General features: G+C 63.2%; 49 protein-coding genes (1 of these 49 running past the window's edge). 30 read left to right on the top strand and 19 right to left on the bottom strand.

Going from position 1 to position 57,671, the window contains the following annotated elements; all coding sequences use genetic code 11:
* Nucleotides 1–530, bottom strand: the 5' portion of a protein-coding gene (locus FOZ70_RS29225; protein WP_081063873.1) for an SDR family NAD(P)-dependent oxidoreductase. The gene continues 262 nt to the left of window position 1, outside the view; the window shows 530 of its 792 coding nt (coding positions 1–530); it begins with the start codon at nucleotides 528–530; its stop codon lies off the left edge, out of view.
* Nucleotides 523–1,728: a capsular biosynthesis protein gene (locus FOZ70_RS29220; RefSeq protein WP_219707384.1), complete on the bottom strand. Its 1,206-nt coding sequence runs from the start codon at nucleotides 1,726–1,728 to the stop codon at nucleotides 523–525. The genes FOZ70_RS29225 and FOZ70_RS29220 overlap by 8 nt, the downstream gene beginning before the upstream one ends.
* Nucleotides 1,729–2,198: 470 nt before the next feature.
* Here FOZ70_RS29220 and FOZ70_RS29215 point away from each other — a divergent pair, with 470 nt between their 5' ends.
* The 8 genes from FOZ70_RS29215 (at nucleotide 2,199) to FOZ70_RS29180 (ending at nucleotide 9,661) form a co-directional block, all read left to right on the top strand.
* Nucleotides 2,199–3,356, top strand: a complete 1,158-nt coding sequence (locus tag FOZ70_RS29215) for a hypothetical protein (RefSeq protein WP_060051845.1) — start codon at nucleotides 2,199–2,201, stop codon at nucleotides 3,354–3,356.
* A gap of 1 nt (nucleotide 3,357) precedes the next feature.
* Nucleotides 3,358–4,149, top strand: a complete 792-nt coding sequence (locus FOZ70_RS29210) for an ABC transporter permease (RefSeq protein ID WP_059649563.1) — start codon at nucleotides 3,358–3,360, stop codon at nucleotides 4,147–4,149.
* Nucleotides 4,146–4,796, top strand: coding sequence for an ATP-binding cassette domain-containing protein (locus tag FOZ70_RS29205; protein ID WP_059649562.1), 651 nt, complete (start codon nucleotides 4,146–4,148; stop codon nucleotides 4,794–4,796). The genes FOZ70_RS29210 and FOZ70_RS29205 overlap by 4 nt, the downstream gene beginning before the upstream one ends.
* A 114-nt stretch (nucleotides 4,797–4,910) precedes the next feature.
* Nucleotides 4,911–5,279: an HAD-IIIC family phosphatase gene (locus FOZ70_RS29200; protein WP_059649561.1), complete on the top strand. Its 369-nt coding sequence runs from the start codon at nucleotides 4,911–4,913 to the stop codon at nucleotides 5,277–5,279.
* Nucleotides 5,279–6,892, top strand: a complete 1,614-nt coding sequence (locus FOZ70_RS29195) for a hypothetical protein (protein WP_063806548.1) — start codon at nucleotides 5,279–5,281, stop codon at nucleotides 6,890–6,892. The genes FOZ70_RS29200 and FOZ70_RS29195 overlap by 1 nt, the downstream gene beginning before the upstream one ends.
* Complete coding sequence (locus FOZ70_RS29190) at nucleotides 6,849–7,571, top strand: glycosyltransferase family 2 protein (RefSeq protein WP_059649560.1); 723 nt, start codon at nucleotides 6,849–6,851, stop codon at nucleotides 7,569–7,571. The genes FOZ70_RS29195 and FOZ70_RS29190 overlap by 44 nt, the downstream gene beginning before the upstream one ends.
* Before the next feature lie 75 nt (nucleotides 7,572–7,646).
* Complete coding sequence (locus tag FOZ70_RS29185) at nucleotides 7,647–8,669, top strand: WavE lipopolysaccharide synthesis family protein (RefSeq protein ID WP_081062691.1); 1,023 nt, start codon at nucleotides 7,647–7,649, stop codon at nucleotides 8,667–8,669.
* A gap of 218 nt (nucleotides 8,670–8,887) precedes the next feature.
* The gene (locus FOZ70_RS29180) at nucleotides 8,888–9,661 is read left to right on the top strand and encodes a sulfotransferase family 2 domain-containing protein (protein ID WP_196481718.1); all 774 of its coding nucleotides are present in this window, start codon (nucleotides 8,888–8,890) and stop codon (nucleotides 9,659–9,661) included.
* 141 nt (nucleotides 9,662–9,802) lie between these two features.
* On the opposite strand, the gene FOZ70_RS38550 is transcribed toward FOZ70_RS29180, so the two are convergent.
* A complete protein-coding gene (locus FOZ70_RS38550) occupies nucleotides 9,803–10,558 on the bottom strand; it encodes a CatB-related O-acetyltransferase (protein WP_081071488.1) in 756 nt (251 codons plus the stop codon).
* Nucleotides 10,559–11,323: 765 nt separating this feature from the next.
* Nucleotides 11,324–12,496: a polysaccharide biosynthesis/export family protein gene (locus FOZ70_RS29170; RefSeq protein WP_060054734.1), complete on the bottom strand. Its 1,173-nt coding sequence runs from the start codon at nucleotides 12,494–12,496 to the stop codon at nucleotides 11,324–11,326.
* A gap of 169 nt (nucleotides 12,497–12,665) precedes the next feature.
* Between FOZ70_RS29170 and FOZ70_RS29165 the strand changes: the two genes are divergently transcribed.
* The 4 genes from FOZ70_RS29165 (at nucleotide 12,666) to FOZ70_RS29150 (ending at nucleotide 18,367) form a co-directional block, all read left to right on the top strand.
* Nucleotides 12,666–13,817 carry a glycosyltransferase family 1 protein gene (locus FOZ70_RS29165; RefSeq protein ID WP_219707383.1) on the top strand — a complete coding sequence of 384 codons (1,152 nt, stop codon included), beginning with the start codon at nucleotides 12,666–12,668 and terminating at the stop codon, nucleotides 13,815–13,817.
* An 11-nt stretch (nucleotides 13,818–13,828) separates the two neighbouring features.
* Nucleotides 13,829–15,817, top strand: a complete 1,989-nt coding sequence (locus FOZ70_RS29160; RefSeq protein ID WP_258025760.1) for a capsular biosynthesis protein — start codon at nucleotides 13,829–13,831, stop codon at nucleotides 15,815–15,817.
* A gap of 106 nt (nucleotides 15,818–15,923) precedes the next feature.
* Nucleotides 15,924–17,351, top strand: coding sequence for a mannose-1-phosphate guanylyltransferase/mannose-6-phosphate isomerase (locus FOZ70_RS29155; RefSeq protein ID WP_219707382.1), 1,428 nt, complete (start codon nucleotides 15,924–15,926; stop codon nucleotides 17,349–17,351).
* Between the two features lie 203 nt (nucleotides 17,352–17,554).
* Nucleotides 17,555–18,367 carry a mechanosensitive ion channel family protein gene (locus tag FOZ70_RS29150; protein ID WP_021162199.1) on the top strand — a complete coding sequence of 271 codons (813 nt, stop codon included), beginning with the start codon at nucleotides 17,555–17,557 and terminating at the stop codon, nucleotides 18,365–18,367.
* A 70-nt stretch (nucleotides 18,368–18,437) separates the two neighbouring features.
* Here FOZ70_RS29150 and FOZ70_RS29145 read toward each other — a convergent pair whose 3' ends face one another.
* Nucleotides 18,438–19,121 carry a DedA family protein gene (locus FOZ70_RS29145; RefSeq protein ID WP_059487168.1) on the bottom strand — a complete coding sequence of 228 codons (684 nt, stop codon included), beginning with the start codon at nucleotides 19,119–19,121 and terminating at the stop codon, nucleotides 18,438–18,440.
* A gap of 183 nt (nucleotides 19,122–19,304) precedes the next feature.
* Here FOZ70_RS29145 and mutL point away from each other — a divergent pair, with 183 nt between their 5' ends.
* Nucleotides 19,305–21,305: a DNA mismatch repair endonuclease MutL gene (gene mutL, locus FOZ70_RS29140; RefSeq protein ID WP_219707381.1), complete on the top strand. Its 2,001-nt coding sequence runs from the start codon at nucleotides 19,305–19,307 to the stop codon at nucleotides 21,303–21,305.
* Nucleotides 21,302–22,276 (top strand): tRNA (adenosine(37)-N6)-dimethylallyltransferase MiaA, encoded by a 975-nt coding sequence (gene miaA / locus FOZ70_RS29135; RefSeq protein ID WP_219707380.1) that lies wholly within the window; start codon nucleotides 21,302–21,304, stop codon nucleotides 22,274–22,276. Before mutL ends, miaA begins: the two co-directional genes overlap by 4 nt.
* 3 nt (nucleotides 22,277–22,279) lie before the next feature.
* On the opposite strand, the gene tetR is transcribed toward miaA, so the two are convergent.
* Nucleotides 22,280–22,912, bottom strand: a complete 633-nt coding sequence (tetR, locus tag FOZ70_RS29130) for a tetracycline resistance transcriptional repressor TetR (RefSeq protein WP_048022343.1) — start codon at nucleotides 22,910–22,912, stop codon at nucleotides 22,280–22,282.
* Between the two features lie 63 nt (nucleotides 22,913–22,975).
* Here tetR and tet point away from each other — a divergent pair, with 63 nt between their 5' ends.
* Nucleotides 22,976–24,169 (top strand): Tet(A)/Tet(B)/Tet(C) family tetracycline efflux MFS transporter, encoded by a 1,194-nt coding sequence (tet, locus tag FOZ70_RS29125; protein ID WP_063802652.1) that lies wholly within the window; start codon nucleotides 22,976–22,978, stop codon nucleotides 24,167–24,169.
* Between the two features lie 34 nt (nucleotides 24,170–24,203).
* Here tet and FOZ70_RS29120 read toward each other — a convergent pair whose 3' ends face one another.
* Both FOZ70_RS29120 and purM read right to left on the bottom strand, forming a co-directional pair.
* Nucleotides 24,204–24,599: an SgcJ/EcaC family oxidoreductase gene (locus FOZ70_RS29120; protein WP_027788306.1), complete on the bottom strand. Its 396-nt coding sequence runs from the start codon at nucleotides 24,597–24,599 to the stop codon at nucleotides 24,204–24,206.
* A gap of 111 nt (nucleotides 24,600–24,710) precedes the next feature.
* Nucleotides 24,711–25,766 carry a phosphoribosylformylglycinamidine cyclo-ligase gene (gene purM, locus FOZ70_RS29115; protein ID WP_006484927.1) on the bottom strand — a complete coding sequence of 352 codons (1,056 nt, stop codon included), beginning with the start codon at nucleotides 25,764–25,766 and terminating at the stop codon, nucleotides 24,711–24,713.
* Between the two features lie 250 nt (nucleotides 25,767–26,016).
* Here purM and hda point away from each other — a divergent pair, with 250 nt between their 5' ends.
* Genes hda through panB form a run of 6 tightly spaced genes read left to right on the top strand, consistent with a single transcriptional unit; the run spans nucleotide 26,017 to nucleotide 31,102 of the window.
* Nucleotides 26,017–26,751, top strand: coding sequence for a DnaA regulatory inactivator Hda (hda, locus tag FOZ70_RS29110; protein ID WP_006484992.1), 735 nt, complete (start codon nucleotides 26,017–26,019; stop codon nucleotides 26,749–26,751).
* 11 nt (nucleotides 26,752–26,762) lie between these two features.
* The gene (locus FOZ70_RS29105) at nucleotides 26,763–27,440 is read left to right on the top strand and encodes an HAD family hydrolase (protein ID WP_021162206.1); all 678 of its coding nucleotides are present in this window, start codon (nucleotides 26,763–26,765) and stop codon (nucleotides 27,438–27,440) included.
* A 5-nt stretch (nucleotides 27,441–27,445) separates the two neighbouring features.
* Nucleotides 27,446–28,981, top strand: a complete 1,536-nt coding sequence (gene pcnB / locus FOZ70_RS29100) for a polynucleotide adenylyltransferase PcnB (protein ID WP_021162207.1) — start codon at nucleotides 27,446–27,448, stop codon at nucleotides 28,979–28,981.
* A 35-nt stretch (nucleotides 28,982–29,016) separates the two neighbouring features.
* Nucleotides 29,017–29,559 (top strand): 2-amino-4-hydroxy-6-hydroxymethyldihydropteridine diphosphokinase, encoded by a 543-nt coding sequence (gene folK / locus FOZ70_RS29095; protein WP_043189526.1) that lies wholly within the window; start codon nucleotides 29,017–29,019, stop codon nucleotides 29,557–29,559.
* Nucleotides 29,556–30,242: a deoxynucleoside kinase gene (locus FOZ70_RS29090; protein ID WP_027788310.1), complete on the top strand. Its 687-nt coding sequence runs from the start codon at nucleotides 29,556–29,558 to the stop codon at nucleotides 30,240–30,242. The genes folK and FOZ70_RS29090 overlap by 4 nt, the downstream gene beginning before the upstream one ends.
* 44 nt (nucleotides 30,243–30,286) lie before the next feature.
* On the top strand, nucleotides 30,287–31,102 hold the full coding sequence (panB, locus tag FOZ70_RS29085; protein ID WP_059649551.1) for a 3-methyl-2-oxobutanoate hydroxymethyltransferase: 816 nt from the start codon (nucleotides 30,287–30,289) through the stop codon (nucleotides 31,100–31,102).
* Nucleotides 31,103–31,216: 114 nt separating this feature from the next.
* On the opposite strand, the gene FOZ70_RS29080 is transcribed toward panB, so the two are convergent.
* The 5 genes from FOZ70_RS29080 to grpE all read right to left on the bottom strand — a co-directional run bounded on the left by FOZ70_RS29080 (nucleotide 31,217) and on the right by grpE (nucleotide 37,647).
* Nucleotides 31,217–33,163, bottom strand: coding sequence for a bifunctional anthranilate synthase component I family protein/class IV aminotransferase (locus FOZ70_RS29080; RefSeq protein ID WP_219707379.1), 1,947 nt, complete (start codon nucleotides 33,161–33,163; stop codon nucleotides 31,217–31,219).
* Between the two features lie 13 nt (nucleotides 33,164–33,176).
* Nucleotides 33,177–34,313, bottom strand: a complete 1,137-nt coding sequence (gene dnaJ / locus FOZ70_RS29075) for a molecular chaperone DnaJ (RefSeq protein WP_021162212.1) — start codon at nucleotides 34,311–34,313, stop codon at nucleotides 33,177–33,179.
* A gap of 267 nt (nucleotides 34,314–34,580) precedes the next feature.
* The gene (dnaK, locus tag FOZ70_RS29070; RefSeq protein WP_219707378.1) at nucleotides 34,581–36,533 is read right to left on the bottom strand and encodes a molecular chaperone DnaK; all 1,953 of its coding nucleotides are present in this window, start codon (nucleotides 36,531–36,533) and stop codon (nucleotides 34,581–34,583) included.
* A 147-nt stretch (nucleotides 36,534–36,680) separates the two neighbouring features.
* Entirely contained in the window at nucleotides 36,681–37,091 is a 411-nt protein-coding gene (locus FOZ70_RS29065) for a thioredoxin family protein (protein WP_059528987.1), read from the bottom strand.
* Nucleotides 37,092–37,101: 10 nt separating this feature from the next.
* Nucleotides 37,102–37,647, bottom strand: a complete 546-nt coding sequence (gene grpE, locus FOZ70_RS29060) for a nucleotide exchange factor GrpE (RefSeq protein ID WP_021162215.1) — start codon at nucleotides 37,645–37,647, stop codon at nucleotides 37,102–37,104.
* Between the two features lie 356 nt (nucleotides 37,648–38,003).
* Between grpE and FOZ70_RS29055 the strand changes: the two genes are divergently transcribed.
* Nucleotides 38,004–38,165 carry a hypothetical protein gene (locus FOZ70_RS29055; RefSeq protein WP_006476841.1) on the top strand — a complete coding sequence of 54 codons (162 nt, stop codon included), beginning with the start codon at nucleotides 38,004–38,006 and terminating at the stop codon, nucleotides 38,163–38,165.
* Here the strand turns inward: FOZ70_RS29055 and FOZ70_RS29050 are convergent.
* From FOZ70_RS29050 to hrcA, 3 genes are all read right to left on the bottom strand, one after another.
* Nucleotides 38,137–38,544 (bottom strand): RNA-binding S4 domain-containing protein, encoded by a 408-nt coding sequence (locus tag FOZ70_RS29050; protein WP_060222570.1) that lies wholly within the window; start codon nucleotides 38,542–38,544, stop codon nucleotides 38,137–38,139. The genes FOZ70_RS29055 and FOZ70_RS29050 overlap by 29 nt on opposite strands.
* Complete coding sequence (gene hemH / locus FOZ70_RS29045) at nucleotides 38,541–39,614, bottom strand: ferrochelatase (RefSeq protein WP_021162217.1); 1,074 nt, start codon at nucleotides 39,612–39,614, stop codon at nucleotides 38,541–38,543. Before hemH ends, FOZ70_RS29050 begins: the two co-directional genes overlap by 4 nt.
* Nucleotides 39,615–39,761: 147 nt before the next feature.
* Nucleotides 39,762–40,784 (bottom strand): heat-inducible transcriptional repressor HrcA, encoded by a 1,023-nt coding sequence (gene hrcA, locus FOZ70_RS29040; RefSeq protein ID WP_021162218.1) that lies wholly within the window; start codon nucleotides 40,782–40,784, stop codon nucleotides 39,762–39,764.
* A gap of 131 nt (nucleotides 40,785–40,915) precedes the next feature.
* Here hrcA and FOZ70_RS29035 point away from each other — a divergent pair, with 131 nt between their 5' ends.
* Both FOZ70_RS29035 and recN read left to right on the top strand, forming a co-directional pair.
* On the top strand, nucleotides 40,916–41,818 hold the full coding sequence (locus FOZ70_RS29035) for an NAD kinase (RefSeq protein ID WP_027788318.1): 903 nt from the start codon (nucleotides 40,916–40,918) through the stop codon (nucleotides 41,816–41,818).
* Nucleotides 41,819–41,837: 19 nt separating this feature from the next.
* Entirely contained in the window at nucleotides 41,838–43,487 is a 1,650-nt protein-coding gene (gene recN, locus FOZ70_RS29030) for a DNA repair protein RecN (RefSeq protein ID WP_219707377.1), read from the top strand.
* Nucleotides 43,488–43,615: 128 nt separating this feature from the next.
* On the opposite strand, the gene glnE is transcribed toward recN, so the two are convergent.
* Nucleotides 43,616–46,420 carry a bifunctional [glutamate--ammonia ligase]-adenylyl-L-tyrosine phosphorylase/[glutamate--ammonia-ligase] adenylyltransferase gene (gene glnE, locus FOZ70_RS29025; RefSeq protein ID WP_219707376.1) on the bottom strand — a complete coding sequence of 935 codons (2,805 nt, stop codon included), beginning with the start codon at nucleotides 46,418–46,420 and terminating at the stop codon, nucleotides 43,616–43,618.
* Between the two features lie 229 nt (nucleotides 46,421–46,649).
* Between glnE and FOZ70_RS29020 the strand changes: the two genes are divergently transcribed.
* The 6 genes from FOZ70_RS29020 (at nucleotide 46,650) to FOZ70_RS28995 (ending at nucleotide 55,540) form a co-directional block, all read left to right on the top strand.
* Nucleotides 46,650–50,849 carry a YhdP family protein gene (locus tag FOZ70_RS29020; RefSeq protein WP_219707375.1) on the top strand — a complete coding sequence of 1,400 codons (4,200 nt, stop codon included), beginning with the start codon at nucleotides 46,650–46,652 and terminating at the stop codon, nucleotides 50,847–50,849.
* A gap of 63 nt (nucleotides 50,850–50,912) precedes the next feature.
* Entirely contained in the window at nucleotides 50,913–51,740 is an 828-nt protein-coding gene (locus tag FOZ70_RS29015; protein WP_219707374.1) for a carbon-nitrogen hydrolase family protein, read from the top strand.
* Nucleotides 51,741–51,825: 85 nt separating this feature from the next.
* A complete protein-coding gene (gene tldD / locus FOZ70_RS29010) occupies nucleotides 51,826–53,292 on the top strand; it encodes a metalloprotease TldD (protein ID WP_021163847.1) in 1,467 nt (488 codons plus the stop codon).
* Nucleotides 53,293–53,687: 395 nt separating this feature from the next.
* Nucleotides 53,688–54,761 carry a 3-deoxy-7-phosphoheptulonate synthase AroG gene (gene aroG / locus FOZ70_RS29005; protein WP_027788323.1) on the top strand — a complete coding sequence of 358 codons (1,074 nt, stop codon included), beginning with the start codon at nucleotides 53,688–53,690 and terminating at the stop codon, nucleotides 54,759–54,761.
* Between the two features lie 123 nt (nucleotides 54,762–54,884).
* Entirely contained in the window at nucleotides 54,885–55,154 is a 270-nt protein-coding gene (locus FOZ70_RS29000) for a type II toxin-antitoxin system prevent-host-death family antitoxin (protein ID WP_021163851.1), read from the top strand.
* Nucleotides 55,151–55,540 (top strand): type II toxin-antitoxin system VapC family toxin, encoded by a 390-nt coding sequence (locus FOZ70_RS28995; protein WP_219707373.1) that lies wholly within the window; start codon nucleotides 55,151–55,153, stop codon nucleotides 55,538–55,540. The genes FOZ70_RS29000 and FOZ70_RS28995 overlap by 4 nt, the downstream gene beginning before the upstream one ends.
* Nucleotides 55,541–55,615: 75 nt before the next feature.
* On the opposite strand, the gene hmpA is transcribed toward FOZ70_RS28995, so the two are convergent.
* Entirely contained in the window at nucleotides 55,616–56,824 is a 1,209-nt protein-coding gene (gene hmpA / locus FOZ70_RS28990) for an NO-inducible flavohemoprotein (protein ID WP_219707372.1), read from the bottom strand.
* 106 nt (nucleotides 56,825–56,930) lie between these two features.
* Nucleotides 56,931–57,482 carry a cob(I)yrinic acid a,c-diamide adenosyltransferase gene (locus tag FOZ70_RS28985; RefSeq protein WP_124842010.1) on the bottom strand — a complete coding sequence of 184 codons (552 nt, stop codon included), beginning with the start codon at nucleotides 57,480–57,482 and terminating at the stop codon, nucleotides 56,931–56,933.
* Nucleotides 57,483–57,671: the final 189 nt, after the last annotated feature.

The raw sequence follows: 57,671 nt of genomic DNA, 5'->3' as shown, positions 1-57,671 counted from the left end.
TCACGGGCGAGCAGCGGTCGAACAGAATCGCCATAAGCTTTGATTGCCGCCTTGCTTGCACAATAGGCCGGCGAAATGGCCATGCCGCGCAATGCCGCAATCGAGCTGACCATCGCAATACGACCCCGCCCGCGTTCTCGCATCCGTTCGACGACCGGCAGCGTGGCGTGGATTACACCGTAGAAATTCGTGTCGACAATTGACTCGATTCTCTCTCGCCCTTCCCAATCTGAAGCGGAGGCTAGCGTACTTGCGACGCCCGCATTGGCCACTAGCAAATCAATCGGATGAATACGATCGAATTGGTTCAGCCATTCCGCCAATACTGATGCTTCGCGCACATCACATGAACAGATCGCAACCTCTGCGCCTCGCGCGCGACACGCAACAGCACTCTCTTCCAATCTCCGCGAGTCTCGGCCGACAAGCCCTAACGTGATTCCTGGGCCTGCATAGGTGTGCGCGAGCGAACGCCCGAGCCCGGCGCTCGCCCCCGTGATCACTACACACGAAGGTATAGCTCTAGTCATGCTCTCCCTCGAGGCGGGTCACTGAGCTCTGCACTGCCATGCCGATGCCGGTATCTGTATAAAAATCCCCATTAATCTGAGTATGGTGAATTACATAATCGAGGAACGCCCAATATAAATACATATCCGGCAATGCTTCTTGCCCCCAGAAACTGTCAATCCCACCTTGCCATGTCAGGCCCGGAAGGTCATAAATCGCCGAACCAAGCGCAATCAGAGGGCGCTGATGGTACAACGCCGAAATTCCGACTGTACTATTGACAACCACAACCCCCCTGGAGTGCTCGAGAAGCGTCGGCAAATGCCCAGCATCAATGAAACGCACGCGATGACTGATATTCAACGCCGCAGCCAACTCAAACACAAAATTTTTATAATCAATTAACCCCGTATCGAGCGGATGATTCTTAATCACCAGAAACGAGCTCGATGGCGAGCATCTCGCAAATGAATGGACAACATACTCTATTGCCGCCCGCACACTATAAAAAGGCGAATGAACAACAATCTGCGCATCCGAATTCAGTTGCAATGGGAATAGGTAATACGGATGCGACGAAGTAAGTAGCTCGCGAGTTACTTTATCCGACTCGTGATTAAACCACCGTTGACGCAAAGCTCGCACGGCTAATCCCGAATATTCGGCGAATCCGTTCCTTGGCCGGTGGCTACGGTAATGAGGGAATTTACTGGCAAAAAGAGCGTTTGCGCCGCGGTAGCGGATATCATGAAACGTACGCTCATACAAGTTGTACCCAGTCGGACGACCAGGCCGACTGGGTGGCGTAGTCGAGCGCCGGTCGAGGTACCAGCTGGGGTCACGAGGCAACAGCGACCTGCCATTGACACCGTGGCGCTCGAGAGTTACCCAATGCGGGCGGACATATCCCTCTTCGAACACATGCACACGCATCCCCCCCGATGCCGAAATGGGATGCATATGGCGGTGAATTTCACGGCAGTCACCGAACATGACAACATCCGAAAAATCCGTGGCACGCGTGACGTCCGCATACCAATCGGCCAAATCGTCCGCCTTACCCGCGTAGTTCCAAGCCGCCCCTCCCCCTCCGTACACAAGATCGCCTCCGCAAAAATTGACGCGACGCACCCGATGCCCCCGCTCACGCAGAGCTGCAGCAAGGCGGCAAAAAAATGGAGAAGCAGTGCCTTGCAAAACCAAAAAGGAGCGACGCATTGGAGTTCAGGGAAGGTAGAGCAGCGACGGACACCAATACTCATCGCCGCGGCCAAGTCGCCCCGGCATGCTTCGGTTCGGCACATGCGGCATTGTTGAGGCGCCGAGGATACAACACGCCCCGAAAAAGTCATATGACGGTCGCATGAAAGTTCGCAGAGTGTCGCAATATTGCCCCCCGAGATGGCGCCTTCATTTCCAACTGGTTATAATCAGCCGCCTTGCTCTAAGCCGGTGCCGCATGTGCTCCGAACGGTATCACTACCTCGGACAGCACCGCCCGTTGCACGGGAAGTATTGAACATGCCGTTGCGCTCGCCCGTTACCGGACATGGAGCACGACCTTGGACAGATCCATCCCTCGGTACAACCGGGACTGTATCGCGGTAACTTGACAATTCTTTACTCTTTTAACGTTGCCGCCTAGCGAAACCCAAAAGAGTTAGAGAGCCAACCTGTTTGGGAAAAAGTTGGAAAACGTATCTAGCAGCCAAGGCGCGCTGCCGCCACCTGGAAACAAAAGAAGCATCATCGACCGAATTAAGGGGATGAACCGGATATTTGCGGCGACCGTGGTCTTACCTACCACAATCGCTGTAATTTATTTCGGCTTGATCTCTTCAGACATCTACGTGTCGGAATCCCGATTTGTGGTGCGAAGCGCTCAACGTCAAACTCCGAGCAGCACCTTTGGCGCATTACTCCAGGGAACCGGCATTGCTCGCGTAACCGACGACGCATATCCTGTTATTGATTACATTCAATCGCGGGATGCTCTCGCCGAGCTAAACAATAAAAACTATATTCGAAATATTTATGGTACTCACGGGGATATTTTCAGCCGATTCCCCGGAATAATTCACGACAACTCGTTTGAAGAGTTGTTGCGCTTCTATCAAAAAAATATTGTCGACGTTCAACTTGACACCGCATCAGCAATCACGACCCTTAAAGTGCGCGCTTTTACTGCCCAAGATGCGCGTTCCATTAACGAGTCGCTGCTGACTCAAAGCGAACACCTCGTTAACTCAATGAATGCGCGAGCGGCCGATGATTCGATCCGATTTGCACAACGAGAAGTTGATTTAGCCGCAACCAAAGCAAAAGACGCGACCATTGCTCTTGCAAACTTCCGGAACAGCCATACCGTTTTTGATCCCGAAAAACAATCGCAGCTTCAACTCCAACAAGTTGCGTCTTTGCAAGCCCAGTTATTTTCAAACCAAACGCAGCTTGCGCAAGTATCATCCATTTCTCCGGCCAACCCACAGATTGCCGCTCTAAAAACCAATATAGAAGCAATCCAACGGCAAATTGCATCCGCGACGGGCGGGGTAACAGGGGACAAAGGGTCGCTTTCTGGAAAGACCGTAGAATACGAGCGTCTTCAGCTTGACGCCCAATTCGCACAGAAACAATTAACGTCAGCTCTGAGTTCACTGGAGATCGCTCGAGCAGACGCTCAACGCAAGCAACTGTATCTTGAGCGCATCGTACAACCTAACACTCCTGATATGGCACTTGAACCGCGTCGCATTCGCAGCATTCTGGCGACCTTCATTCTCGGCATGGTGTCATGGGGGGTCGTATCGCTACTGATCGCCGGCATCAAGGAACATCGCGATTGAAATGAACACCGGCACATCACTCCGAAGGTCGTTCGATATTCAGCGCCGCGTGATCGGAGCGCTACTTATGCGTGAAATATTGACGCGATATGGGCGACACAATATCGGATTCATGTGGCTATTTTTTGAGCCCATGTTGTTCACGCTCGGCATCACCCTCCTTTGGAGCATGGTGAAGGTCGAGCACGTCGCAAACGTACCGATAACCCCCTTCGCCCTCACCGGTTATTCGTCTGTTCTCGTCTGGCGCAACGCGGTAAATCGTTGCAATCTCGCTATCGAGCCCAACCTTAGCCTGCTATTTCATCGAAACGTTCGCGTACTCGATATTTTTGTCGCTCGTATTCTGCTGGAAATCGCAGGCGCGACAATTTCTTTTATCGTCCTCGCCTTGGTTTTCATTTCAACTGGCCTTGCCAAGCCGCCTAGCGATGTTCTAAAAATCGCTGAAGGTTGGGCACTATTGATCGGTTATGCAGTTGGCCTCGGGCTTGTTATTGGCTCCCTGTCAGAGCGTTCCGAAACTATCGACCGAGTGTGGCACACGATTACATACTTAACGTTCCCACTCTCTGGTGCCGCTTTTATGGTCGATTGGTTGCCGCAGTCGCTGCAGCGGCTCGCTCTTTATATGCCTATGGTGAACGGAGTCGAAATGCTTCGAGAAGGTTATTTCGGCGCCCCCCTAAAGTTTCATTATGATTGGGCTTATTTTGCAATAGTTGACCTCATCCTCATATTCGCTGGACTGTTCATGGCCAGAGAAACAGGCAAAAGGGTTGAACCTCAATGATTTCGCTTACTAATGTGCACAAGACGTATCAGACGAGGAGCGGTCCGCGCGAGGTGCTGAAGGGACTCAACCTACAGGTCGAGAAAGGTCAAAAAATCGGAATATTGGGTCGCAATGGCGCGGGCAAATCGACACTGATCCGACTGATCAGTGGCGCGGAGCTTCCGACCCGTGGCCGCGTGCAGCGCAACATGTCCATTTCTTGGCCGCTCGCGTTCGGCGGTGCCTTTCAAGGCAGCTTGACTGGCCTTGATAATCTGCGCTTTGTATGCAGAATCTATAATGCTCCAATTAAGCGCGCCATTCCGTTCGTCGAAAATTTTTCGGAGCTGGGAGCATACTTAAGAGAGCCAGTAAAGAAATATTCGTCTGGTATGCGAGCGCGACTTGCATTCGCGATTTCCATGGCAATTGAATTCGATTGTTTTTTAATCGACGAAATCGTTGCGGTTGGGGATCAGCGGTTTCACGAAAAATGCCACTATGAGCTATTCGAAAAGCGGCGAGATAGAGCAATGATCATAGTTTCACACGATCCTGGCTACATTCGCGCGCACTGCGATAGCGCTGCATTACTGACAAACGGAGAGCTTGTCAGCTACAACAGTGTTGACGAAGCATTTCACGCATACAACGCCACAATGTAAAGTATCGGGATTTTTACGCCCGGAACAAGCAAGTTGGGCGTGATTCTGATACGCCCGATACATAACACATCACCGAATCAAACATCGCCGATCCCAACCGAGAGCACCGATCATATGAGACGAATTATCATGGACCTTGACGACACGATCTGCTCGACGCGCGATGGAAATTATCTTGAGTCAACGCCGCGGCAAGAAGTCATTTCGCGTCTTCATGAGTATCGCGCAAAAGGATTTCAGATCGTCATCTCGACCAGCCGGAATATGCGCACCTACGAAGGCAATATCGGAAAAATTACGGCGAATACATTGCCTGTTATTATTAATTGGCTTGATCGCCACAATGTACCGTATGATGAGATCTACGTCGGAAAGCCGTGGTGCGGAACTGAAGGCTTTTATGTTGACGACAAAGCCATTCGGCCCGATGAATTCATCGGAAAATCGTATGATGAAATAAAAACCATCGTAGGAATAAAATAATGCTAATTATCAATTCCGGGGGCTATGTAACGCCAGAGTTTCAAATTGAGTTCGGGAAGATCCCGCCCTGCATGTTACCAATCGGAAACAAGAAACTGATTGAGCATCAGGTTCAGCAGTTGCGCGCGGCCTTCCCCGAGCGCCGGATCACGCTTACGCTACCCGAATCGTTTCACCCCGCCATTAATGAACGGTCGCTACTAAATTCACTTGGTATCGAACGGGTAGCTGTGCCAGATGATTTTACCCTGGTAGATTCGATCCTGTATGTTTTGAACAGTAGCGACGTTGCAAGCAACTCGGTTGGGTTACTCCATGGAGATACGCTAATCAGCGAATTTCCTACGGAATCAGACGCAATTGGAGTAGCAGAAACCGATGACGACTACCCTTGGGAAACCGAGAGTATCGCAGAGCTTAACGAAGTGGTCTGGTGCGGATACTTCTCCTTTTCCAATGCACGCGCTCTGGTAAAGGCTCTCACCCTTTCAAAGCGTGATTTTGTTTCTGCCGTACGCAACTACGCAAAAATGCACGCGCTGCCACTAAAGACGATTCGTCAGTGGCATGATTTGGGTCACGTAAATACATACTTTAAATCACGCGCCAGCATCACCACTCAGCGCTCATTCAATTCACTTGACATACGCTCTGGCGTGCTAACCAAGCGCGGCGATCCGTCAATAAAAATAATGGCGGAGGCCAACTGGTTTGCCAGCTTACCAGTCAGCATGAGGCGCTTTGCGCCCCAACTCATCGATAGGGGTGTTGACACCGCCGGCTCTACCTATTATGCGCTCGAATATCTTCCGATGACTCCGTTGAACGAGATTTTCGTTCACGGCCATAATCCGGTATTTTTTTGGGCTCGCATTGTCAAATTGCTCGAGCGATATTTTCAGATCGCGCGCGAGAGCTGCCCTACCGACATCGAGCATGAGAAGATTTCCGAAGATGCGCGTATGCTCTATCGTGAAAAAACGCTCTCACGACTCGAAGAATTTTCAAAATCCAGCGGATTGTCGCTTAGTGCGCCCGCCAGGTACGGATCTCGACTACTGCCATCAGTCTACGAAATCGCAAATCAGTGCATCGAGTATGCTTGTGCCGCCGATTGCGTACTTTCGATCGGTCACGGCGACCTTTGTTTCAGCAATATTCTATTCGATTCGCGAGGCAATAGCATTAAGGTTGTGGATCCCCGCGGACTCAACCAGAGGTTAGAGCTCACCATTCACGGGGATCAAATGTATGATCTGGCAAAACTTTGTCACTCATTCATAGGTCTATACGATTTTATTATTGCCGGTCGCTATCGGATCGTCGACGAAGCCGGCGGAGCCAAGCTCGAATTTGATCTGGATGATCGCTTAATAACCATTCAGAAACTGTTCGTTAACGGCGAATTCATTCCCGGAATTTCGTTCGCGAACGCGATACCCCATACAATTTTGCTCTTTCTATCTATGCTGCCGCTTCACGCGGATCAACCGCAGCGACAGCGAGCACTCTTTATTAACGCATTGCGCTTATATAGCCAATATTTTGGAATATCTTCGGAGGTGAGTCTTGATCGTCATTCCAATGGTCGGACTGAGCAGTCGGTTCTTTAAGGCCGGATTCACGAAACCCAAGTTTCAACTGGATCTCGCCGGCGAATCCGTGTTCGCGCGAGCAGTGCGCAGCTTCGATCACTATTTTAATACGGATCGCTTTCTGTTTATAACAAGACAGGATTACGATACGCCGGCATTCGTTGAACGAGAGCTTTCGCGACTCAGCGTCGAAAACTATACGGTAAAATCGCTTCACTACGACACGCGCGGTCAAGCTGAGACGGTGTCTCTTGGGCTCGGCGATACACCGGACGATGAGCCGCTATACATCTTCAATATCGATACGTTCCGATATCATTATCGAAAACCAGAGTTTGTTGGCGATTGCGATGGATATCTCGAGGTATTCGAAGGCAGCGGCGATCATTGGTCATTTGTCGCCCCTGGAGCAGATCAGCGAGTCGTTCGCACCACGGAGAAGGAACGCATATCCAATTTGTGTAGCGACGGCTTATATTATTTCAAGCGACGTTCTGATTTCGAATCAGCTTTAGAGTACGCCAGAAAGACGGAATCCACAGTCAAAGGCGAATATTATATTGCGCCCCTCTACAATCATCTTATCGATGATGGCGCAGTAATTAAGTATGACTTGATTGACACGGCCGACATTGATTTCTGCGGTACCCCTGACGAATTTGAACTATTGAAACGACGTCTACCGAATCGAACTTGACAACCAGTCACCTTCAGATGACATGGGAGAATCTGACGATTCTTGGATAAACAATATTAGATACTCGTATACAACATGATTTCCACGGCCGACATAACGATTGTCTTTCAAGGAAACGTAACTCCATTCACATCATCAAATGGCGATTCATTCCTGAACTTCGCCAATGTGACTCGCGCAACGCTTCCAAATGCGAGCATTATTCTTTCAACGTGGGAAGGAGTCGAAGTCCCTCACAATGCTCCCGTTGATAAAATTATTCGATCAAAAGATCCCGGGTCGTTGCCTGGAGTCAAGTTTGATGACAAACCGAGCAATCTTAATCGACAACTGGTGAGTACACTCGCCGGACTCGAGCAGGTCAAGACTCGATACGCGATCAAACTCCGAACAGACTGCTCTCTCGAACACGCGGGCTTTCTTGAACAATACGATACATTCCGGAAAATCGATCCCCACGGGGAAGATCGCATAGCTACAAGCGCATTTTTTACACTGGATCCGACAATCTTCGAGCACATGCCGTTTCATGTGAGTGATTGGTTTCATTTTTCAACAGCGGAGCAATTGCTAAAATATTGGTCTGCACCGTTGATGACGAAGGATGACGCATCACATTATGAGCGACACAAATTTGCGAAGCACTCGTCTTATCTTGATCGAAAGTTTCGATCAAGACTCGCAGTGGAACAATATCTAGGCGTCACTTTTGCAAAGAAATTGGGATACTCAGTACCTCAATTTCACAACGATACGCCACAGCATATTCTGGCTGCGCATGAAGACTTCATTACGCGCCATCTGTTAGTGCTTGACCCATGGCAAGCCGGATTGTGTTTTCCCAAATACTTCTGGGCGTACAAGTCGAATATGCAGTGGATGAACTGCATAATGTTTCTTGATTGGTATCGAATGTATGTCGATAAGTTTAATCCGACTACGATAGACAAGGGATTGTATGAGGCAGCAATGAAGCGCGTACGCCAGAAAGCCAGAGTTCGCGCTGGAGCAAAACTCATTGATCCTTTTGGGAAGCTTTGGTATTCACATAAATTTGATGCAGTTGCCGGCCGAGCACTTCGATGGATGATGAACTGACTGCATTGCATTATGCACATTGCAAAGCGAGGCTACGTGTCAAGCATCCCAATTGTGATACTTGACTCCAATGTGATTTACAGACAGTAAAATACAAAATGACCGAAATAACATCAACCACCGGCTTTGGGGATCAAGCAACATCATCCGCAATCGATTTGCCAGATGGGATTCGCAATCTGCGACGGAAATTATCGCCCGGGTCGGAGGCAATGCGCATGCTTCTGGAGCAACCTTTTGGGCACGAAGTGATTGAGTCGGGAGTACTTCGCACACCAAATTCTAACGTGGTGTTCAAGCATGTCGAGAAAATCGGTTGCACATCCGTTAAGCGCGCGTTAATCAATCATATGTATCCTGGTGCGCTTGACTTGCCCGTTGAAAAATATCACCACGGCCAACACGCAACTACCTTCGATATTATTCACAATATCTCACATGAGGTATTGCGTATGGTCGTCTCAGAAAACATCCTTGAGCACTGCGTGTGGGTGACGTTTTGCCGAAATCCTTACGATCGGTTGAAATCCTGCTACAGAGACAAGGTTGTCGGAACCCGCGCAAGCGAACGCGAATATACAAACTATATTCGGCGCGAAATTTTATTTAGCGAGATGCGAAATTCGACATATCGCCGAGAGAATTTCAACGCTGACGGCATCCCATCATTTCAGTCCTTCATACGATTTGCGTGCAACCCGGCATCTCCGTCAGATATTCACTGGCGCCCGCAATTACTCTTGAACGCGGCCGATCTCGCATCAAACCTCAAATTGGTTCGCTTTGAGAATTTTTCACAAGATCTCGAGCGGATATTTTCTCAAGATCTTGGAATTGAAACTCAATTCTCGAAACGAGATAACAGCACCGAAAGCAAAACCGAATCACACCAGCTTGAACTTAACGAAGAACTCGCTCAGTTAATATTTGAGTTCTATCGATGCGATTTTGAATTTTTCGATTACGAAAAAGATAGCTGGAAGTCCAGCTGAAATCTCAGCGCCCGAAGTGCATATTTTCACGTCATTTTTCGTCTGACATTCTCGGGACAATAAGTGGCGGCTAGTGGGCCTCGCACCTTACCACCGCCGCCATCTCGAGCATCTTCATCACTCGAAAATGCTTGCCTCGTTTTACATTACAAGAATATCGCGCACGGAAAATACGCGCGGCTTGAATGGCTTAAGTGTCGGCTTTATTTCCATAAACTCATTGACAAATTTTTCTGGTTTATCGAAAGCCAGTCCCTTCATATCCCAATAAGCGTAATTCCACCATTCTGTTTCAAGCATCATCTCAGTGACTTTTTCACTGAATCTCGTCTTGACAACCTTCGCCGGAACGCCTGCAACCATTGTGAATGGCGGTACGTCTTTCGTGACGATCGAACCTGCCGCAATTACGGAACCATTGCCGATTTTTACGCCACCTTTAATTCGAACACCAGAACCAATCCAGCAGTCACTTCCAATTTCAATCGGGCCATAATGTCTCTCGTGAGGCAAAATTACATCCCAATCTGATCCATTTCTCCGTGCCATTTCATGCCACTCACCGCCATCAATTAGAAATGGGTGCCCACTCACATAATGGAGCGGGTGAGAATTCCCAAGGCTTGATATGCCGTAAGCGATGGAGCAATAGCGTCCGACCTTCGTATCAAGAGGCAAGTAGGAGTACGCGTAACTAAACGAGCCATTCGAATAAAGATGATCCGTTTTAAACGACGCAAACTCCTCAATCTCGATCGGCCCCTCCCACTTCAAAATGGAAAGACCCTCCTCAAGCTTGACATTACAACGCGCGAATTTATCTCGGATCTCATTATTTAGATGTATTATTTGCATAATATTTACTGTAAGTTCACCACGAATAAAAGTGGGCTCCACGAGCCAATCACTTACTTCATACCTTCAGCAATCTTCCATTGCAAACGCGAGGGTCTCGTCAGCAGCGCGGCCACCCACTCCGACTTTGGGATTACGCACCACCACTTACTCGCATGTTCATAAATAGCACGGCGCACCTGTTGTCGGAAGTGACAATTTAAATCATTTATCCTTAAATTCCAAGATTGTCATTTATAAACAACACTATCACGACAGCGCGGAACTAGAAACTATGCGATCGCACCAATACCCTTTGGGATGTCACACCGTGGAATGTATCGCCGGGACTCAGGATGAGATCAAAGCATGCAATCGAAGATTGATTCCTCTATCTCAAGCAGAATGACAGCCGAAGATGAATTAATCAATCTGCCTTACCATCACGGTGGAAGGAAGGCGATGCGAAGTGTAGCTTTGCGAGCAAACGAAATCAGATTAGATTATTCGCAAAATACATCGCCAAAACTCTTTGGTGCGGCCGAGCCCCTCGCACCGAAAATTCATCTATACATACGTAATCAGAGCGTCTACTAGCGATCGACACTTGACCTTTGATCTTTAACGGCCAACGCCCCTAATCACAATCAATAACATAAATCAAAGTCAATTAAGCGTCGAGAATAACCCCGTTACGAACAGAGAAATCCACTACAATTCCTAAGCAGTCCAATCAATTTTTACAAGCCATCAAAATTCACCAGGTACCAGCACGAACCCCCAACGTTGACAATGCTCAATGCTGGCAACCATCGAAATCACTTTATATCACTTAAATGTCTGCACACCAGTTACGACCGGATAAGCAACGGAAAACACTAAATTGAGTACTTTTTGAATCTCAGTTATCGGGGCGTTCGAGACATACAGCAAATCTCTGTTATCCATCATAAAACTCTGCGAGATGAAAAAGGAACTCGGGTCGCGTAAATTGAGCCGATAGATGACCGGAACTTTGCCATCCGCCGTGGTTCGGACTGGTGAGTTGGGCCATGAAAGTGCATTCGCTTTTTCCATTCGAAACACGAACACCCCCTTGGCATCGGAGCGAGAGTCCTGGAGCCCACCTGCCCGCGCGAGTGCTTGCGCAAGCGTGATGCCTTGCGCTTCAAAATTAATTTCCTCGTTCTTACCGGTCGCTCCGAGCGCCATGAAACTATAAGGCTGGAACAGAGCGGTCACAACGTCTCCCGCGCGCAGCGGCACGTTTTGCCTCGGATCGCGGATTACCGTCTGCAGCGGTAGCGATACAACCTTGTTGCCACGTGTAACCTGCAGAGTGATCTTGTCAATCGGTTGACGAACGCCGCCGGCGTTTGCCAGAGCATCCAGCAAGCGCTCGCCGCGTGCTGACAACTGCATGCGGTTGCTGTTCGCAACGTCCCCGACGACGGTGACGTATGAAGTTGCATTTTGCGACAGTTTCACAAGCACCTGTGGATCGTGCGCAATGTTCTTCAGGCGCGCGGTAATATCGCTTGCCAATTGCACTGGCGTTCGGCCGATGGCCCGCACGTTACCGATGAATGGCACATTGATCATGCCACTTCCATCGATGATTTGATCGGGGAGGACTGTAACGCGTGCATTGGTCGGGCCACCTCTGCCATCGCCTTGCAGCGCACCGAAAAGTGTTGCTGGAGGAGCCTCCCAGATTGATACTTCAATCGAATCGCCCACACCAAGTTGCTGCCGGAACTGAGTAGCATCGCCAAGCGTTGTTGCAAAATCTGCCTGCCCACGCTCCGCGTAAAGCTTGCGCGCGACGTCGTCGGTCATATCGACGACCTGGATGCCAACGGCGTCGGCTGCGTCGTTCGAGGAGTCGGCGACTTGATTAATACGTGCGGTGCTTGGTCCCGACGTCGGGACAATGGAGCACCCGGCAAGCACACTGACCATCAAGGCGGGTAGTACGGCACGACTGAGCAGATGTGGCATGTGATGCGTTCGATGAATATAGACTGGCGCGAATTGTCGCACAACGCAACATGCCATAGAATAAGCGGCTAGAAAATTGTTGCATCAAGTCATGCCATATAAACAGGGCCGCAAAGCAGCCCTGCGACGTGGCCGCCATCGCCCGTCAGCACACTGTAATTTCAATTGAGTGACAAACATTCTTCTCGACGTCACACGCCTGACTACGCGCCATTACGACGGGCTCCTTCCCACTGGGGTAGACCGTGTTGGACTCGCGTATATCAATCGGTACGGAAATTCTGCACGGGCGGTATTCAGTGAGCGCGGCTTCTCGACTGTTCTGAGTGAAAGCAACTCGCAACGTATCTTCAATCTGCTGCTTTCCCCCGGACGCAAAAGAAACGAAGTGCGCTTGATCGTCGCACGGGCGCTCCTGAACCGCTTCAGTTCAAATCGATTTGAGCGAGCCGTGTTGTTGCATACGAGCCACAACGGGATGGAGTTTCCTCGTTACTACCGGGCCATGCGGACACTCAACGCACATCCAGTTTTCATGGTTCACGATCTCATTCCGCTTACACATGCGGAATACTGTCGTTCGGGAGTTGACGCGACGCATCGATTACGCATCCGTACGGCCTTAATGCACGCAAGTGGCCTGATCGCGAACTCACAGGCAACACTTGATGAACTTGCCACAGAGGCCAGTCGCGCCAACCTTCCGATGCCGCCCAGCGTCGTCGCGCATCTCGCGCCGGCTGTCCCCTGTCTCGCATCGCCCCTCCCGCCTCTCGACGCGCCTTACTTCGTCATGCTCGGCACCATCGAGCCACGCAAGAACCATTGGTTTGTCCTGCACCTCTGGCGGCGGCTCGCGGAGCAATTCGGAGCAGCAGCGCCGCGACTCGTAATCGTCGGTCGACGCGGCTGGGAATGCGAGAACGTCATCGATATGCTCGAGCGCTGCGCCGAGCTGCGCGGCCTGGTACACGAAGAATCAAATTGCTCCGATGAACGCCTGCATGCACTGCTCCGCCATGCGCGGGCGCTCCTCTTTCCGTCGTTCGTCGAAGGCTACGGCCTGCCGCTCGTCGAGGCACTGATGCTGCGCGTACCGGTCATCGCCAGCAATCTTGCGATCTTCCGGGAAATCGCGGCCGACATGCCCGACTATCTCGACCCGCTTGACGGCACCGGGTGGATCAGCAGAATCCTCGCGTACGTGCCGGCCGACAGCCCCGAACGCTCCGCTCAGATGGCCCGTATTGCCCATTTTCGCGAACCGACTTGGTCCGAACATTTTGATCGAGTCGACACGTTCCTCGACTCACTCGCTTGACGCGCTTCTGAATGTCCCGCCTCGAATCGCCACGTTATGCGACGCAGACATGGCGCATGCTACGCGCCATGAAAGCATCTACGCCATGGCGACACCGACGCGCCTCCCTCCCCCAGCACTCAACGACACTGGCGAACACGGTAGTCCTGCCCGGGCCACTCGCTGCACGGCCATTCCCTTCCGCAGCGTGGCTGTCGTGGTTCGAAGCGCCCGCCGGAGCGGCGCCGCAGAATGCACTAATTGACTCGCTCGACGCAATTCTCGGCTCAGAACCTCGGCTCGGCGAATCGGAGCGGATCACAAACCTGATGTCGCGCGTACTTGAGACTGACGCCCTGCATCTGCGCAGCCGGATCGATCCGTTACCGGATGCGCTGCGCCTCAGAGACGGAAGCAAGCATGTTGTTGTCATGGACGAGCGCATCCGCTCAGCGATCGACGTGGGCGTCCCTGCACGCGAACGGCGTCGTCAATTCTCCGCGCTGCTCCAGCAGCTCACGGAATTTCAATCTGGCGCGCAGATCTGGATCTTGCGTAGTAACGATCCTGGAAGGGGTGCGTGGCTGTCGGAGCGGACACGGTTGCCTCATAACGTGCGGCTCCTCTCCAGCGCGAGTTCATTACGCGATGTCCTGAGACATATAACCCATCTCTACACAGTTGCCGCCTCGGAAGGCATGGCTGCATTGCTCGCCGGCGTGCCCGTCCATGTATTCGGTGCCCCCTATTACGCAGGCTGGGGACTCACGAACGATGCGCAGCCACTGCCTGGCCGTCACGCGCGCCCCACACTCGCCGCGCTGTTTGAAGCCACCTTTTCCCGCTCGGCCCGTTACCTCGACCTCGAGACGTATGCGCTAGGCACGCTAGACGCAATTCTCGATGCTATCGATCTACAACATGCGGTTGCGCACCGTTTCGCCGATCTCCAACGCATTACCGGCATCTGCTTTCAGTGGTGGAAACGCCCTTTTGCGACGCCCTATTTGATTGCGGGTGGCGGTCGCCTGCGCTGGAGTACGCAACCGATCACGCTTGGCGCCAACGAACATGCAGTTTTATGGGGCGCGCGCGACGCGACAACGCTGCCCTCCTCTACACCACGGGTACGGATGGAAGACGGCTTCATCCATTCCTCTGGCCTGGGTTCCGACCTGTCTGCACCACGCAGTCAGGTCATCGACCGACGCGGGCTTTATTTCGACGCCAGTTCGCCGAGCGATCTGTCGACTCTGCTCAACACGGTGGAATTCCCTCCAGAAGAGCTAGCACGCGCTGCGGCATTACGAAGTCGAATCGTGGCAGCCGGCATCACCAAATACAACCTCGGGCGCAGGGCACCTGCCTGGTTGGCCCCAGCCGATAAAAAAGTCGTGCTTGTAGTTGGGCAGGTCGCCGATGACGCATCAATTCGCCTCGGCACACGCGGGATCGACAATATCGACACACTGCTGCGCCGCGTACGCGAGCGCCGCCCCGATGCATTCATTGTGTACAAGCCCCACCCGGATGTACTGTCCGGGAACCGGAACGGTCTTGTCGACGCCACCCAACTGGCAAACGTCGTCGACTCCGAGTCAGACATGATCTCGCTGATCGAGGCTGTCGATGAAGTTCACACGCTTTCGTCGCTCGCCGGATTCGACGCGCTGCTGCGCGGCAAGACAGTCTGTACTTACGGGCTGCCGTTCTACGCCGGCTGGGGCCTCACCGACGACGATCTCTGGCCGCTGCCTTGGCGGGAGCGGACTTTGTCACTCGATATGCTGGTGGCGGGCGCCCTGCTGCACTATCCGCTTTACTGGGACTGGGAGCTCCAACTCTTCACAACCCCCGAAGCTGTCGTCAGCCAGCTGTCGGAGGCTGCCGCGCGCCCGCTTAAAACCGTCGCACAGGACCGCTCACGCCCTTACGTAAAGGCATTTCGCTGGGCTCGCAATATTTTGCGGCACCTTTCGTGGCGGTATCGACAAGTCATGACGCGAGGACACTCGGTCTAGCCGTGCTTACGCGGCAGCTACAGGCAACCGAATTGACACTTCGTAGCACCTGCTTTGCTAGAATGGCTCGCCCCGACAACTGACGCCCGGCCCAGGCATTCCCCGCATGAGTATCCACCCGATCATCCTATGCGGCGGCAACGGCAGTCGACTGTGGCCGATGTCCCGTAGCAACTACCCGAAGCAGTACCTGAAGCTGGCGGGTGAACAGACCCTTATCCAGCAAACCGTCCTGCGTGCGAGTGAAATGCCGGGAGTCGCGCCTCCCGTCGTTGTCGCGAATCATGCGCATCGCTTCATGGTTGCCGAACAACTCCAGCACACCGGGATCAAGCCACAAGCCATCGTGCTGGAACCGCTCGGTCGCAACACTGCGCCGGCGATTGCTGTCGCGGCGCATATCGCATTGCGCGACGATCCGGACGCGTTGCTTCTTGTGCTGCCGTCCGACCACGTGGTGCAGAATTTGCCGGCATTCGTCGCTGCCGTCGACACAGCGGTCGCAATCGCAAAGCAGGGACACCTCGTCACATTCGGTATTCCGCCTACCGAGCCGCATACCGGCTATGGGTATATCCGCTGCGGTGAAGCCTTTGAGGCCGGCAATGGCGCTCACGCTGTCGATGCATTCGTCGAAAAGCCCGACCGCGAGCGCGCCGCCGAACTCATCCGGGACGGTCGCTACTACTGGAACAGCGGTATGTTTCTGCTAAACGCGTCGGTCTATCTCGACGATATCGCACGGCACGCACCCGATATCAGTCGGCATGCAGCACTGGCGCTTGAGCGCGCACAGCAGGACTACGATTTTCTACGCCTCGACAACGAAGCGTTTGCCACTTGCCCGGACATTTCCATTGACTATGCAGTCATGGAGAAGACTGAGCGTGCAGCCGTGGTTGTCGCGGCCGAACTCGGCTGGAGCGATGTTGGTTCATGGAGCGCTCTCGCCGATATCTCCGCGCACGACGACCAAGGCAATACCATCTCCGGCGACATCTATTCGGACAAGGTCGCAAATTCATACATCCGGGCGGAACACCGAATGGTCGCCGCGATCGGTGTCCAGGATATCGTGATTGTTGAAACTGCCGACGCTGTCCTCGTCTCGCATCGCGACCATGTCCAGGACGTAAAGAAGGTCGTCGAAAAACTCAACGTATCGGGACGACTCGAATCAGTCACGCATCGCCGTGTCCCTCGCCCCTGGGGATCCTACGAAAGCATTGATGCCGGTGATCGCTTCCAGGTCAAGCGAATCATCGTCGCGCCCGGCGCGCAACTGAGCCTGCAGATGCACCATCACCGAGCGGAGCACTGGATCGTTGTAAAGGGCACCGCGCTTGTGACGAACGGGGATGCGGAAATCATCCTTACCGAAAATCAATCCACATATATTCCGCTTGGCACCCCACATCGACTCAAAAACCCCGGCAAAATCCCGCTCGAACTGATCGAAGTCCAGTCCGGCGCGTACCTCGGCGAGGACGACATCGTCCGCTTCGAAGACACCTACGGCCGCGCCGCGTCGTAATCACGGCAAAATCCGGCTCGCGCGCCGCACACGGCCGCGATCCCAATACGCCTCCAAAACGGGCAGCACGCACCCGCGTCCTGCCCGTTTTCCATTACGTCAAGCAGTGTCAGACAGGTTGCCGCCCCTCCCGGCTCGGGTTATAAAAGCGCCACCCACCCGGTGCATGCGCCGCCCTTTCTACCCCTGACTTCGGAGAACGCATGATCGATCTCGCCACCGCCCAGCAATTCCTGATGACTCGCGGCCTCGACTTCGGCCTCAACCTCCTCGCCGCGATCGTCTTGTGGTTCGTCGGCCGATGGGCGATCCGCATCGGCACCCGCCTGCTCGGCAAGGTCGTGCGCCGCAGCGGCAAGGTCGACCCGACACTCACCGACTACCTGACCTCCGTCGTCGGCGTGCTGCTGACGATCCTGCTGATCCTCGCGATCCTGCAGATCTTCGGCGTGCAGACCACCTCGTTCGCCGCGCTGCTCGCCGGCCTCGGCCTCGCGATCGGTACCGCCTGGGGCGGCCTGCTCGCGCATTTCGCCGCAGGCGTGTTCATGCAGGTGCTGCGTCCGTTCAAGATCGGCGACGTGATCAGCGCGGGCGGCGTCACGGGCACGGTCAAGGAGCTCGGCCTGTTCGGCACGACGATCGTCACGCCGGACAACATCGTGACGATCGTCGGCAACAACAAGATCTTCTCGGACAACATCGCCAACTACAGCGCAACGTCGTATCGTCGCGTCGACCTGACCGCGAAGATCGCGAACGGCGTCGATGCGGTCGACGCGATCAACCGCCTGAAAGCGTCGATCCAGCAGATCCCGAACGTGCTGACCACCCCGGCGCCGGACGTCGGCGTGCTGCAGTTCACGCCGGAAGGCCCGCTGCTGTTCGTGCGCCCGTCCACGCAACCGGAAAACTACTGGCAGGTGTACTGCGACACCAACCGCGTGATCCTCGAGACGTTCCGCGACGCGCAATACCCGACGCCCGAAACACCGCTCTTGCATCGCAGCGCATGACGGCGGCACCGGACGAAAAAAAAGCGTGGCACCCGCCACGCTTTTTTATTGACTGAAGCAAAGCCCCCGCTCAACGCCCGCCCGTCTTCTGCGCGTTATCCGACTGCTTCCCGCGCACCAGCTTCCACACCGCGCCGAGCGCGACCGGCACGATCGCCGCACCGATCCCGACCAGCACGATCACGTTCAGGTACTGGCGGATGAACGGGATGTTGCCGAAGAAATACCCGAGCAGCACGAGCAGCAGCACCCACACCAGCGCGCCGATCACGTTGAATAGCTGGAAGCGCGCGGCGCTCATCGACGAAGCGCCCGCGACGAACGGCGCGAACGTACGCACGACCGGGATGAAGCGCGCGAGCACGATCGTCTTGCCGCCGTGCTTGTCGTAGAACGAGTGGGTCTTCTGCAGCGCGGCGCGGTCAAGGAAGCGCTCGAGCACCGGGATATGCGTATTGAACACCTTCGGGCCGACCCAGCGGCCGATCAGGTAGTTCACGGTGTTGCCGGCGATCGCCGCGACGAGCAGCAGCACGATCAGCGCGCCGACGTTCATTTCGCCCGTCGCCGCGAACGCGCCGCCGATGAACAGCAGCGAATCGCCCGGCAGGAACGGGAACACGACGAGCCCCGTCTCGCAGAACACGATCAGGAACAGCACGAGATAGACCCACGCGCCGTACTGCCGGATGAAATCGCCGAGGAAGGCGTCGATATGCAGGACAAGGTTGACGAAATGAAGCAGCGTATCCAAATGCGATTCCTCGAAGGCGATAGGGCCGGAACGGCCGAAACAGGCCAGGCTTGGCGGAAGCGCCCGCCGGCCAAGGCGGCGCGCGAAACGGAGCCATGATACCGAAACTACCTTAAGGCTCCGTGAAAAAACGTAACGCTCCGCCGCCCCGGCACGCATCTGCCGCCTCGCTATAATTCGGCCATGTCCGAAATCACCGAAACGGCCGCGGGCGACACGCCCGCCCCTGCTCCGCGCCCGCTGCGCGCGATCCAGCCCCTGCCAGACCAGTTGATCAGCCAGATCGCCGCCGGCGAGGTCGTCGAACGTCCGGCGTCGGTCGTCAAGGAGCTGCTCGAGAACGCGATGGACGCCGGCGCCACGACGCTGCGCATCGTGCTGGAAGAAGGCGGCGTCAAGCGCATCTCGATCACCGACGACGGCTGCGGGATTCCACCCGACGAGCTGGCGCTCGCGCTGATGCGCCATGCGACCAGCAAGATCCGCTCGCTCGAGGAGCTCGAGGCGGTCGCCACGCTGGGTTTCCGCGGCGAAGCGCTCGCGTCGATCGCATCGGTCGCCGAGATGTCGATCACGAGCCGGACGGCCGATGCCGCGCATGCGATGAAGATCGACGCGCAGACGGGCGTGCTGTCGCCCGCCGCCGGTGCGACCGGCACGACGATCGAGGTGCGCGAGCTGTACTTCAACACGCCCGCGCGGCGCAAGTTCCTGAAGAGCGAGCAGACCGAGTTCGGCCACTGCCTGGAAATGATCCGCCGCGCGGCGCTCGCGCGGCCGGACGTCGCGATCTCGGTGCTGCACAACGGCAAGGCCGTCGAGCACTGGAATGCGACCGAGCCCGCGCAGCGCGTCGCGAAGATCCTCGGCGACGGCTTCGCGACCGCGCACCTGCCGCTCGATGAACAGGCCGGCCCGCTCGCCGTCTACGGCTGCGCCGGGCTGCCGACCGCCAGCCGCGGGCGCGCCGACCAGCAGTATTTCTTCGTGAACGGCCGCTTCGTGCGCGACAAGCTGCTGACGCACGCGGTGCGCGCGGCTTACGAGGACGTGCTGCACGGCGACCGCTACCCGTCGTACGTGCTGTTTCTCGACCTGCCGCCGGAGGCCGTCGACGTGAACGTGCATCCGTCGAAGATCGAGGTACGCTTCCGCGATTCGCGCTCGATCCACCAGTACGTGTTCCATGCGGTCCAGCGCGCACTCGCGCGCCATGCGGGCGCGTCGCCGGAAACCACGGCGGGCGGCCATGCCGCGCATATCGAACCGGCACCGCGCGGGCCGTCGTCGTTCCTCGACACGCCGCTCGGGCAGAGCCAGGGCCACGCGACCGGCCGCATCGGTGGCACGGGCGGCAGCGGCTTTTCGTCGCCGTCGTCCTCGTCGGCAGGCAACACCTGGATGCGCCAGGCACGGATGACGCAGGGTACGCTGCCCGTCGCGCAGCCGCTCGCGCTCTACGACGCGATGTTCGGCCGCAAGGATAGCGGCGCCGGCACACCGGACGGCACGACCACCATCGCACGCGATTCGGCCGACACGCCGCTCGCCCCGCTGCCCGGCTTCACCGTATCGCCGATCGCCGCCACCGCGCACGACGAGCAGCCGCTCGGCTTCGCGCTCGGCCAGATCCACGGCATTTACGTGCTCGCGCAGAACGCGCACGGGCTCGTGATCGTCGACATGCACGCGGCACACGAGCGGATCCTGTACGAACAGTTCAAGAACGCGCTCGCCGACCGCTCGGTCGCCGTGCAGGCGCTGCTGCTGCCGATCTCGATGACGGCCACGCCGGTCGAGATCGGCACGGTCGAGGAAGAGCGCGACACGCTCGAATCGCTCGGTTTCGACCTGGCGGTGCTGTCACCGACGACGCTCGCGATCCGCGCGGTCCCGGCACTGCTGAAGGATGCCGACCTGCAGTCGCTCGCGCGCGCGGTACTCGCCGACCTGCACGCGTTCGGCGGCTCGCGCGTGCTCACCGAGCGCCAGCACGAGCTGCTCGGCACGCTCGCCTGCCACCACGCGGTGCGCGCGAACCGGCGCCTGACGCTCGACGAGATGAACGCGCTGCTGCGGCAGATGGAGGCGACCGAACGCGCGGACCAGTGCAATCACGGCCGGCCGACGTGGTATCAGCTCACGCTGAACGATCTCGACCGCCTGTTCATGCGCGGACAATGAGCGCTTCACCGCAGTCCTCTCCGACGACGATCGCCTGCCTGCTCGGCCCCACCGCATCGGGCAAGACGGCCGCGGCGCTGGCGCTCGCCGCGCGCCGCCCGATCGAGATCGTCAGCGTCGATTCGGCGCTCGTCTACCGCGACATGGATATCGGCACCGCGAAGCCTTCGCGCGAAGAGCGCGCGAGCGTGCCGCACCATCTGATCGACATCATCGATCCGGCCGACGCGTATTCGGCCGCGAGTTTCCGCGCCGACACGCTGCGCCTGATCGGCGAAATCATCGCGCGCGGCCGCACGCCGCTGCTCGCGGGCGGCACGATGCTGTACTACAAGGCACTGACGCAGGGGCTCAACGACCTGCCCGGCGCCGATCCGGACGTGCGTGCGACGCTCGATGCGGAAGCCGCGCGCGATGGCTGGCCCGCCCTGCACGCGCGACTCTCGCAGGTCGATCCCGACACGGCCGCGCGGCTCGCGCCGAACGATTCGCAACGGATCCAGCGGGCGCTCGAAGTGTTCATGCTGAGCGGGCAGCCGATGTCGGTACTGCTCGCCGCCCCGCGACGCAATGACGATGCGGCCGCCGCTTACCGCTTCGTGCCGGTCGCGCTCGAACCGTCCAATCGCGCGGTACTGCACGCACGGATCGCGCAGCGCTTCGATGCGATGCTCGACGCGGGATTCATCGACGAAGTCGAGCGGCTGCGCCGTCGCGAGGATCTCCATCCCGACCTGCCGTCGATGCGCTGCGTCGGCTACCGGCAGGCATGGGAATTCCTCGACGGCGACACCGATTACCGGACGATGCGCGACAAGGGCATCTTCGCGACGCGCCAGCTCTGCAAGCGCCAGATCACCTGGCTGCGCGCGATGCCGGAGCGGATCGTCGTCGACTGCATCGCGCCGGACGCCACGGCCCACGCGCTCGACGCGCTCGAACGCGTGCTCGACGGCGGCACACCGGCCTGACCGTCAGCCGCGCCCGCGTGCTGCCAGGCGCGCGCGGGCGCCGTCGACGATCAGCGCGACGCCGCGCTCGAACGCTTCGTCGCCGCCGCGCGCGCGCAGCGCAGCCCAGCCCTTGGCGAGCAACGGATACTCGGCCGCATCCGGCAGCGGCGCATCGGCCTCGCCTTCGGGCTCCGCCTGTTCCTCCAGCACCCATCCAACCACGAAGCGGCCCAGCGCATACATCACGTCGACCGCCTCGTCCGGCGCGAAACCCGCTTCGCCGAGCAGCGCGACCTTGCGTTCGATCGAGCTGAAATGCAGCGCCCGCGGCCGCGTACCGGCATGCAGGCGCGCGCCGTCGCGATAGGCCAGCAGCGCGCGGCGAAAACTGCGCGCGTTGTCGAGAAGCCACGCATCCCACGCCTCGCCCGGCCGCGGCAGCGACGCATCGTGCCGCTCGAGCATGATCGCCTCGGCCATCGCGTCGAGCAGTTCGGCCTTGTTCCGGAAATGCCAGTAAAGCGTCGGCGACTGCACACCGAGCCGCTCGGCGAGCCGCCGCGTCGACAGCCCATCGATGCCGACCTCATCGAGCAGGTCGAGCGCCGCGCGCAGTACCGTGTCGCGCGTCAACCGCGCTCCCGTGTCCTTCATCTCTATCACCGATAGGGAAAGTTGTGGAATAATCGCCACTCTATCACCGATAGAGTCACCCTCTTGAATCCGTCCCTGATTGCCATTCTGGCCACGGTCCTGCTCGACGCGATCGGCGTCGGGATCGTGATGCCGATCCTCCCCGGGCTCCTGCGCTCGCTCGCCGATGCGGGCAGCACCGACACCCACTACGGGATCCTGCTCGCGCTGTACGCGTTCGCGCAGTTCCTGTGCGCACCGCTGCTCGGCGCGCTGAGCGACCGCTTCGGCCGCCGGCCCGTCCTGCTCGTGTCGCTCGCGGGCGCCGCACTCGACTACCTGCTGATGGCGCTCGCGCCGACGCTCGCCTGGCTCTACGTCGGGCGGCTGATCGCGGGCATCACCGGCGCGAACGTCGCGGTCGCGACTGCGTACGTCACCGACGTCACGGCCGAACCCGACCGCGCGCGACGCTTCGGCCAGCTCGGCGCGATGATGGGCATCGGCTTCATCGCGGGCCCGTTGATCGGCGGCCTGCTCGGCGCGCTGCATGTGCGCGCGCCGTTCGTCGCGGCCGCCGTGCTCAACGCGCTCAATCTCGTGCTCGTCTGGCGCGCGCTGCCGGAATCGCGGCCGCGTTCGGCCCGCGAAGGCCAAACGGCCGGCGCGCTCAACCCGTTCGCCAGCCTGCGCCGGCTGACCGGCTCACCGGCGCTCGTGCCGCTGATCGGCATCTACGTGATCGTGGCGCTGGTGTCGCAGGCGCCCGCCACGCTGTGGATCCTGTACGGCCAGGAACATTTCGGGTGGTCGACACCGATCGCGGGGCTGTCGCTGGCGGGCTACGGGGCGTGTCACGCACTCGCGCAGGCTTTCGCGATCGGGCCGCTGATCGCGCGGCTCGGCGAGCGCCGCGCGCTCGCACTGGGCCTCGCGGGCGACGCGCTCGGGCTCGTGGCGATTGCGTTCGCGACCGCCGCGTGGGTGCCGTTCGCGCTGCTGCCGCTGTTCGCCGCGGGCGGCATGACGCTGCCGGCACTGCAGGCGATGCTCGCGCGGCAAGTCGACGATGCGCGCCAGGGTGAACTGCAAGGCGCGCTCGCGAGCGTGGCGAGCCTGATCGGTGTCGCGGGGCCGCTGGTCGTCACCGCAACCTATGCGGCGACACGCGCGACGTGGCCGGGGCTCGTCTGGGCCGCGGCCGCGCTGCTTTATCTGCTCGTCCCGCCGTTGCTGGCCGGTGCCCGGCCGGCGGGCGCGGTACGTCCGTCCGCCTGAGCACCGGCCGGCACCGTCACGCCCGCCGCCGCGCTCAATGCGCGAGCGTCACGAGATTGGCATCGCGGACGAGCTGCCAGCGGCCGTCGGCCTTGCGGAAGATCGTCAGCGTATGGCCGGAACGGCGGATCGTTTCGCCGCCCGGCGGAGTCGCCTCGATCTCGATGAAATTGCGCATGTACGCCCAGTCGCCCAGCACGCGCAGTTCGTCGATCCGGTAACGGCCGTCGATCGTCGGCGCGGGCCCGCCCCCGGCGTTCGCGTCACGCGACGCGGCCGCAAACGCCGCCTTGTCGAACGGCGGCCTGCCGGCCACCATGAAGATCGCGTCGTCGGCGATCAGGTCGAGCACGGTCGCCAGGTCGCCGCGGCGGCTCGATACGAACCAGTTGTCCACGAGCTCACGGATCGCGCGTTCGTCTTCAGTCATCGTCGCTCCTCCTTCATCGGCGCGCGCCCGTACGCCACGCGGCGCCCGAAAAAAAAGCCGCCCGGATCGACTCCGGGCGGCTTTCCTTGCTGCATCTGCTGCGGCCGTGCGTCAGACCACGACGGTCTGCGCCTCGCCTTCGCGGGTCGCACGGACGGTGCCGATCTTCCACACCTGTTCGCCGGCGGCGGTCAGGTCTGCGATCGCGGCGTCGGCATCGGCCGCCGAAACGATCACGGCCATGCCGATCCCGCAGTTGAACACGCGGTGCATTTCCGCGTCGGCGACGCCGCCGTGCTCCTGCAGCCACTTGAACAGCGGCGGCAGCGGCCACGCGTTCTGGTCGAGCTCGGCGGTGAGGCCTTCGCGCAGCACGCGCGGAATGTTCTCGACGAGGCCGCCGCCGGTGATATGCGCCATGCCCTTCACCGACAGCTTCTGCATCAGCGCGAGCAGCGGCTTCACGTAGATGCGCGTGGGTGCCATCAGCGCATCGGCGAGCGAGCGGCCGTGGAAATCGGCCGACAGGTCGGGGTTCGCGCGCTCGATGATCTTGCGCACGAGCGAGAAACCGTTCGAGTGGATGCCGCTCGACGCGAGGCCCAGCACCACGTCGCCCTCGGCGATCGTGCTGCCGTCGATGATCTTGCTCTTCTCGACCGCGCCGACCGCGAAGCCGGCCAGGTCGTATTCGCCATCCGGGTACATGCCCGGCATTTCGGCCGTTTCACCGCCGATCAGCGCGCAGCCGGACAGTTCGCAACCCTGCGCGATGCCCTTGACGACCGTTGCCGCGGTATCGACGTCGAGCTTGCCGCACGCGAAGTAGTCGAGGAAGAACAGCGGCTCGGCGCCCTGCACGAGGATGTCGTTCACGCTCATCGCGACGAGATCCTGGCCGACGGTGTCGTGTTTGTTCAGATGAAAGGCCAGCTTGAGCTTGGTGCCCACGCCGTCGGTGCCCGACACGAGCACGGGCTCCTTGTACTTCTTCGGTACTTCGAACAGCGCGCCGAACCCGCCGATGCCGCCGAGCACGCCGTCGCGCAGGGTTTTCTTCGCAAAAGGCTTGATCTTGTCGATGAGCGCGTCGCCCGCGTCGATGTCGACGCCTGCGTCGCGATAGGACAGACCTTGGGCGTCGGGAGCGGATTTCGGAGGATTCATGGGGGAATGCGAGAAGGTCGGTAAAATGCGATTTTACCCGAAGCCGGCCCGTTGGCCGGAATTCCCAGCACCGAATCGTCAGGGATTGCATCTTGGTCAACACGTCCCCGTTTTCATCGCCGAGCGAACCGCGCCGAAACCGGCGTGGCGCCGTGCGTGCGGGCGCGCGTGAAGCCCGCGAAGACGCAGTTCCCGGCGCGTGCCCGGCGTACGGCACGCGTATTTTCAACCGACCCGCATTGTGACTGTTGTGTCCCGTCAACTGACGCTCGATCTCGGCACGCCGCCGCCCGCCACGTTCGACAACTTCATCATGAACGAGGAGAACGACGAGCTCATCTCGCGCCTGCAGAAGCTCGACCTCGCGCTCGCGGCGGGCCCCGTGCCGGACCGGTCGTTCTATATCTGGGGCGAGCCCGGATGCGGCCGCACCCATCTGCTGCAGGCGCTCGTGAGCGACGCCTCGTACGGCTATGCGCGTTATCTCACACCGCAAAGCCCGCTCGGCGCGTTCACGTTCGACCCGCGCATCGGCATCTACGCGATCGACGACTGCGACCGGATGAGCGACACCCAGCAGGTCGCGCTGTTCAACCTGTTCAACGAAGTGCGCGCTCACCCGTCGAGCGCGTTCGTCGCGGCGGGCCCCGCGGCGCCGCTCGCGCTCGACGTGCGCGAGGATCTCCGCACGCGCCTCGGCTGGGGGCTCGTGTTCCACCTGTCACCGCCGTCCGATGCCGGCAAGATCGCCGTGCTCAAGCTCGCGGCGAAGGAGCGCGGGATCGCGCTCACCGACGACATCGCCGCGTACCTGCTGACCCATTTCCGCCGCGACATGCCGAGCCTGATGGCGCTGCTCGACGCGCTCGACCGCTTCTCGCTCGAGCAGAAACGCGCCGTCACGCTGCCGTTGCTGCGCCGCATGCTGGCGCGTCCCGGCGACGACATCACCCCACCGGGCACGGGCCCGAACCGCTTCGAGTAAAATGCGCTTCCATGACTAATCTGGCACTCTTTGACCTCGATCACACGCTGATCCCGACCGATAGCGACCACGAATGGGGTCGCTTCATGGTGAAGCTCGGCATCGTCGACGCGGAAAGCTTCTCGCGTCAGAACGACCAGTTCTTCGCCGACTACAAGGCCGGCAAGCTCGACATCCACGCGTACCTCACGGCGATGCTCACGCCGCTCGCGAAGTATTCGCGTGCGCAGCTCGCGCAATGGCACGAGCAGTACATGCACGAGGTGATCCGGCCCGCAATGACGCCCGCCGCGCTCGAACTCGTACGCAAGCATCTCGATGCGGGCGACCTGTGCTGCGTCGTGACGGCGACCAACGAATTCATCACGCGCCCGATCGCCACCGCGTTCGGCGTCGACACGCTGATCGCCTGCGAGGTCGAGACGACCGACGGGCATCCAGACTCGCCATACACGGGCCGGCCGACCGGCACGCCGAGCTATCGCGAAGGCAAGATCGTGCGGACCGAAGCGTGGCTCGCGTCGCTCGGCAAGCAATGGAGCGACTTCACGCACACCTACTTCTACAGCGACTCGCACAACGACATCCCGTTGCTCGAGAAAGTCACCGACCCGATCGCGACCAACCCTGACGACACGCTGCGCGCGCATGCAAGCAACCGCGGCTGGCGCATCCTCGATCTCTTCTGAACGTCGTGATCAAAAAATTCATTCGCAAACTGCTCGGCCAGGACGAAACCGAGCAAACCTCTCCCGCAGCGGCCCCGGCCGACGAAGCGGCCCCTGCTACCCCGCGTGCCCCGAAAGGCGCCCGCGGCGGCACGAAAAAGCCGCGCAGCAACCATGAGCCGACCGTCGTGCCGGCCAGCGTGCACGGCATCAACCCGGCACTGATCTCGAAGAATGCCGTGCGCGTGACCGACACGCTGCAGCAGGCGGGCTTCCGCGCCTTCATCGTCGGCGGTGCGGTACGCGACCTGCTGCTCGGCATCGCGCCGAAGGACTTCGACGTCGCGACCGATGCAACGCCCACCGAGGTGCAGCGCCTGTTCCGCCGCGCGCGCCTGATCGGCCGCCGCTTCCAGATCGTCCACGTGCAGTTCGGCCAGGAGCTGATCGAGGTGTCGACGTTCCGCGCGCTGGTCGATGCGCCGCCCGAGGCGGCCGCTGCCGAGCCGCCGAGGCGCCTGAAGCGTGACGAACTCGATCGCCGCACCCATGCGGTCGACGCGAGCGGCCGCGTGCTGCGCGACAACGTGTGGGGCGAGCAGCACGAAGACGCCGCACGCCGCGACTTCACGATCAACGCGATGTACTACGACCCGTCGACGCAGACGGTGCTCGACTACCACGACGGGATGGCCGACGTGCGCGCCCGCCTGTTGCGGATGATCGGCGATCCGGCCACGCGCTTCCGCGAGGATCCGGTGCGGATGCTGCGCGTCGTGCGCTTCGCGGCAAAGCTCGGTTTCGAGATCGAGCCGCACACGCGCGAGCCGATCAACGCGCTCGCCGACCTGATCAACAATGTGCCGGCCGCGCGCCTGTTCGACGAAATGCTGAAGCTGCTGCTGTCGGGCCACGCGCTCGCGTGCCTGCAGCGGCTGCGCAAGGAAGGCCTGCACCACGGGCTGCTGCCGCTGCTCGACGTCGTGCTCGAACAACCGCAGGGCGAGAAGTTCATCACGCTCGCGCTGAACAACACCGACGCGCGCGTGCGCGCCGGCAAGCCGGTTTCCCCGGGCTTCCTGTTCGCGACGCTGCTGTGGCACGACATGCGCCAGCGCTTCGAGCAATACACGGCCGAAGGCGAAATCCCGGTGCCGGCGCTCCATCGCGCGATGGACGACGTGCTCGACATGCAGACCGAGAAACTCGCGATCCACAAGCGCTACTCGGCCGACATGCGCGAGATCTGGGGCCTGCAGCTGCGCCTCGAGAAACGCTCGGGCCGCAGCGCGATGAGGCTGCTGGAACACCAAAGGTTTAGAGCGGGGTATGATTTCCTCCTGTTACGCTGCGAATCCGGCGAGCTCGATGCGGAAGTCGGACAGTGGTGGACGGATTTCATCGAAGGCGACGCGGCCGCTCGCGAGGCATTGCTCACGCAGGGTGGCTCGAAGGAAAAATCGCCCCGCAAGCGGCGCCGCCGCGGCGGTGCGCGAAACCGCAAGCCGGGTGAAGGTGCCGCCGAGCAGGCACCGGACACCTCGGGCGGTTCCGACGACTGACGCGCGCGACGGCGAACGACGTAGGAAGTGATGCCATGACGGTTGCATATATCGGACTGGGGGCGAATCTCGGCGATGCGCGCCAGACCCTGAAGGACGCGGTGGTGTGCCTCGCGCAGCAGCGCACCATCTCGATCCTCGGCAAATCGAGCCTGTATCGCACGGCGCCCTTCGAAGCGGGCGGCGACGACTACTACAACTGCGTCGTCAAGCTCGACACGACGCTGTCGGCGCGCGAGCTGCTCGCGCTCTGCCAGAAGATCGAACATCACTTCGGCCGCGAGCGCCCGTATCGCAACGCGCCGCGCACGCTCGACCTCGACATCCTGCTGTTCGGCGCCGACTCGATCGACGAACCCGACCTGATCGTCCCGCACCCGCGCCTCACCGATCGCGCGTTCGCGCTCGTGCCGCTCGTGGAGATCGAGCCCGCACTCGACATTCCCGCGCGCGGCCGTGCCGATGCCTTCCTCGCCGCCGTCGCGGATCAGCGTGTCGAGAAGGTGCAGACCTGCCAGTGCCTGATGCAGAAGGCGCTCGCCGCCAGCGAAGACGCCGACAAGAACCGCTGCCGATGACCCCGACACCCCTCACCGTCACTGCGCCCGACCTGCGCGCCCCGCACCGCTATCTCGTGATCGAAGGCCCGATCGGCGTCGGCAAGACGACGCTCGCGCGCCTGCTCGCCGAACGCTGGTCGATGCAGACGCTGCTCGAGCGCCCGCAGGACAACCCGTTCCTCGAACGCTTCTATCGCGATACCGCGCGCTACGCGCTGCCTGTGCAGCTGTCGTTCGCGCTGCAGCGTGCGCAGCAGGCACGCGAGCTGATCGGTGCGCTCGAAACGGGCCGCCCGGTCATCGCCGATTTCATGCCGCAGAAAAACGACATCTTCGCGCGGCTGAACCTGCCGGAAGACGAGTGGCAGCTCTACCGTTCGGTCGCGACGCACGTGGACGTGCCGCAGGCGCCGTCGCCCGACCTCGTCGTCTACCTGCAGGCGAGCCCCGAAGTGCTGTTCTCGCGCATCCAGAAGCGCGGGCTGCCGATGGAGCTGCAGATCAGCGACGCGTACCTGCGCTCGCTCGTCGACGCGTACAACGAATTCTTCTACCACTACGACCGCACGCCGGTACTGACGGTCGCCGCGGAACACCTGAACCCGCAGGATTCCCCCGAAGATCTCGCCCTGCTGGTCGAGCGCATCGAGACGATGCGCGGCCGCAAGGAATTCTTCGTCAAGGGCGAAACGACGCGCTGACGCGTCCTCGCCTGTCGTTCCTTACCATCCGAACCGGATTTCCCATGACCTATCTCCAGGAATCGAGCCGGCCTGCCGTCACGGTGCCCAAGCTGCAGGCAATGCGCGCCGCCGGCGAGAAGATCGCGATGCTCACCTGCTACGACGCGAGCTTTGCCGCCCTGCTCGACCGTTCGGGCGTCGACGTGCTGCTGATCGGCGATTCGCTCGGCAACGTGCTGCAGGGCCACACGACCACGCTGCCCGTGTCGCTCGACGACATCGCGTATCACACCGCCTGTGTCGCCCGCGCGCAGCCGCGCGCGCTGGTCGTCGCCGATCTGCCGTTCGGCACGTACGGCACGCCGGCCGAGGCGTTCGCGAGTGCCGTCAAGCTGATGCGTGCCGGTGCGCAGATGGTCAAGCTCGAGGGCGGCGAATGGCTCGCCGAGACGATCCGCTTCCTCGTCGAGCGCGCGGTGCCCGTATGCGCGCACGTGGGCCTCACGCCGCAATCGGTGCACGCGTTCGGCGGCTTCAAGGTGCAAGGCAAGACCGAAGCCGGGGCCGCCCAGTTGCTGCGCGACGCGCGCGCGATCGAGGATGCGGGCGCGCAGCTCGTCGTGCTCGAAGCCGTGCCGACGCTCGTCGCCTCCGAAGTCACGCACATGCTCAAGGTTCCGACGATCGGCATCGGCGCGGGCGTCGACTGCTCGGGCCAGGTGCTCGTGCTGCACGACATGCTCGGCGTGTTCCCCGGCAAGCGGCCGCGCTTCGTGAAGGACTTCATGCAGGGCCAGCCGAACATCCAGGCGGCCGTCGAAGCGTATGTGCACGCGGTGAAGGAGGGTTCGTTCCCTGGGGCGGAACATTCGTTCTGACGTCCGTGGCGGGGCCTGCGACGCGTGCGCCGGCGCCCCGATGTAAAAAAGCGCGGCGCCCTTTGCGGGGCGCCGCGCTTTTTCTTTCACACGCTGCCGATTGCCGGCTGCCGGTTACTTCAGTACCGCGTCGAGCGCGCCGCGCAGCGCGTTGGTCAGCAGCAGCGCCTCCGCACGCGCAAGATCGTCGCGGGTCACGACCCGCTCCGTCGCGCCGAACACACGATCGTCGAGCAACACGCCACGCATCACCCCCGGCAACAGGCCGGATTCGAGCGGCGGCGTTACCCACTGGCCTTCAAGCTTCACGAACAGGTTCGAGCGCCCGCCTTCCGTCACCTCGCCGCGTTCGTTAACGAACAGCATGTCGAAGCACCCGAGCGCCTCCGCCGCCTGCCACGCGCGATCGTATTCGGCGCGGCGCGTCGTCTTGTGCAGCAGCAGTGCATCGCTCGCGCGGGTCGGCGCGAAACCGTGCGCGGACGCCAGCAACACGCCGACCGGCCCCGCCGGCAGCGGCTTGAGCGGTGCCGCGACGATCTCGATCGTGCCGTCCTTCGCGAGCGCGAGCTTCATCCGGTAGATGTCGTCGCCGTCGAGCGCCGCGCAGCGCGCGTCGATCTCGCGGCGTAGCGCCTCGCGGTCGAAGCGGAAGCCGAACGCATCCGCGCTACGCTGCAGCCGCGCGAGATGGCGATCGAGGTGCTGGATGCCGTCCGCACGCGTGGCAGCGGTCGTTTCGAACAGCTGGAAGCCGGGATCGGCATCCGTCAGGAATCGTGCTTTCAATTCGCACTCCGCATATTCGTCGGCCGCGACACTGTCGAGCACGATGCCCGCGCCGACCCCCATCGTGCCACGGCGCCGGCCGGCGATTGGCGTCGCCGGACTGCGTGCTTCGGCACCGGTCGCACCTTCGCGGTCAGCGCCTTCGTCCGCCGTACCTTCACCGGTAGCATCAAGCGTCAGCGTCCGGATCGCGACCGACAGGCAAAAATCGCCACAACCGGCCGGGCGCTCACCCGGCACGTCGGAATCGGCACCTTGCTTCGCGGCGTCGAGCCAGCCGATCGCGCCCGTATAGAGGCCGCGCGGTGTCGACTCGATCGCATCGATCAACTGCATCGTCTTGTACTTCGGCGCGCCCGTGATCGATCCGCACGGAAACAACGCACGCAGCATCTGCGCGAACGTCGTCCCTTCGCGCCAGCCGGCCTCGACCGTCGACGTCATCTGCCACACCGACGCATACGGCTCGACGGAGAACAGCGCCGGCACACGAACCGTCCCGGTGCGTGCGATCCGCGATATGTCGTTGCGCAGCAGGTCGACGATCATCACGTTTTCCGCGCGGTTCTTAGGATCGTTCGCGAGGAACGCGGCCGCCGCCGCATCGTCGCGAGGGTCGGCCGAACGCGGCGCGGTGCCCTTCATCGGCCGCGCGCGCAGCACGTCGCCGTGCTTCTCGACGAACAGCTCGGGCGAACACGACACGACCCACGCACCGTCGGGCAACGCGACCAGCGCGCCGTAGCGCACCGACTGGCGCGCACGCAGCCGCCGGTACAGCGCGAGCGGCGTGCCGAACACGTCGAAGTTCAGCCGGTACGTGTAGTTGACCTGATACGAATCGCCCGCGCGCAGCGCGTCGTGCACCGCGGCGATCGCCGCATCGAACGCATCGCGCGACACGCTCTTCGCGACGTGCGCGACACCCGCGATCGACGGCGCGTCGCTGCCGCCGTCCTGCTGCGCGAGCCACGCATCGACTTCGTCGCGCGACAGGCGTTCGCAGCGCGCGTACAGCAAAAAGCGCAGCGGGGCATGGCCCGGCTGCGCCCGTTGCAGGTTGCGTCCGAATTCGTAATCGCCGACGACGACCGCATGCAGCCCGTCGCGCAGGTCCTGCGCCACCGCCGCATCGACTGCGTCGAGCCGCGCCGGATCCGTGCACACGCGTTCGCGCACGAATCCCGAATACAAACGACTCGACCGCGCGGACGCGGTCGAGTCGCAATCGTCCAAGAGCGCGAACGACGCGCTCTCGTTGCCTTCAGTCATGCTGTTACTCGAGTTACTCGAAGAAGCTCTTCACACGGTCGAACCAGCTCTTGCTCTGCGGGCTGTGACGCGCACCGCCCTCGGCCAGCGACTTCTCGAACTGCTTGAGCAGGTCGCGCTGGTTGTCGGTCAGCTTCACGGGCGTCTCGACCTGCACGTGCACGTACAGATCGCCCGCGATGCTCGAACGCAGCCCCTTGATGCCCTTGCCGCGCAGCCGGAACGTCTTGCCCGACTGCGTGCCTTCCGGCACCGGGAACGATGCACGGCCGGCCAGCGTCGGCACCTCGATCTCGCCGCCGAGCGCGGCGGTCGTGAACGGGATCGGCATCTGGCAGTGGAGATCGTCGCCGTCGCGCTCGAACACCGAGTGCGGCTTGATGTGGATCTCGACGTACAGGTCGCCCGGCGGCCCGCCGTTGATGCCCGGCTCGCCGTTGCCGGCCGAGCGGATGCGCATCCCGTCGTCGATCCCGGCCGGGATCTTCACTTCGAGCGTCTTGGTTTCCTTCACCTTGCCCGACCCGTGGCAATGCACGCACGGCTCGGGGATGTAGGTGCCCGTGCCGTGGCACTTCGGGCAGGTCTGCTGGATGCTGAAGAAGCCCTGCGACATGCGCACCGTGCCCTGGCCATGACAGGTCGGGCAGGTTTCCGGCTTCGTGCCGGGCTTCGCACCCGACCCGTGGCAGACCTCGCACGACACCCAGCTCGGCACGCGGATCTGCGTGTCGTAGCCGTGTGCGGCCTGCTCGAGCGTGATTTCCATGCTGTAGCGCAGGTCGGCACCGCGATACACCTGCGGGCCGCCACGGCCGCCGCGCGCGGCGCCGCCCGCGGCCTGGCCGAAGATGTCGCCGAAGATGTCGCCGAACGCATCCGCGAAGCCGCCGAAACCCTGTGCGCCCGCACCGCCCATGTTCGGATCGACGCCCGCATGGCCGTACTGGTCGTACGCGGCCCGCTTCTGGCTGTCCGAGAGCATTTCGTAGGCTTCCTTCACCTCCTTGAAATGCTCTTCCGCATCCTTGTTGTCCGGATTGCGGTCAGGGTGATACTTCATCGCAAGCTTGCGATATGCCTTCTTGATTTCGTCGTCGCTCGCATTCTTCGCGACGCCCAGAACCTCGTAGTAATCCCGTTTCGCCATATCGATTCACTGTGCCGCCACGCATCGCGCACGCGGCGGCTCCTTTCGCCCGCAGTAAAGTCTCTCGACTCGTCTGGCGCTGCGCCCGTCCGCGGACGGCTCGTGCAGCACCCGCCAAAAAACAAATGTGCCCGGAGGGCCGCAAAGCCCGCCAGGCGTGGAGTCGATCCGGCCATCCGGAAGGAAAGACAGACCGCTTGTCAGCCAGCCCGTCAGCCGCGCCGCGCGCGTGTTGCGCGCGCGGCGTGCGGCACCGGGCAACCCGGCTTAGTCCTTCTTCACTTCCTTGAACTCGGCGTCGACGACATCGTCGGCAGCCTGTTGCGCGCCGCCCGCGTGGGGCGCACCTTCCGCTGCACCCGCTGCGCCGGCCGCACCCGCTTGCTGGGCCTGCATGTCGGCGTACATCTTTTCGCCGAGCTTCTGCGAAACCTTGCCGAGTTCCTCGACCTTCGCGTCGATCGCAGCCTTGTCGGCCGACGTGTCCTTCAGCACTTCCTCGAGCGACTTCAGCGACGCTTCGATCGCTTCCTTCTCGCCCGCGTCCAGCTTGTCGCCGTACTCGGTCAGCGCCTTCTTCGTGCTGTGGACCAGCGCATCGCCCTGGTTGCGCGAATCGGCCAGCTCGCGCAGCTTGTGATCTTCCGCTGCGTTCGCTTCCGCGTCCTTGATCATCTGGTCGATTTCAGCCTCGGACAGACCCGAGTTCGCCTTGATCGTGATCTTGTTTTCCTTGCCGGTCGCCTTGTCCTTCGCGCCGACGTGCAGGATGCCGTTCGCGTCGATGTCGAAGGTCACTTCGATCTGCGGCACGCCACGCGGTGCGGGCGGGATGCCTTCGAGGTTGAACTCGCCGAGCAGCTTGTTGCCGGCTGCCATTTCGCGTTCGCCCTGGAACACCTTGATCGTCACGGCGCCCTGGTTGTCGTCCGCCGTCGAATACACTTGCGCGTGCTTCGTCGGGATCGTCGTGTTCTTGCTGATCATCTTCGTCATCACGCCGCCGAGCGTCTCGATACCGAGCGACAGCGGGGTCACGTCGAGCAGCAGCACGTCCTTGCGGTCGCCCGACAGGACCTGGCCCTGGATCGCCGCGCCAACCGCGACGGCTTCGTCCGGGTTCACGTCACGGCGCGGATCCTTGCCGAAGAACTCCTTCACCTTCTCCATGACCTTCGGCATGCGCGTCTGGCCGCCGACCAGGATCACGTCGTCGATGTCCGACACCTTGACGCCTGCGTCCTTGATCGCGATGCGGCACGGTTCGATCGTGCGCTCGACGAGGTCTTCCACCAGCGCTTCCAGCTTCGCGCGGGTGATCTTCAGGTTCAAGTGCTTCGGGCCCGACGCGTCCGCCGTGATGTACGGCAGGTTGATTTCGGTCTGCTGGCTCGACGACAGCTCGATCTTCGCCTTTTCAGCGGCTTCCTTCAGGCGCTGCAGCGCGAGCACGTCCTTCGACAGGTCGACGCCCTGCTCCTTCTTGAACTCGCCGATGATGTAATCGATGATGCGCTGGTCGAAGTCTTCGCCGCCGAGGAACGTGTCGCCGTTAGTCGACAGCACTTCGAACTGCATTTCGCCGTCGACGTCCGCGATCTCGATGATCGACACGTCGAACGTACCGCCGCCGAGGTCATACACGGCGATCTTGCGGTCGCCCTTCTCGGCCTTGTCGAGGCCGAACGCGAGCGCGGCTGCGGTCGGCTCGTTGATGATCCGCTTGACTTCGAGGCCCGCGATGCGGCCGGCATCCTTGGTTGCCTGGCGCTGGCTGTCGTTGAAGTACGCCGGCACCGTGATCACGGCTTCCGTGACCGGCTCGCCGAGGTAGTCTTCGGCCGTCTTCTTCATCTTGCGCAGCACTTCCGCCGAAACCTGCGGCGGCGCGAGCTTTTCGCCGTGCGCCTCGACCCATGCATCGCCGTTGTCGGCCTTGATGATGCTGTAAGGCATCAGGCCGATGTCCTTCTGGACTTCCTTCTCTTCGAAGCGGCGGCCGATCAAGCGCTTCACTGCGAACAGCGTGTTCTTCGGGTTGGTCACCGATTGACGCTTGGCCGGCGCGCCGACGAGCACTTCGTTGTCGTCCATGTAGGCGATGATCGACGGCGTGGTGCGCGTGCCTTCCGAGTTCTCGATGACCTTGACCTGGTTGCCTTCCATGATGGCGACGCACGAGTTCGTGGTGCCGAGGTCAATACCGATGATCTTTCCCATTTTTCCTAATCTCCAGAAATGCTTGTTTGCTGCGCAAAACCCCGCGTTTTGGGGCGGTTTCGCGCGCCAGAATTCAACTCTGTTCCCGAAATGCGTCCGGCCGGTCCGTTTTCAAGACCCGCCGAGCGATGCGGATATTAAATTTTTTCAATCGCCGCCGGCTAGGGGATCGCTACCCGCCGCCGCGATTTTCGCGCGTGCCGCCGACACGGCCGCCTGGAACTGCGCGAGGCCATGCCAGCCCGTCGCGCGGCCGAGCCGCTTGCCGCGGTGGAAGAAGAACCACGTCGGCACGCCGTGCAGCCCGAAGCGGCGCCCCAGCTGGTGGTGTTCGTACACGTTGCAATGGAACCACTTCAAGCCCAGCGCGCGGATGGCGTCGGGCTGGGCGAGCATCGCCTTTTTCGCGATCTCGCAGTTGAAGCAGTCGACGCCCCAGAAGAACACCACCGCAAGCGCGTCCCCCGCGCCGTCGATCGCCGCGTCGAACGTACCGGCGTCCAGCGCCTGCATGTCGAATGCGTCAAATGCGGCCGGATCGACGCCGGCGGGCACCATCGCGACGCCCTTACTTCGGCTGCGCGACGGTGACGAGCGCCGGACGCAGCACGCGGTCGGCGATCGTGTAGCCCTTCTGCAGCACCGTGACGACGGTGTTCGGCTCCTGCTCGGCCGGCACCATCGAAATTGCCTGGTGCTGGTGCGGATCGAACTTCTCGCCGACCGGGTTGATCGCGACGACGCGGCCCTTCTCGAGTGCGCTCGTCAGCTGGCGCAGCGTCAGCTCGACGCCTTCGCGCACCTTCGCGATATCGCCGGACGTATCGTTGACGGCCGCTTCCAGGCTGTCCAGCACGGGCAGCAGGTGCTCCGCGAAGCTCTCGATCGCGAACTTGTGCGCCTTCGAGACGTCGTCCTGCGCGCGGCGGCGGACGTTCTCGGTCTCGGCCTTCGCCCGCAGGTAGCTCTCCTGCAGCTCGGCGACCTTGGCTTGAGCCTCCGCGAGCGCCGCGTCGGCTGCTTCGGCGGCGGGAGCAGCGCCTTGCGCCGCCTGCTTCTCGCTGCCGGTATCTTCGGCCGATTGGGTAGACGGGTTCTCTTGCGTGTTTTCCATGTCGCTGAAAGTCGATTAGAGGTTGAAGCCAAATCGGCAACCGCCGGACCGTATACCCGGCGGCACCGCACATTGCTGGTGCAAATAAGGGTGAAAACTGCGATTTCAAGAGGGTTATTCGCCGGCATTCTCCAATGCCGCGAAACAACCGCGCGTCGCACCGGTGCATCGCCCGCATAGTCCGCCACGGCAGGCGAAACGGGCTGTAACAACGCTTACCTGGCAAGTACTAGCTTGGCACAGTCCCGCTGCACTACACTCCACTCAAGCGTCGGAAAAGCGTGTTTACCCTTAGCTGACCGACGCCTTACAACCACCACCTGGCGCCGTTTTCACCCCTTCTCGAGGGGAGTACCGTGAAACTGACCTTTGCGATATCGGTGGTCGCGCTGGTACTCATTGCCGGCACCACCACCATCTGCCTGTCGGGAGCCGTGACCGACCGCACGACCGAATACGGGAGCGCGCGGGCGACGTTCGACCAGATGTTCAGCTCCCACCAGAAAATCTGTCGATGATGCGCCGGTCACGCTTCGTCGGCCGGCCGTGCAATTCGGCCGCCGGCTCGCGATACGTGCGGCGCCGCTCCAGTTCGGCGAGCCGTGCGGCCCGCCCCGCTTCCGTTTCCTCGTAAAGCGTCTGCGCGATGCTCGCCGGCCCGCGCACGTCGCACACGCCGAGGACGGCAATGTGCCAGACGATGCCGTCGATCGCAATTTCGACCTCGTCGCCCACGCGCACTTCCTTCGCCGGCTTGACCGCAGCCCCGCCGATCTTCACGTGCCCCTTGTCGACCGCATCGGTCGCAAGCGAGCGCGTCTTGAAGAACCGGGCCGCCCACAGCCATTTGTCGATGCGCAGCTTCGCGCCCGGTTCGGTCGAAATCTTGTAGTTCATCGCACCTCACCCGCCGTTTCGGGCTGCGCGGCCTTGACCGGCCAGCCCTGCAGATTCTCGGCGACGATCTCGCCGAGCGCGCCGATCCACGCGGGCGCGCCGTTCAGGCACGGAATCCGGTGGAACGCCTTGCCGCCGCCGGCGAGGAACTCGTCGCGCACTTCCATGCCGATCTCCTCGATCGTCTCCAGGCAATCGGCCGTGAAACCGGGACAGAACACGTCGGCCCGCTGTACGCCGGCCTCGCCGAACTCGCGCAACGTCGGCGCGGTATAAGGCTGCAGCCATTCGGCCTTGCCGAAACGCGACTGGAACGTGACGCGGCACTCGGTCGTCGACAGCCCGAGCGCGGCCATCAGCAGCGCGCCCGTCTGCTGGCACTGGTCGTGATAGGGATCGCCGAGGTCGAGCGTGCGCTTCGGCACGCCGTGAAAGCTCAGCACGAGCTTGTCGCCGGCCGCGAAATCCGGCCGGCCGTGCTGCGCCCAATACTGGCGCACCTGCTCGGCCAGCGCGTGGATGTAGGCCGGATGGTCGGCGTAGTGCCGTATCGTGCGCACCTCCGGCTGGTTGCGCATGCGCGAGAGGGCATCGAATGCGGCGTCGAATGCGGTGGCCGTGGTCGACGCCGAGTATTGCGGATACATCGGCATCAGCAGCACGCGCTCGACGCCGGCGCGCTTGAACTGCGCGAGCGCGTGCGAGATGTTCGGACTGCCGTAGCGCATCGCGTAGTCGACCTGCACTTGATAACCGTTCGACGCGAGCAGGTGCCGCACGCCGTCGGTCTGGCGCACGGTATGCACGCGCAGCGGCGAGCCCTCGGGCATCCAGACGGCCGCGTATTTCTTCGCGGACGCGCGGCCGCGCAGCGGCAGGATCAGCGTGCGCAGCAGCACCTGCCAGACGGCCTGCGGAATCTCGACGACTCGCGGATCCGACAGGAATTCGGCCAGATAGCGCCGCACGGCACGCGGCGTGGGCGCATCGGGCGTGCCGAGATTGATCAGCAGCACACCGATGCGATGGGCGGCCGCGATACTCGAAGGCGGCTCAAGATCGAAACGCATGGGCAAGAACGTGCTCGGGGCACGGGACCGGACGGCTCTCAATTATAGCGGGCCGCCTCGCGCCGGTCGGCTGGCCGTTCGGCCGACTATCGGCGCACGCGGCGCCACGGCACGATGACGGGGCGGGATCGGGCTGGCGCTCGCAGGCTACTGCTGGCTCAGCGTGAGCGACAGCAGCCGCGCGGTGATGTCGACGATCGGGATCACGCGGTTGTACGCCATGCGGGTCGGGCCGATCACGCCGAGCGTGCCGACGATCTGCCCGTTCACCTCGTAAGGGGCGGTAACGACGCTCATTTCCTCGATCGGCACGAGTGTCGATTCGCCGCCGATGAAGATCTGCACGCCCTGGGCGTGGCTCGACACGTCGAGCAGTTGCAGGAGGCCCGTCTTTTGGTCGAATACGTCGAACAGCTTGCGCAGCCGGGCCATGTCGGACGACAGATCCGCCACCTCGAGCAGGTTGCGCTCGCCGGAAATCAGCACGGTGTCCTCGGTGTCGGGCACCTCGGTGCTGGCCGTCACGGCCGCATGCATCAGCGTGGTCATGTCGCCGCGCAACTGGTCGATCTCGTCGCGCAGGCGACGGCGCACCTCGTCGAACGACAGCCCGGCGAAATGCGCGTTGATGTAGTTGGACGCCTCGGTCAGTTGCGATGGCGAGTAGTCGCGCGGCGTCGCGAGCATCCGGTTCTGCACGTCGCCCTCGGGCGTCACGATGATCAGCAGGATGCGCTTGTCCGACAGGCGCATGAATTCGATCTGCTTGAACACGTGGCTGCGGCGCGGCGTCAGCACGACGCCCGCGAACTGCGACAGGTTCGACAGCACGCTCGCGGCGGCCGCCACGACGCGCTGCTGCGGCTCGCCGGCCTGCAGCGTGTTCTGCACCTGCCGCGCGACGGCCTCGGCGTCGATCGGCACCTCGACCGTCAGCATCGTGTCGACGAACAGCCGGTAGCCGCGCGGCGTCGGCACGCGGCCGGCCGACGTGTGCGGGCTCGACACGAGGCCGAGCTCCTCCAGGTCGGACATCACGTTGCGGATCGTCGCCGGGCTCAGCTCGAGCCCGGAGTAACGGGACAACGTGCGCGATCCGACTGGCTGACCGTCGGCGATATACCGTTCGATCAGGGTTTTCAGGAGGGTTCGTGCGCGAGGATCTAGCATGGTGGAAAATTTTAGCGCAACCGCGCGACCGCGGCGAGTGGCGTCGGCCACCGATGCGCGGGCCGACCCGATCCGGCCCCGTCGGCGCACAGCCGGTTCTTTTCGTCAACGAGCTATGGTGTAATGCCGGCATGAAAACCGGTAATCAGTTCAACACTGTCGCGCTCGTCGGCCGGAGCAACACGCCGAACATCGCCGAGCCGCTCGCCACGCTGGCCGCCTGCATCGCCAAGCGGGGCTTCGAGGTCGTCTTCGAAGCCGAGACCGCGCGCGAGATCGGCATCACCGGCTACCCGGCGCTGACCCCGGCCGAAATCGGGGCGCGCGCCGACGTGGCGGTCGTACTGGGCGGCGACGGGACGATGCTCGGCATCGGCCGTCAGCTCGCGCCGTACAAGACACCGCTGATCGGGATCAACCACGGGCGGCTCGGCTTCATCACCGATATCGCGGCGGCCGACATGCAGGCACTCGTCCCGGTGATCCTGTCGGGCAAGTTCGAGCGCGAGGAGCGCTCGCTGCTCGAGGCCCGGATCATGCGCGACGGCGAACCGATCTACCACGCGCTCGCGTTCAACGACGTCGTCGTGAACCGCAGCGGCTTCTCCGGGATGGTCGAGCTGCGCGCGTCGGTCGACGGCCGGTACATGTACAACCAGCGTTCGGACGGCCTGATCGTCGCCACGCCGACCGGCTCGACCGCTTACGCGCTGTCGTCGGCCGGCCCGATCCTCCATCCGCAGCTGCAGGGCATCGTGCTCGTGCCGATCGCGCCGCATGCGTTGTCGAACCGGCCGATCGTACTGCCCGACGATTCGAAGATCGCGATCCAGATCGTCGGCGGGCGCGACGTCAACGTGAACTTCGACATGCAGTCGTTCACGTCGCTCGAACTGAACGACACGATCGAGGTGCGCCGCTCGAAGCACACGGTGCCGTTCCTGCACCCGATCGGCTACAGCTACTACGCGACGCTGCGCAAGAAGCTGCACTGGAACGAACACGCCTCGAACGAAGACGACAAGGCGTCCTGACGCCGCTCCGCCCGACACCATGCTCCGCCACCTCTCGATCCGCGACTTCGTCATCGTCGCCGCGCTCGATCTCGAATTCGACAGCGGCTTTTCCGTCTTTTCCGGTGAAACCGGCGCCGGGAAATCGATCCTGATCGACGCCCTCGCCCTCGCGCTCGGCGAACGCGCCGACGCGAGCGTCGTGCGCACCGGCTGCGGCCGCGCCGACATCACCGCCGAATTCACGCCGCACGACCGCGTCGCGCGGTGGCTCGACGAACACGCGTTCGACACCGAGGACACCGTGATGCTGCGCCGCGTGATCGATGCGAACGGACGGTCGCGCGCGTTCATCAACGGCACCAGCGCGACGCTCGCGCAGCTGCGTGAACTCGGCGAAATGCTCGTCGACATCCACGGCCAGCATGCGCACCAGCTGCTGATGCGGCCCGACGCGCAGCGCGAGCTGTTCGACACGCACGCGGGGCTCGTCGCCGATGCCGCGAACGTCGCGCGCGCGTGGCGCGTGTGGCGCGACGCGACGCAGGCGATCGAGGCCGCGAAGGCGCACGAGCGGGAGCTGCAGCTCGAACGCGAAAAGCTCGCGTGGCAGCTCGCCGAGCTCGACAAGCTCGCGCCGCAGCCCGGTGAATGGGACGAGGTCAGCAACGAGCACAAGCGCCTGTCGCATTCGGCGAACCTGATCGACGGCGTGCGCGGCGCACTCAACGCGTTGTCCGAGGCCGACGACGCGATGCTCGCGCAGCTCGGCGCGATCGTGTCGAAGCTGCGCAGCCTGGCCGACTACGACACCGCGCTCGGCGACGCGCTCGCGTCGCTCGAACCGGCCGAGATCCAGCTGCAGGAAGCCGTCTACTCGCTGTCGCACTATGCGCAGCGCGTCGATCTCGATCCCGAGCGGCTCGCGCAGGTCGAAACGCGCCTCGATGCGCTGCACTCGACCGCCCGCAAGTTCCGGTTGCCGCCCGACACGCTGCACGAAGAACACGCGGCGCGCCGCGCGCAGCTCGCCGCGCTCGACGCGGCCGCCGATCTCGGTGCGCTCGAGGCGACGCAGGCCAAGGCGCGGGAAGCCTATCTCGCCGATGCCAGGCATCTGTCGAAGGCGCGCGCGCAGGCCGCCAAGGCGCTCGGCACGGCCGTCACGGCCGGCATGCAGGAACTGTCGATGGCGGGCGGAAGCTTCGAAGTCGCGCTCGTCCCGCTCGCCGACGGCGGCCCGCACGGGCTCGAGCAGGTCGAATTCCGGGTCGCCGGCCACCCCGGCGTGCCGCTGCGGCCGCTCGCGAAGGTCGCGTCGGGCGGCGAACTCGCGCGGATCAGCCTCGCGCTCGCAGTGATCGCAAGCGCGGCGAGCCCGACGCCGACGCTGATCTTCGACGAAGTCGATACGGGGATCGGCGGCGGCGTCGCCGAAGTGGTCGGCCGCCTGCTGCACCAGCTCGGGCGCGATCGCCAGGTGCTGTGCGTGACGCACCTGCCGCAGGTCGCCGCGCGCGGCGACCACCACTTCCAGGTCGCGAAGGGCGCCGACGAGCACGGCGGCACGGTGTCGACGGTCGTCGCGCTCGACCGCGCCAACCGGATCGAGGAAGTCGCGCGGATGCTCGGCGGGCTCGAGATCACGGCCACGACGCGCAAGCACGCGAAGGAAATGCTGGCGGCCTGACGCGGCTACTGCGCCGGCCGAATGCAAAAAGACCGGCGCATGCGCCGGTCTTTTTTTGCCGCACGGCCGCTCACCCGATCGCGCCCGCCCTGCTCCGCGAATTCGAACGCCCGATTCGAACGCCCGACTCAAACGCCCGTTTCAGCCGTCCCGAACACGCGCGCCCACAGCGTCGTCACGGCTGCCCGCTCGTCGGCCACCACGGCCGGATCGACCCGCGCCTTCTCCATCCCGTCGAGCCGCAGCTTGTGCTGCAGCTTCCGGTACTTCCGGTAGGCCGCGCCGACGCGCTCGGCCTCGTCCTCGCCCATCAGCCCGAAGCGCGCGACCTCGCGCAGCAGCGCGATGTTGCCCGTGTTGCGGATCAGCTCGGCGTCGCTCGACGCGTGCAGCAGCACCCAGTACTGGACGATGAATTCGATGTCGACCATCCCGCCGCGATCGTGCTTCAGGTCGAACAGCTCGGTCTGGTTCGGATGGCCGGCAAACACCTTGCCGCGCATGTCGACGATCTCCTTCGCGAGCACGCCGCCGTCGCGCGGCGTCGTCAGCACCTGCTGGCGGATCGCCTCGAAGTCCGCGCCGATCTGCGCGTCGCCCGCGCTGTAGCGGGCACGCGTCAGCGCCTGGTGCTCCCACACCCACGCGGTGTTCGCGGCGTCGCCCTCGCGCAGCTGGTAGCGGCGGAACGCATCGAGATCGGTGACGAGCAGCCCGGCCTCGCCGTTCGGTCGCAGCCGCAGGTCGATGTCGAACAGCGCGCCGGCCCCGGTCGCCGTGGTGAGCCACGTGATGAGCCGCCGCGTGAAGGTCGTGTAGACGTCCGCCGAGCGCTCGTCCGCATCGTCATACAGGAAGATCAGGTCGAGATCGGATGCGTAGCCGAGCTCCTTGCCGCCCAGCTTGCCGTACGCGATCACCGCGAACTTCGGCACGTCGCGATGGCGCTTCGCGAGCTGGGACCAGACGACTTCGATCGTCACGTCGAGCACGGCGTCGGCCAGCTCGGACAGCCGGTCGCTCACGTGCTCGACCGACAGCTGCCCGGCCAGGTCGATCAGCAGGATCCGGAACACCTCCGCGTGCTGCGCGTGCCGCAGCAGGTCCATCTGCTGCTCGGGGCCGTCGGCCGCCGCGAGGCGCGCGCGCAGCGCGTCCTTGAACGCAGGCCAGTCGAACGGGCTCGCGATCGCCTCGTCGTCGAGCAGTTCGTCGAGCAACTGCGGGTGGCGGATCAGATAACCGCCGCCCCAGCGCGTCGCGCCGAGCACCGACAGCACGCGGTCGAGCGCGGCCGGATACTCGGTCAGCAGCGCGAGATAGACGCCGCGCCGGCTGACCGTCTCGAGCAGGTCGAACAGGCGCACGATCGTGTCGTCGCGGCGTGCGGCGTCGATCGTCGGCGCGGCGTCGAGCGCCCGCTGCGCGACGCGGTCGAAGCGCTGCCGGCTCTTTTCCGGCAGGCCCGCATAGCGCGTCGATTGCCAGATCGCTCGCAGCCGCGCGAGCACGGCGGCCGGATCGGCGAAACCGAGGCCGTCGAGGCGCGCGACCAGCGCATCGTCCTCGCCGTCGTCGCCCAGCGCGCCGCTCCAGATCCATGCGGCGGCCGTGTCGTCACCCGCCGCGCAAGGGCCGCCGCCCTTCACCTTGTCCGCGAAGATCTGGTCGAACTGCGCCTCGACGAAGTTCCGGTGCTCATCCAGCACCGTCATCAGCGCCGCATAGTCGGCAAAGCCGAGCGACGCGGCCAGCGCCGCGCGTTCATCCGGCTCGACCGGCATTGCGTGCGTCTGCGCGTCGTTGCGGTACTGCAGCCGGTGCTCGAGCGTGCGCAGGAAGTTGTAAGCATCGGCGAGGCGCGCGCGCACGTCCTCGCCGATCAGCCCGCGCGCCTGCGCATGGCGCAGCACCGCGAGCGTCGGCCGCACGCGGAATTCCGCATCCTGGCCGCCCCGGATCAGCTGGAATACCTGCGCGCTGAACTCGATCTCGCGGATCCCGCCGCGCCCGAGCTTGATGTCGTCGGACTTGTCGGGCCGCATCGACGCGCGGCGCGCGGCTTCCTGCCGGATCTGCTGGTGCAGCGAGCGGATCGCGCCGATCACGCCGAAATCGAGATAGCGGCGATACACGAACGGCTTGACGATCGACTCGAGCTGCGACTCCAGCCGTCGCGCCGCGTCGCTGTCGCCTTCCGACACGAGCCGCCCCTTGATCCACGCGTAGCGCTCCCACTCGCGCCCCTGCACGTAGAAATATTCCTCGAGCATGCCGAGGCTGCAGACGAGCGGCCCCGAATCGCCGTTCGGACGCAGCCGCATGTCGACGCGAAACACGTAGCCGTCGGCCGTGACCTCGGACAGCACGCCGATCAGGCGCCGGCCGAGCCGCGTGAAGTATTCCTGCGTGGACAGCGGCGAACGCGCGCCGCCGGTCGTCTCGCCGTCGTCCTCGTAGACGAAGATCAGGTCGATGTCCGACGACACGTTCAGCTCGCGGCCGCCGAGCTTGCCCATCCCGACCACGCCGAGCACGACGCGCTGGCCGTCGGCGCCGCGCGGCTCGCCGTACAGCGCCTCGAGTTCAACCGACAGCAGCGCGAGCGAACGCTGCACGGCCACTTCGGCGAGATCGGTCATCGCGCCCGTGACCTCGGCAACGTCCGCCAGCCCGCGCAGGTCGCGTTCCGCGACCGCGCCGAACGCCTCGGCACGCAACTGCCGCAGCGCGCGCTTCAGTTGCTCCTCGGTCGGCGCGGCCGTGCCGGCCGGCGTCGCCAGCAGCTCGGTGAGGCGCGCGTCGAGCTGCGCGCGGCCGAGCGGCGCGGCGGCCCACGCGGCGACCTGTTCGGCCAGCGCGGGCCGCGCGGCAGCCGCGCGAGCAAGGTATCGGGAATAGGACGTGCTGATCAGGGCGGAAGCGTCGGTCATCGAGAAGCGGGCCTGGCGGAAAGGCCGGCCGGCAGCGGGCCGGCGCGTGCGCGCCCCGCTACCGGCCGGCCCCATGGATTCGGCGCGGCATCGCGGGGCGTGTGCGCCCGCCGCGAAACCGCGCGCCGGAAAGCCCGTGCCGCGCTGCCGCAACGGCCGCCGGCACGAACCCGTGTGATACATTTCAACGTCAGTCTGCAAAACTACCATATCGCCGCCCGTCCGCCGCATGTCCGACCGTCAGGAATCCGCCGTAGCTGCGCCCGAAGCGGGACCTCCGAAGCACGATCATCCGGTCCTGCGCCGCGTGTTCCGGGTGACGCTGGCAGTCGGGCTCGGCACCTACTTCGTCGCGTCCGGCGCGTTCCTCGGGCTGCGCTACGTGCTGCTGCCCCGCATCGACGAATTCCGCCCGCGCATCGAGCGCGCGGTGTCCGACAAGCTCCACGCGCAGCTTTCGATCGGCAAGCTTTCCCCGAACTGGTCCGGCATGCAGCCGGGCGTCGAACTCACGAACCTGACGATCCGCGGCCACGACGGCAAGGTCGCGCTGGCGGTGCCGCATGCAACGGCCGCGCTGTCGTGGATGTCGCTGCTGCGGCTGTCGCCCGCGCTGTCGAGCCTGATCGTCGACCAGCCCGACCTCGTCGTCGCGCGGGCGGCCGACGGCTCGCTGAGCGTCGCGGGCGTCGGCGTGGCAACCACCCACGGCGGCAACGACACGTTCGGCACGTGGCTGCTGAAGCAGGAAGCGATCGTGCTGCGCGGCGGCACGCTGCGCTGGCGCGACGCGCAGCACGACGCGCCGGAGCTCGTGCTGTCGGGCATCCGGCTCGCGGTGCTCAACGACGGCCGCGTGCACAAGGCCGCGCTGCAGGCGCCCGCGAACGGCACGCTGCTGCTCGGCCCGCTCGATTTCCGCGCGCGCTTCAGGCACAAGCCGCTCGCCCCGGTCGGCAAGCCGTCGAACTGGTCGGGCGACGCGTACCTGTCGACGGGCCCGGTCGACCTGCAGACGCTCGGGCGTTACCTCGACATGCCGCTCACGATCCACGCGGGCCGGATCGACAACGCGATCTGGGCCACCTTCAGCGACGGCCACCTGCATTCGGCGGGCGGCGACCTGCAGGGCGCGGACGTCGCGCTGCGCGTGCGCCCGACGCAGCCGCGGCTCGACGTGCCGACGGTCGGCTTCGGCTGGGACATGCAGCTCGATGCCGGCCACGACTACACGCTGCACCTGACGCGCTTCAACGCGGAACTCGGCCAGCCGCCGCTGCCGGACGGCACGCCGCTCGCCCGCTCGCTCGCGCTGTCGACGCTGACGGCCCGCTACCGTGTGCCGACCGCCAGCCAGGGGCAGTTGTTGAGCGTCGTCGGCGACCGCGTCGATCTCGGCATTCTCAGCGAGTTCATTCGCGGACTGCCGCTGCCGGCGCGCCTGCGCAACGAGCTGATCAAGATCGACCCGCGCGGGATGGTGTCGAACTATCACATCGAGGTCGAACGCGCGAAGCCTGCGCGGGCCGACCTCGCCGACGAGGAGCGGCGCATGGGCGCCGCGCCGATCGTCCGCTATCGTTTCCTCGGCGATCTGCAAGGCATCAGCTTCGCCGCGCAGGAGCCGCCGCCCGGGCTGTCGCCGCGTGGCCACCCGCGGGCCGGCTGGCCGGGCGTCGAGAACCTGTGGGGCCGCGTCGATGCGAACGAAACGGGCGGCAGCGCGCATTTCGATACGGTCAACGCGGCGGTCACGGTACCCGGCGAATTCGACGAGCCGCGCCTGACGTTCGACCGGTTGCGCGGCAACGCAAAGTGGGCGATCACGCCCGCGGCCGGTGAAAAGCATGCGCGCGTCGAAGTGACCCTGCCCGACCTGCTCGTCTCGAACCCCGATGCCGAAATCGCGGTATCCGGCTCGTACACGAACCCCGGCCACGGCCGCGGCTCGCTCGACCTGCGTGCCGATTTCGCGCGTGCGTCGGTGGCACGCATTCCGCGCTACCTGCCGACCGGGATGTCCGAACACCTGCGCGACTATCTCGGCCACGCGCTGCAGGCCGGCCAGGTGACCAAGGGTGCGTCGATCGTCGCCCGCGGCCCGCTCGAGAAATTCCCGTTCGAACACGAGCCGGACGCCGGCGTGTTCCACATCGTCGCGCCGTTCACCGGCGGCCGCTTCGAACCGACGCCGTACCCGCCGCGCAAGCTCGCGAACGGCACGCCGAGCGTCTGGCCGGCGCTCGACGGGATCGACGGCGTGTTCGAGCTCGCGCAGAACAAGCTGCGCTTCGACATCGATCGTGCGCACTACAAGCGCGTCGCGCTGACGAAGGTCGCGGGCCGCATCGACGATCTCGGCAATCCGTCGCACTCGCCGCTGATCATCGACGGTCATGCGCAGGGCCCGCTCGCCGACCTGATCGACTACGCGGACAACAGCTCGCTCGGCACGATGAGCGGGCATATCGGCCAGCGGATCGATGCGCAGGGGCGCGCGTCGCTCGCGCTCAAGATCACGATTCCGCAGCACGTCCCGCATCCGCACACGCACGTCGAAGGCGCGCTCGCATTCGGCGGCAACACACTGACGACGAGCGGCGTGCCGCCGCTGTCCGCGCTGCGCGGCAGTGTCCGGTTCACCGAGGCCGGCGCATCGCTGCACGACCTGTCGGGGCGCTTCCTCGGCGGCCCGGTGCGCGCGAGCGGCAACTTCCAGTCGCACGGCCCGTATACGGTGGACGTCGACGGCCGGCTCGCGCTCGACGCCGCGCGCGGCCTGAACCTGCATGGCCCGGCAGCCGCGCTGCTCGAGCACGTGGTCGGCGACGCGCCGTACAAGGTCGCCGTGCGCGGCGCGCCGGGCCGCCTGCCCGACATCAGCGCGCATTCCGACCTGACCGGCGTGGCACTGAATTTCCCCGCGCCGTTCGCAAAACCGGCCGGCACGCCGATGCCGTTCAGCTTCACGCTGCAGCCGGCGCCGCAGGCGGACGGCAAGCGCCTCGAGCACGCCGACCTGACGCTCGGCCCCGTGTCCGCAACCTACCTGCTCGACGCGACGCGCGGCCAGCCGCTGCGCGCGGTGCGCGGCGCGATGGGCATCCACCGGATGCCCGACATGCCGCAGGACGGCGTGAGCGCGGCCGTCGACGTCAACGAACTGGACGCCGATGCGTGGCTCGCGCTGGCCCATACGCTGAAGCCCGACACGCCGCGCACGCAGGAGGCGCAAGCCGCGTCGCGCGTCGATTTCGCGAGCTTCGCGCCGAAGCGTTTCGCGCTCCATTTCGGCACGCTGAAGCTGCTCAAGCGCAACTGGGAAAACGTGATCGTCGGCGCGTCGCACGTCGACGAGCTCTGGCAGGCGAACATCGCGTCGAACCAGGTGTCGGGCTACCTGTCATGGGCGCCGGGCGGCGGCCACAACGGCGCGGGCGTGCTGAACGCGCGGCTCGCGAAGCTCGTGGTGCCCGACAGCGCGCAGCACGATCTCGTCGGCCGCGCGATGAACCTGCCGACGCCGACCGACCGCCCGATGCCGTCGATCGACCTGATCGTCGACCAGGTCGTCGCGCGCAACCACGACATCGGCCGACTCGTCGTCAACGCGCGCAACATCGACGAAGCCGGCACGCCGGTCTGGCAGCTCGACAAGCTGGAGCTGTCGAACCCGGCCGCGAAGCTGACGGCGACCGGCAACTGGCGCACCTCGCGCCGCGCACTTGCCCGCGGTGCCGATGAAAACGACGCACCGCGCCGCACCGTGTTCGACTTCAAGCTCGACATCGACAACGCGGGCGCGCTGCTCGACCGCGTCGGCCTGCCGCGCACGCTCGCGAACGGTCACGGCACGGTCACCGGCAAGGTCGGCTGGCGCGGCGGCCCGACCGCGGTCGACTTGCCGTCGCTCGGCGGCCAGATCGCGCTCGACCTCGAACACGGCCAGATCCTGAAGGTCGATCCGGGCGCGGCGAAGCTCCTCGGCGTGCTGAGCCTGCAGAGCCTCGCGCGTTTCCTGACGCTGAATTTCCGCGACGTGATCGGCAAGGGGCTGCCGTTCGACAAAATCACGGGCACCGGCCGGATCTCGAACGGGATCGCCCGCACCGACGACTTCTCGATGATGACCGGGCCCGCGAACGTCACCGTGCGCGGCGCGGTGGATCTCGGCACCGAGACGCAGGACCTGCACGCGCACGTCGCGCCGAAAATCAGCGCGGGCGCGGCCGCGATCGGGGCGGCCATCATCAACCCGCTGCTCGGCGTCGGCGTGCTGGCCGCGAACTACGCGCTGTCGGAGACGCTGTCGCGCGCGTTCGCGCTCGACTACACGATCACCGGCTCGTGGGCGCACCCGCACATCGAGCGGGTGCGGGGCGATCAGGGTAAGATGAATCACGGTCCGGCCGATGCGGCGAGCCATTGAGCCGCGCGTCGGGCCGCGCATGGTGCCGGGCCGCACCCCATTTATGACGCAACCGATCCAGCGATGACCGACCACACCCGTTCCGCCACGCCCTTCCAGGTCGCCGCGCTGCAGATGGTGAGCACGCCGGACGTCGCGCGCAATCTCGCCGAGGCGCGCCGCCTGATCGCGGAAGCCGCCGGCGAAGGCGCGCAGCTCGTGCTACTGCCCGAGTACTTCTGCTTCATGGGTCACCGCGACACCGACAAGCTCGCGCTCGCCGAACCTTACCGGGACGGCCCGATCCAGCATTTCCTCGCGGACGCCGCGCGTCGCCACGGCATCTGGGTGATCGGCGGCACGCTGCCGCTGAAGGCCCCGGAGCCCGATCGCGTGCTCAACACGACGCTCGTGTTCGATCCATCCGGCAACGAAGCCGCGCGCTACGACAAGATCCACCTGTTCAACTTCGAGAAAGGCGGCGAGTCGTTCGACGAGGCGCGCACGATCCGCGCGGGCGATACGGTCGTCACGTTCGACGCGCCGTTCGGGCGGGTCGGCCTGTCCGTCTGTTACGATCTCCGCTTTCCGGAGCTGTATCGCAGGATGGGCGACTGCGCGCTGATCGTCGTACCGTCGGCATTTACGTATACGACCGGCCGCGCGCACTGGGAAACGCTGCTGCGCGCGCGGGCCGTCGAGAACCAGTGCTACGTGCTCGCGGCCGCGCAGGGCGGCAAGCACGAGAACGGCCGGCGCACCTGGGGCCACAGCATGCTGATCGACCCGTGGGGCGAAATCGTCGCGGTTCGCGACGTGGGCGCAAGCGTCGTGCTCGGCGCGCTCGATCCGCAGCGCATTGCCGACGTGCGCCAGAGCCTGCCCGCGTGGCGGCACCGCGTGCTGACCTGAATCGGCCGCACCGCTTGAAACACCGCGCGGCCAACCCATCTGCCCAGAAGCACCCGACAACTTTTTGAGAAACCCCGATATCCGCATGAACATCATCGAACCCGGCATCCGCAACCTCGCGCTGGCGAAGGACATCCTGCTCACGCCGTACGGCCTCGACGAAAGCCTGCTCACGCGCACGATCGCCGACATCTTCACGCATCGCGTCGACTATGCGGACCTGTACTTCCAGGCGACCCGCAGCGAAGCGTGGAGCCTCGAGGAAGGCATCGTCAAATCGGGCAGCTTCAGCATCGACCAGGGCGTCGGCGTGCGCGCGGTCGCGGGTGACCGCACCGCGTTCGCGTACTCGGACGACCTGTCCCCGGAAGCGATCGCGCAGGCGGCCGCGGCCACCAAGGCGATCGCGGCGGCCGGCGGCGGCCGCCAGAAGATCAAGGCGGCCACGTCGCTGAAGGGCATCTCGGGCCGCGACCTGTACCTGCCGTCCGATCCGCTCGCGTCGCTCGACGCGACGGCCAAGGTCAAGCTGCTCGAGCGCATCGAGCAGATGGCGCGCGGCCGCGACCCGCGCGTCACGCAGGTGATGGCCGGCCTCGCCGGCGAATACGACGTCGTGCTGGTCGCACGCAGCGACGGCGCGCTCGCCGCCGACATCCGCCCGCTCGTGCGCGTGTCGGTCACGGTGATCGCCGAGCAGAACGGCCGTCGCGAGATCGGCTCCGGCGGCGGCGGCGGCCGCTTCGACTACGGCTACTTCACCGACGAAGTCCTGTCCCGCTACGTCGACGACGCCGTGCATGCGGCGCTCGTGAACCTCGACGCACGCCCCGCGCCGGCCGGCGCGATGACGGTCGTGCTCGGGCCGGGCTGGCCGGGCGTGCTGCTGCACGAAGCGATCGGCCACGGCCTCGAGGGCGACTTCAACCGCAAGGGTTCGTCCGCGTTCGCCGGCCGGATCGGCGAGCAGGTCGCCGCGAAGGGCGTGACGGTGGTCGACGACGGCACGCTGCCGAACCGCCGCGGCTCGTTGAACATCGACGACGAAGGCAACCCGACGCAGTGCACGACGCTGATCGAGGACGGCATCCTGAAGGGCTACATCCAGGACACGCTGAACGCGCGCCTGATGAAGATGCCGGTCACGGGCAACGCGCGGCGCGAATCGTACGCGGCGCTGCCGATGCCGCGCATGACCAACACGTACATGCTGAACGGCGACAAGGATCCGCAGGAAATCATCGCGTCGGTGAAGAACGGCCTGTACGCGGTGAACTTCGGCGGCGGCCAGGTCGACATCACGAACGGCAAGTTCGTGTTCTCGGCGTCCGAGGCATACATGATCGAGAACGGCAAGATCACCTACCCGGTGAAGGGCGCGACGCTGATCGGCAGCGGCCCCGAATCGCTGAAGTACGTGAGCATGATCGGCAACGACATGTCGCTCGACACGGGTGTCGGCGTGTGCGGCAAGGAAGGCCAGAGCGTGCCGGTCGGCGTCGGCCAGCCGACCCTGCGGATCGACAAGATGACGGTCGGCGGTACGGCATAACCGCATCGCGGCGCAGACATTCCGCGCATTTTGAAGAAAACGCGCGGAATGTCCGCATTTTCGACGCTCCCCGGTTGCCAGCCGCCCGGCGACGGGGTATAAATTCCGAATCAACTTTTTTGACGAACCGAATCTCCGTCATGTCCGCCAAGTTTTACTTTTACTTTTTTTGGCATCTCAGACCGCTGGCGGATCGAGAGGGTTGATGGCGCGTAAAGCGCAACCGAAATTCCCGAAAAAACCGCCGGCGAACCCGGCGGTTTTTTTTCGCCCTTCGCTTCCCGGTCGCCGCCGCAGCGGTTCCGCGGCCCCGACCGAATCACTGAATCGCTTGAATTGATGAATCTGCCGCACGCCCACTGATCGAACGGCGCCCGGAACCAAGGAGAAACAGCATGCCCCCGCACAACACCGACGACGTCCGCATTCGCGAACTCAAGGAACTGACGCCGCCCGCCCACCTGATCCGCGAATTCGCGTGCTCCGAAGCCGCGTCCGAGCTGATCTACAACTCGCGCCAGTCGATGCACCGCATCCTGCACGGGATGGACGACCGGCTGATCGTGGTGATCGGGCCGTGCTCGATCCATGACACGAAGGCGGCGATCGAGTACGCGGGGCGGCTCGTGAAGGAGCGCGAGCGCTTCAAGGGCGAGCTGGAAATCGTAATGCGCGTGTACTTCGAGAAGCCGCGCACGACGGTCGGCTGGAAGGGGCTCATCAACGATCCGCACCTCGACAACAGCTTCAAGATCAACGAAGGGCTGCGCACCGCGCGCGAGCTGCTGCTCCAGATCAACGAGATGGGCCTGCCGGCCGCGACCGAATACCTCGACATGATCAGCCCGCAGTACATCGCCGACCTGATCTCGTGGGGCGCGATCGGCGCGCGCACGACCGAATCGCAAGTGCACCGCGAGCTCGCGTCGGGGCTGTCGTGCCCGGTCGGCTTCAAGAACGGCACCGACGGCAACGTGAAGATCGCGGTCGACGCGATCAAGGCCGCATCGCAGCCGCACCATTTCCTGTCGGTGACGAAGGGCGGCCATTCGGCGATCGTGTCGACGGCCGGCAACGAGGATTGCCACGTGATCCTGCGCGGCGGCAAGACGCCGAACTACGACGCGGAAAGCGTGAACGCCGCGTGCGCGGACATCGGCAAGGCCGGCCTCGCCGCACGCCTGATGATCGACGCGAGCCACGCGAACAGCTCGAAGAAACACGAGAACCAGATCCCCGTCTGTGCCGACATCGGCCGCCAGATCGCGGCCGGTGACGCCCGCATCGTCGGCGTGATGATCGAGTCGCATCTCGTCGAGGGGCGCCAGGACCTGAAGGAAGGCTGCGAACTGACCTACGGCCAGAGCATCACCGACGCGTGCATCGCATGGGACGACAGCGTGAAGGTGCTCGAAGGCCTCGCGGAATCGGTGAAGGCACGCCGCGTCACGCGCGGCAGCGGGAACTGACGGACGCAAACCGGCCGGTCGCATGGCACCGCCCCGTGGCGGGTTGGCCATGCGGTTAGCTGGCGGTCGGCGCGTCGCCCTGCTAGACTAGCTAACGTTATCTAGCTAACCAAGGGGGCGCCCATGCCGACCGTCAACATGCACGATGCCAAGTCGCGGCTCTCAAGCCTCGTCGAAGCGCTTGAATTGGGGCGCGAATCGGAAGTCGTCATCGCCCGCAACGGTCATCCGGTCGCCCGGATTGTTCCTTATGCCCCACCGAAGCGGATCGGCGCAGCCCGTCAGTTGCTTGCCGGGTTGAACATCCCGACAACCGTCGAGGCATTCAATGCCGGCGATGAATCGATCGCCGCCGACTTCGATGCCAGCTCGGAACAGCGACTCGCCCCGTGAAGCTGCTGCTCGACACGCACATCGCGCTATGGGCAGCCGAAGGCGCACCTCAACTTTCCGCGACTGCGGTCGCGTTGATCGAACATCCCGAAAACACGCTGTACGTCAGCGCCGCGTCCATCTGGGAGATTGCGATCAAATACCGCAAAGGCAATCTGCCAGTCCATCCGCGCGATGCACGTTCGGCATTCCGACTCGCAGGTTTTGCGGAGTTGCCAATCAGCAGCGATCACGTCGAAGGCGTCGCCGCACTGCCAGATTTTCCGGATCACGCCGATCCGTTCGACCGCGTGATGGTCGCTCAGGCACTCCATGAAGGCATGCCGCTCATCAGCGCCGATGCCAAAATATGGCGCTATCACGCGACGCTGATGCTGCGAGCATGACGCTCATCCCGCTACAAAATCAAAGCCCGGCCCGCACCGGGCTTTTTCATGCACCGCAGGTCTTGCGCGCAAGCATCACTCGAGCGCGCCCGAACCGAAGATCTCGGTATTGATGCGTTCCGGCGCGACGCCGAGCGCGACCAGCGCATCGCGTTGTGCCTTCATGAACGCGATCGGGCCGCAGACGTAGTAGTCGGCGTCCGGCACCAGCGCGTAGTGCCGCACGCGCTCCGGCGTGAGGCGCCCTTCCAGGTCGTGGTCGACGCCGACGCGATCGTTCGGGCCGACCAGCTCGTACAGCACCGTGCGCTTGACGTTCGCATGCTCGCGCACCGTGTCGTTCAGCCAGTCGCGGAACGCGTGCACCGCGCCCGAGCGGCATGCATGGACGAACCGCACGTCACGCTTGCTGCCTTCGTCGACCAGCGTCGACGCCATCGACACCATCGGCGTCAGGCCGACGCCGCCGGAAATCAGCACCACCGGCGTCTCGACGCCACGCTTCAGCGAGAATTCGCCCATCGGCGCGGTGACCTCGACGATCGCGCCCTCTTCCACGCCGTCGTGCATCAGCGTCGACACCTTGCCGGCCGGAACGACTTCCGGCCTGCCGGCTTCGCGCTTCACCGAGATGCGCAGCCACTTGCCGTGCGGCGCGTCGGACAGGCTGTACTGGCGCGGCTGGTCGACGCCGAGATCGCCGACGAAACGCTTCACCGTGACGTACTGGCCGGGCTCGAACGTCGGCGCCGCGCCGCCGTCGGCGGGCGTCAGGTAGAACGACGTGATCTCGTCGCTTTCGCGCACCTTGCGCTCGACCTTGAACGGGCGGAACCCGCTCCAGGCGGCCCCCGCGTACAGGTCGGCCTCGGCGCCGATCAGGATCTGCGCGATTTGGCCGTAAGCCACGCGCCACGCCTCGAGCGTGTCGGCATCGACCGCGTCGCCCAGCACCTCTACGATCGATGCGAGCAGGTTCTCGCCGACGATCGGGTAATGCTCGGGGCGGATGTTCAGGCTCGCGTGCTTGTGCGCGATGTGCGACACCGCCCCGCCCAGCGCACCGAGATTGTCGATGTTCGCCGCATACGCGTAGACGGCCTTCGCGAGCGTTTCCGGCTGGCTGCCCGTCTTCTGGTGCGTCTGGTTGAACAGGTTCTTCAGTTCCGGATGGCGCGCGAACATGCGCTGGTAGAAGTGCTTCGTGATCGTCGCGCCGTGCACGGCGAGGACAGGGGCAGTGGCCTTCACGCGAGCCATCTGGTCAGCGGTGATGTGGGTCATGTTCGTTCTCCGTTAAACATGCACACACAATACCTTTTTAAAAATTCGATGCCCCTCGGGCAAATTGTCGCAGCGCGGCAAGGGTAAGGGGGCGAATCGCCAGCGGTCAGCGGACCCGGCCACGTTCCCACAGCACGTCCGATCCGCCGTCGGTACGGTTCAGTACGCGCGCCAGCACGAACAGCAGGTCCGACAGCCGGTTCACGTAGCGCCGCGGCGCATCGTTGAGCGTTTCGGTACGCCCGAGCGCGACGATCGAACGCTCCGCGCGACGGCATACGGTTCGGCACACGTGCGCGAGCGACGCCGCGCGCGAGCCGGCCGGCAGGATGAATTCCTGCAGCGGCGGCAGCGTCGCGTTGTAGTCGGCGAGCCAGCGATCGAGCCGCGCGAGATGCGTGTCGTCGAGCACCGTATGGCCGGGAATGCACAATTCGCCGCCGAGATCGAACAGGTCATGCTGGATCGTCACGAGCGCCGTGCGGATATCGTCCGGCAGCGTTTCGGCGAGCAGCACGCCGAGGTTCGAGTTCAGCTCGTCGACGTCGCCGATCGCGGCGATCCGCGTATCGTCCTTGCCGATACGCCGGCCATCGCCGAGGCCGGTGGTGCCGTCGTCGCCGGTACGCGTGGCGATCTTGCTCAAGCGGTTGCCCATGCGGATGTCCTCTCGTGCGCGGCCGCGACGCGGCCCGGTTGCGTTCGAACGCGATTATCGCAGCCCGCGACGGCAGGCGCAGCAGGCGTTACAGCGTAGAATGGGCCGAAACCCAGCAGCACGGGAGCCGGAGCGGCGCCAACGCGCCCATCCGGATCGACAAGGAGACGTTCGTGAATCACCCTGCCC

This window comes from Burkholderia sp. COPS (genome assembly GCF_019425585.1).
GTDB classification, from domain to species: Bacteria; Pseudomonadota; Gammaproteobacteria; order Burkholderiales; family Burkholderiaceae; genus Burkholderia; species Burkholderia cepacia.
This window is presented reverse-complemented; position numbering and strand designations above follow the sequence as displayed.

Coding starts and splice junctions, on each gene's coding strand:
- FOZ70_RS29220 (WP_219707384.1), bottom strand. CDS start 1,728: ATGCGTCGCTCCTTTTTGGTTTTGCAAGGCACTGCTTCTCCATTTTTT.
- FOZ70_RS29210 (WP_059649563.1), top strand. CDS start 3,358: ATGAACACCGGCACATCACTCCGAAGGTCGTTCGATATTCAGCGCCGC.
- FOZ70_RS29205 (WP_059649562.1), top strand. CDS start 4,146: ATGATTTCGCTTACTAATGTGCACAAGACGTATCAGACGAGGAGCGGT.
- FOZ70_RS29200 (WP_059649561.1), top strand. CDS start 4,911: ATGAGACGAATTATCATGGACCTTGACGACACGATCTGCTCGACGCGC.
- FOZ70_RS29195 (WP_063806548.1), top strand. CDS start 5,279: ATGCTAATTATCAATTCCGGGGGCTATGTAACGCCAGAGTTTCAAATT.
- FOZ70_RS29185 (WP_081062691.1), top strand. CDS start 7,647: ATGATTTCCACGGCCGACATAACGATTGTCTTTCAAGGAAACGTAACT.
- FOZ70_RS29180 (WP_196481718.1), top strand. CDS start 8,888: ATGCTTCTGGAGCAACCTTTTGGGCACGAAGTGATTGAGTCGGGAGTA.
- FOZ70_RS29170 (WP_060054734.1), bottom strand. CDS start 12,496: ATGCCACATCTGCTCAGTCGTGCCGTACTACCCGCCTTGATGGTCAGT.
- FOZ70_RS29160 (WP_258025760.1), top strand. CDS start 13,829: ATGTCCCGCCTCGAATCGCCACGTTATGCGACGCAGACATGGCGCATG.
- FOZ70_RS29155 (WP_219707382.1), top strand. CDS start 15,924: ATGAGTATCCACCCGATCATCCTATGCGGCGGCAACGGCAGTCGACTG.
- FOZ70_RS29150 (WP_021162199.1), top strand. CDS start 17,555: ATGATCGATCTCGCCACCGCCCAGCAATTCCTGATGACTCGCGGCCTC.
- mutL (WP_219707381.1), top strand. CDS start 19,305: ATGTCCGAAATCACCGAAACGGCCGCGGGCGACACGCCCGCCCCTGCT.
- miaA (WP_219707380.1), top strand. CDS start 21,302: ATGAGCGCTTCACCGCAGTCCTCTCCGACGACGATCGCCTGCCTGCTC.
- tetR (WP_048022343.1), bottom strand. CDS start 22,912: ATGAAGGACACGGGAGCGCGGTTGACGCGCGACACGGTACTGCGCGCG.
- FOZ70_RS29120 (WP_027788306.1), bottom strand. CDS start 24,599: ATGACTGAAGACGAACGCGCGATCCGTGAGCTCGTGGACAACTGGTTC.
- purM (WP_006484927.1), bottom strand. CDS start 25,766: ATGAATCCTCCGAAATCCGCTCCCGACGCCCAAGGTCTGTCCTATCGC.
- FOZ70_RS29105 (WP_021162206.1), top strand. CDS start 26,763: ATGACTAATCTGGCACTCTTTGACCTCGATCACACGCTGATCCCGACC.
- folK (WP_043189526.1), top strand. CDS start 29,017: ATGACGGTTGCATATATCGGACTGGGGGCGAATCTCGGCGATGCGCGC.
- FOZ70_RS29090 (WP_027788310.1), top strand. CDS start 29,556: ATGACCCCGACACCCCTCACCGTCACTGCGCCCGACCTGCGCGCCCCG.
- panB (WP_059649551.1), top strand. CDS start 30,287: ATGACCTATCTCCAGGAATCGAGCCGGCCTGCCGTCACGGTGCCCAAG.
- FOZ70_RS29080 (WP_219707379.1), bottom strand. CDS start 33,163: ATGACTGAAGGCAACGAGAGCGCGTCGTTCGCGCTCTTGGACGATTGC.
- dnaJ (WP_021162212.1), bottom strand. CDS start 34,313: ATGGCGAAACGGGATTACTACGAGGTTCTGGGCGTCGCGAAGAATGCG.
- dnaK (WP_219707378.1), bottom strand. CDS start 36,533: ATGGGAAAGATCATCGGTATTGACCTCGGCACCACGAACTCGTGCGTC.
- FOZ70_RS29065 (WP_059528987.1), bottom strand. CDS start 37,091: ATGGTGCCCGCCGGCGTCGATCCGGCCGCATTTGACGCATTCGACATG.
- grpE (WP_021162215.1), bottom strand. CDS start 37,647: ATGGAAAACACGCAAGAGAACCCGTCTACCCAATCGGCCGAAGATACC.
- FOZ70_RS29050 (WP_060222570.1), bottom strand. CDS start 38,544: ATGAACTACAAGATTTCGACCGAACCGGGCGCGAAGCTGCGCATCGAC.
- hemH (WP_021162217.1), bottom strand. CDS start 39,614: ATGCGTTTCGATCTTGAGCCGCCTTCGAGTATCGCGGCCGCCCATCGC.
- hrcA (WP_021162218.1), bottom strand. CDS start 40,784: ATGCTAGATCCTCGCGCACGAACCCTCCTGAAAACCCTGATCGAACGG.
- FOZ70_RS29035 (WP_027788318.1), top strand. CDS start 40,916: ATGAAAACCGGTAATCAGTTCAACACTGTCGCGCTCGTCGGCCGGAGC.
- recN (WP_219707377.1), top strand. CDS start 41,838: ATGCTCCGCCACCTCTCGATCCGCGACTTCGTCATCGTCGCCGCGCTC.
- glnE (WP_219707376.1), bottom strand. CDS start 46,420: ATGACCGACGCTTCCGCCCTGATCAGCACGTCCTATTCCCGATACCTT.
- FOZ70_RS29020 (WP_219707375.1), top strand. CDS start 46,650: ATGTCCGACCGTCAGGAATCCGCCGTAGCTGCGCCCGAAGCGGGACCT.
- FOZ70_RS29015 (WP_219707374.1), top strand. CDS start 50,913: ATGACCGACCACACCCGTTCCGCCACGCCCTTCCAGGTCGCCGCGCTG.
- tldD (WP_021163847.1), top strand. CDS start 51,826: ATGAACATCATCGAACCCGGCATCCGCAACCTCGCGCTGGCGAAGGAC.
- aroG (WP_027788323.1), top strand. CDS start 53,688: ATGCCCCCGCACAACACCGACGACGTCCGCATTCGCGAACTCAAGGAA.
- FOZ70_RS29000 (WP_021163851.1), top strand. CDS start 54,885: ATGCCGACCGTCAACATGCACGATGCCAAGTCGCGGCTCTCAAGCCTC.
- hmpA (WP_219707372.1), bottom strand. CDS start 56,824: ATGACCCACATCACCGCTGACCAGATGGCTCGCGTGAAGGCCACTGCC.
- FOZ70_RS28985 (WP_124842010.1), bottom strand. CDS start 57,482: ATGGGCAACCGCTTGAGCAAGATCGCCACGCGTACCGGCGACGACGGC.